Source organism: Rahnella sp. CJA17(1/100) (genome assembly GCF_963881615.1).
Classification (GTDB): Bacteria; Pseudomonadota; Gammaproteobacteria; order Enterobacterales; family Enterobacteriaceae; genus Rahnella; species Rahnella aceris.
Genome location: NZ_CAWOJA010000033.1, coordinates 115,343 through 173,013, shown reverse-complemented (window position 1 = coordinate 173,013; position 57,671 = coordinate 115,343). Strand labels below are relative to the sequence as shown.

Genomic DNA, 57,671 nt, shown 5'->3' with positions numbered 1-57,671 from the left:
GCGAACCGGTGCTGGGCCTGCGTCTCAACGGCAGCGCGACCTGGATTGATCCGGAAATGACCAAAACCGAAGACAACACCTATAACGGTAAAGATGCGATTGGCGTGCCGCGCTACAACCTGGTGCTGGGTGCAGAATATGACATCAAACCGGTTGACGGCCTGACGGCCACCGCGCTGGTGAACCATTCCGGCTCACAGTGGGCAGACTCAGCCAACACGAAGAAAATCGACGCTTATTCCGTTCTGGATCTTGGCGTGCGTTACCGCACCAAAATCAACCAGAATGATATGGTCTGGCGTGCTGGTGTTGATAACGTGACCAATGAAAAATACTGGTCAAATATCGACAGCACCGGAACCTATATTTATCAGGGAAAAACGCGCGCGCTCAAAGTCTCCATGACGTACGACTTCTGATATGGATATAAAAAGGGGATGCATTCAGCATCCCCTTTTTTATTACAGTGCGAATTTTTTATTGGCTGTTTTCCGGCAGCGGTAAACTGACCGTGACCATCAGCCCGCCCTGTGTTTGCTTCGCCGCATGGATCCCCCCGCCGTGCGCTTCACAAAACGCACGGGCGATGGATAAACCCAATCCGCTGCCCCCGGAATGGCGTGCGCGGGAAGAGTCCGCCCGGCTGAAGCGTTCAAACATAACAGGCAGAAAACTGTCATCCACACCCGGACCGTTGTCCCGGAACGTTATGTCATAACCGCCATTGCCGGGCGCAATGGCGATGTCCAGACGCCGTCCTTCCTGCGCATAACGCAGCGCATTTTCCATCAGAATGGTAAATACCTGCCCGAGCCGGAACGGGTCACCGACATAACGGCACGGCGTCTCCGGCGTCAGGGCGATGTCAAAACCGGCTTTCGTCGACTGAGGTTTCAGCCAGGTCATCCGCTCGCGCAGCAGATCGGCCAGATCCAGTTCTGTCTTGCTGAGGTTAAGCTGACCGGCATCCGCCAGCGACAGCAGATGCAGTTCGTCGATCAGACGGTTCAGATGCAAAAGCTGTGTCATCACCATCTGCAACTGCTGCGGCTCCGGGCGGAAAACACCGTCCAGCATGCCCTGCAAACGCCCCACCGCCGCCGTGAGCGGTGAGCGCAGTTCATGCGCCATCGCCACATGGGAGGCCCGCAGCTCCCGCTCATAGCGCGAAAGTTGCAACATCATGGCGTTAAAATCATCCGTGAACTGAATCAGTTCCGCCGGCGCATTTTTCACCGGCTCAGCCCGCGTATTAAAATCTCCCTGCGTGACCGCACGCGCCACCTGGGCCAGACGGCTGAATTGTGACGAAAGCGGTCGCGCGGCTTTTAATCCCAAAATAGCGATAAACGGCGTCACCACGACCACCAGGATGCCAACCATGATCCAGTCGGCCGAGGCGATGGAGGGATCGGAGTAACGCGCGCCCCAGCCCTGATCGACAATCTCATGAAACCGCGCAAGATTAAGATCCGGATTATCCCGCAGCACGTAAAACTCTGCCCTGAGTGCGGGAGACATATGGTGCAATACCCAAAGATTCTCAATGACAAAACGCAGCCACATGCACAGAGCAATCACAACAACACTGCCGATGGCCAGCGTCAGGATCCGCACACAAATCCAGCGCCACAGGGACTGATAGTGAGAGTGATGGTTCATGGCTGTCTGAACCGGTAACCGACGCCGCGCACATTGACTAACACGTTAACGATGCCTGCGGATTCGAGTTTTTTACGCAAATTATAGACATGCGTATCGACCACCCTTTCCAGCGCCTCGCTTTCCGGCAGGCAATGCTCCAGCAAATACTGACGTGAGAACGGGCGTGTTGGTGCCCGCATTAATGTGCTCAGTACGCCAAATTCTGTCGGGGTTAGATCAAGATAATGCGGTTCGCCCGAGGCAGAGCTAACCGCCGCCGTCAGCGCCCCGACATCCACGTCGAGACCCTGCCAGCGCAACACAGCAGACGTGTTGTTTTCGTCTGTCGCCACACGACGCAGTACCGCCTGCACCCGCGCCACCACCTCACCGGGGTTGTAAGGTTTGACCACATAATCATCCGCACCGAAGCGCAGCGCGCCAATTTTATCGGGCATGTCGCCCATCGCCGTCACCATAATCACCGGCGTGCTGCTTTCACGCCGCAGCGATGCCAGCACATCAGTGCCGCGCATCCCGGGCAGCATCACATCCAGCAAAATGAGATCCGGCTTCCAGCGCAGCGCATGCTCCAGCCCGGAAATGCCGTCACCGGCAATCTGTACGTCATATCCTTCGCGTTTTAAATACGCATCGAGAACGTCTGCCGCATCGGCATCATCTTCAATAATCAGGATCCGCTTTGTTTGCATTGAGTCGCCCTGGCTGTTTCATCATAAATTTCCGGCAGTTTACTGACCCTGCCTCTCCCGACTTCCGGTTTCAGATGCGGCTGCAATCCGCTACGAACCATACGTTTAGATGATGAGGAATCACAATGATATCCAGAAAACTAATGCTTCACATTACCTGTTTCCGCATTTTCTGCCCGGCTCCCCAGTTCGACCACCACCTGATGCTCGTTACCGTCATCCGTCAGCGGGATCAGATCACCGTCCAGGGCATGGCCATCCAGCGTGACACAGTAGTCGCCGGTGTTGTGCCGCACCGTTATCAGGTAACGGCTGCTGCCTTGCTGATACGTCACCGTGATTTCCGGCCACAGCGCAGGCAATTTGCTGTGGATGGCGATAGCATCGCCATGGCGTGTAATGCCCAGCAATGATTCGGTGATCAACCGGTATGTCCAGCCCGCAGAACCGGTATACCAGCTCCAGCCCGCGCGACCGCTGTGCGGATCGACTGAATAAATATCGGCGGAAATCACATACGGTTCCCCTTTATAGCGGCTGACCGCCTCCGGCGTGAGGCTGTGATTGATCGGGTTAATCATCGACATCAGTTCCCAGGCGCGTTCGGTGTTACCCTGTCGGGCAAACGCCATCACCGCCCAGATGGCTCCGTGGGTATACTGCCCGCCGTTTTCACGCACGCCCGGCAGATATCCGCGGATATACCCCGGATTCGGGCCGTTGCCGTCAAATGGCGGCGTCAGTAATCTGATCAACCCCGCATCGTTATCGACCAGACGCTGATCGACCGACCGCATGGCGCTGGCGGTGCGTTCAGGTGTACCGGCTCCGGAAAGCACCGACCAACTTTGCGCGATAGCATCTATCTGGCATTCGTCGTTCATATGCGAACCCAGCGTTTCACCGCTGTCGAAATAACCGCGCAGATACCACTCACCGTCCCACGCATGGTTGTTGAGGTTTTGCTTCAGCAGCGCCGACTGCTCGCGGCACAGGGTGGCGATAGCGATGTCCTGACGCTCTTCTGCCAGTGCGCCATAACGTTGCAGAACGTCGTAGAGGAAAAAGCCCAGCCAGACACTTTCCCCGCGCCCGCCCAGCCCCACCAGATTCATGCCGTCATTCCAGTCTCCCGCGCCCATCAGCGGCAGTCCGTGCTCACCCATTTTCAGACCATGCTTCAGCGCACGCACACCGTGCTGCCAGAGACTTTCCTGCGTTGCGCTGACCTGCGGTTGCTCGTAGAACGACTCCTCACCCGCCTCCAGCAAACGTGCCTCGAGATAAGGCACGGATTCTTCGGCAATGCCATGATCGCCGGTGACCGTGATGTAATGGCTGATGGCCAGCGGCAGCCAGAGATAGTCGTCAGAACAGCGGGTACGCACGCCGTTGCCGGTTGGCGGATGCCACCAGTGCTGGACATCGCCTTCAATGAACTGCCTCGACGCACATAAGAGGATCTGTTCGCGCATCCGTTCCGGCGCCGCGTGGCTTAGCGCCAGTGTATCCTGCAACTGGTCACGGAAACCGAACGCCCCGCCGGACTGATAATAGCCGCTGCGCGCCAGGATCCGGCTGGCTAAGGTCTGGTAAATCAGCCAGCCGTTGGCGAGCAAATCTACCGATTTATCCGGCGTGGTGATCTGAATTTTATCCAGCACCTGATGCCAGTGATGATGAATGCGATCCAGCTCAGCCTGCGCCGCACCTTCCTCAAGATACTGATGAATGAGCGCTTCGGCATCTGCGGCATTCTGCCCCAGACCCAGCGCGAAAATAAAGGTGCGCTGGTCGCCGTCGATAAGCGTTGTGGCCGACTGCACCGCGCCACAAGGATCCAGCGCCGCACCGGTTTTATCGGAAAGGCGCTGATTTTTCATGGCCGCGGGCATGGCCGCAGAACCGGTGCGACCAAAGAACTCGCGACGGTCACCGCTGACCGAGCAATGTGCGCCGGTGACCGCAAAGAAAGCGGTACGTTCAGAGCCGTTGCTGGTGTAATGATTGGTCGCCAGTACGCCGCAACCTTTTACTACGTGCGCGGCCGAAGTCACGATATGCATCGCGGACTTGGCACGTAAATCCGCCATCACCCATTCGGCATAACCGGTCACCGACAATCTGCGCGGCCTGCCGGAGAGGTTAGTCAGGGTCATGATAATCAGTTTGACCGGCGCATGTTCGGCAACTAATACCGTCATTTCACTGGAAATGCCCCGCTCGGTATGTTCGAAGCAACTGTAACCAAAACCGTGGCGGGTGACGTAACCGCCGATGCCGCGAACCGGTAACGGTGCAGGCGACCAGACGCTGCCGCTGTCCTCATCGCGCAGATAAAAGGCTTCGCCGGAACTGTCGCTGACCGGGTCATTTTCCCACGGCGTTAAGCGGTATTCGTGGGCATTTTCATACCAGGTATACGCCTGCGCACTTTCTGAAATCACCGTACCAAAGCTGGCATTTGCCAGCACGTTCGACCACGGGGCAGGCGTGGTCTGACCTTCGTTAAGCACAATCTGATATTCACGACCATCCGGCGAGAAACCGCCCAGCCCGTTGAAACAGGCCAGTTCACGTGGCGGCGACATCACCGGCTGACTGTCATTGACCGTACGCACCGGCACCAACGCGGGCAGGGAAACGAGCGGCGTTTGTGTCCGCTGATTCAGCTGATCGTCCAGACTGCCACGGCGGTCGTCGATCACCACATGCGCCACGCTCATCAGCAGCATGCGGTCATCCGGTGTCATCTGCTCGCCGTTACGCACGAAAATTCCGCCCGGAATATCGGTCTGGCTGGACCCCGCGCCGGATGCCACCAGGCTGAGGATCTGGTTTTGCAGCGCCTGCTGATAACCGCCGGAATCATTACACAACAGCACCAGATCGACTTTTAATCCTTTCAGACGCCAGTAATGATGCGCACGGATCAGCAACGTCACCAGCCCGATATTTTCGTTGCTGGTCATGGTCAGCAGTACAATCGGCAGATCGCCGGAAAGTGACTGCCCCCACAGGCCGGATTGCCCGCGACGGTTGGCGGCGACCGACTGTGCATCGCCGCGCATTTCCTGACTGGCAAAAATCAGCGCCCCCGCCAGACGGTTAAACAGCCCGGCATCATCTTCCGAGGCATTAAGCTGGCGCAGCACGACCTGACTGTGCGACCAGGCGATTTCAAATACCCGGTCAGCAATATGATGGTCGCGATATTTTTCCAGCAACATCAGGCTTTGCAGGCGTGTGTCGCTGATGCCGTAAACCATGTCGATAATCACCGGCACACCGGGTCTGAGCCGGATGCGCTGACGAATCGCCATCACCGGATCCAGCACCGCACCGGCACTGTTACCGAGTGTTCCGCCCTTCTGCATTGCCTGCGGACTGGCGGCGGTATTGCCACGCCCGATAAAGGCCGCGCGATCGGTTTCAAATGACGTTTCCCGTTCCACCGCACCGTGGATAGCCATCATGTGGAACATCCACGGACAGGCCTCATCCGGTTCGCGTGGTCGCCGGTGACAAAGAATCCCCTCCTGCGCAGGCACCAGTTCGGTTTGTACAAACAAATTACTGAACGCAGGATGGGCCGCGTCGTTGGCGGCGGGTGCCAGCACCACTTCGGCATACGTGGTGATATCCAGCGTACGCGAATGGCGGCCATTATGTGTGACCGTCATACGGCGGATTTCGACGTCATCTTCCGGTGATACCACGATATGCGTCTGCAGGGTCAGCAGGCCGCGGGTACGGGTAAACTCTGCGCCAAAATCGGTCAGTACCGCGTGGTAGGTTCCCTTCTGTTTACCGAGCGGTTGCCAGGTATTACTGGTCACTGCGCCCGATTCAGGATCGCTGACGTAGCAGAAGATGCCGCGGTTATCGCGGGTGGCATCTTCGCGCCAGCGGGTCAGGGTCAGGTCTTTCCAGCGACTGACACTGCCGCCCGCCTGCGTGACCATCAGATGATAATGGGTATTGGAAAGCAGCTGAATTTCCGGCGACGGGCTGTCGACGTCGGTGAATTCACGCAGTTCCACGTTCACTTTTTGCAGCATATTGTCGTGCGATTCGAAGTGACGACGCGGGCTGTAAAGCTCGACGGCATCCGGCACGCGTTCCTGTAACAGTAAACGGGCAGACTGGAATGCCGCGTTGGCCGCAAAGCGTGCGGTCATCGGCGCGCCGAGCAACACGTTAGCCAGCGCCAGGAATCCCATGCCCTGGTGGTGCGCCATGTAGGAACGCACCACGATGTAAATCTGCCCGCGCACCAGACGCGACGGGCTGTAATCCAGTGCATCATAGAAACCGTATTCACCGCGAGCGCCGCAATTCTCCAGTTCCAGCAGATTCACACAGGCTTCCTGCGGGCGGATCATCAGCGCCATCATCGTTGCGTAAGGCGCGACGACCATATCTTCACCCAGGCCGCGTTTAAGACCGAGGCCCGGCACACCGAAGGCGTGATACTGGTAGTTCTGGTTGAGATCAAAGGCCGCATACGCCGATTCAGAAATCCCCCAGGGCACGTTATTTTCCTTACCCCAGGCAATTTGCCGGTCAACGGCGGTCTGACACATCTGCACCAGCAGCGTATCGGGATACGCTGGCATCACCAGTTGCGGCATCAGATATTCAAACATTGAGCCGCTCCACGACATCAGCGACGGCTGTTTGTCGATCACGGTGAACAGACGCCCGAGGGCGAACCAGCTTTTTTGCGGCAACTGATTGGTGGCGATGGTGACGTAATTCGTCAGACGGATTTCCGACGGCAGCAGGTCGTACTTTCCGCTGTCCATTTTATGGGCGTCACAATTGTAACCGACGGTCAGCAGGTGGGTATTTTTGTCATACAGGAAGCGGAAATCCATGTGCGCATGCTCGTTCAGGCGCTGTTCGAGTTCACCGATGATGTCCAGCCGCTGGCGCGCCAGCCCGATAGTGCGGGATAACAGCGGTGACGTCCGGGCATCCTGTTGCGCCAGCCAGTGCAGCGTTGGCAGCGGTTGATTTTGAGCCTCCGCTGGCAGCGCACCATAAAAATCTGACCACTCTTTAATGCCGGTCGCGAGCTGTGTTGCCAGCCGTTGTTGCCAGCCCTGCGCCGACGCAGCGATCAGGCCGTGCATATCCTGCAGGTAGGTAATACTTTCAGCGGCTTTGGCTGCGGTGGCCTGTTTCAGGCTTTCCCGCAGTTTAGTCATCAGCGGTTCGTCGGTCTGGCTTTCCGCCATGTTCAGCGTATCGGCCAGCCCGGCCAGCCACGCGGTCATATTCAGCGCGGGCTGCGTGCGCCATAACCGTAATCCGCTGCTGAGCGTCAGCAGATGCCCGGCCAGATTGCCGCTGTCAACGCTGGAAATGTAGCGCGGATTGAGCGGTGCCAGCGTGCGTGTGTCGTACCAGTTATAAAGATGACCCCGAAAATGCTCGAGTTTATCCAGCGTATCGAGTGTCTGGCTGGTACGTTCCAGCACCTCACCCTGCGTAATGTAGCCGAAATCCCACGCGGTGATATTCGCCAGCAACGACAGGCCAATGTTGGTCGGCGAGGTACGGTGCGCAATCACCGGCTGCGGAATTTCCTGGAAATTGTCGGGCGGCAGCCAGTTTTCCTCAGCATTGACGATCGTTTCGAAAAAGTACCAGGTTTCACGTGCGGTCTGACGGAGGAAACGCTGTTGCTGCGCATCAATGCCCGGTTTCTGTCTGACGGCAGGCCGGCTCATCCAGCACATCACCAGCGGCGCGACAAGCCACAGCAGACCCAGCGGCAAGGCAAACCACAGTAACGGCGGATGCGCACTGGCGGCCAGCATAATTACGGCTACACCAGCCAGCAGATTCGCCCACATCCGGCGATAGAAATAGACCTGCGAGTGCGCACGGGATTTCTCGCCGATATTCACACTCGCCCATTCATGCAACATCCTGTGGCTGACATTCAGCCGCCACAGGGTCAGCAAAATGGCGTGTATTGAATACACGGCTTCGTGCGGCAGAGTCATCAGCTGGAGCAAAATCCGCGAACAACGGCTGAGGGTAGCGGATGCCACACTTTTCAGATGGGCAATGACCTTGCGGCGTGAGCCTTTGTTGAAGAGATCCAGCACCAGCGCGACCACCACCGGGAAAAGCAGCATACTGGCGATAAAGCCCAGCCAGTAAAGCTTGTTCGGCACCAGCAACAGCGTGCAAAAAATGAGGGTCAGCAGCGCGGGAGCGATAAGGCTGCGGCGCAGGTTATCGAACAATTTCCAGCGGGAAAGCGTGGTCAGCGGGTTGCGGGTCCGCGTGCCATCTTCCTGCGTGACACGAAAACCCAGCCAGTTCAGCAATTGCCAGTCGCCACGGATCCAGCGGGTTTTACGCGCCACATCCGCCAGATAATGATCCGGATACTGCTCGTATAACACCACATCGCTGAGCATGCCCGAACGCGCATAACACCCTTCCAGCAGGTCGTGACTGAGCACTAAATTTTCCGGGCAGGTATTTTCTGTTGCCCGGATGAACATATCAACGTCGTAAATCCCTTTGCCGACAAATGAGCCTTCGCCGAATAAGTCCTGATAGATATCGGAGGACATCGACGAATACGGATCATTGCCCGGCACGCTGCTGCATAATGCGGCGTAACGCCCCTGCCCGTTTTCGGGGATTTCTTCGGCCAGCCGGGGCTGAAGAATGGCGTAGCCCGAAATCACCCGCTGGCGTTCAGTGTCATAAACCGGATGATTGAGCGGATGGGCCATGGCGGCGACCAGCTGATGTGCAGTCGCGCGCGGCAGCACCGTGTCGCTGTCGAGGGTGATCACGTATTTCACCTGGCGCAGTTGCGCCTGTGTGCGGCCTTCCACCCGGGAGAACGGCTCACCTTCGCCGCGCAACCAGCGGTTCAGCGCATTCAGCTTGCCGCGTTTGCGCTCATATCCCATCCACACGCTCTGCGCCGCATTCATTTCACTGTCGCGATGCAACAACGTAAATAACGGCCCTTGTGCGTCGGTATAGCGTCGGTTGAGGGTCTGGATCTGCTGCGTGGCGTAGCTCAGCAACGCATCGTTGTCCTCGTTGTGCTGTTCAGGGTTGTCGTGAAAATCGGTGAGCAGCGCAAAATTCAGGTGTGACAGAACATTGCCGAGATAACAGACTTCGAGGCTGCTGATCAGTGCATCAATATTTTTCCGGCTACCCAGCAGACAGGGGATCACTACCAGGGTGCTGGCGTGTTCCGGGATGCCGCCGACGAATTCCAGTCTTGGCAGCGGTTGCGGTGTGCGGCTACGGGTGGTGATTTCACTGAGCAGATTCAGCGCAAACTGGCTGGCGACCAGCACTACCGGCCCCAGTAACAGCCACCACGCCCAGTGCATGCCGGGATGCACGGTGTGATATAGCACCTCGGCGGTGATGGCGGTGGTCAGCAGCAGCAGGCTGCCGAGCCACGAAAGCAGCGGTGTCTGGCTGAGGCGGCTGCGGATGCGGGTTTGCAGCGAAAACCTCACCTGCAAATCTTTCTCCAGCGTCTTGCGCCCGGCATCAATCAGATAGTAACCGACATGTTGTTGCTGAAAGGAATCCGTTGCCTGTTGCGCCAGCGCCACCGCACGGCTGGCGACAAACGCCTCATCGTGCAGGGAATGGCGCGACAACTGTTCAATCTGATGGCGGTAGTTATCGCGGGTATCAAAGTGCATGGAGGCATAAATACCGGCCGGATCCTCACGCAGGACTTTCTCCACCACGCTGAGGTTTTCGGCGAATTCTGCCCAGTCCATTTCGGTCAACTGCCGCAACCCCATAATGCTGTTGCTGACAGAAAGCTGGCTGGCAGCAAGCTGCTGATTAAATTTATCGATCACTTCACGCTGGGTCAGCCCGACTTCACTCAGCCGCTGCTCTACCCAGGTCAGCGGCAGCGCCAGCATCGAACCGTGCCCCTGCAACCGGCGTACCAGTTCAGCCACGAAAGCGCTGCTACGCGGCGGATTGGTGCGCGCCATATCAGCAATCACGATGATCTGACTGGCGGGATCGTTTTCCGCGCTGTCCTGCAATTTATTGACCCAGAAATCGGCCAGATTACGTTCCTGCTGCGCATTCGCCACTTCAATACTGACCCGGCGTAAATTCTCGATCAGCGCCAGGCGCAGCATGCCCGGAAACGCCCATAACTCCCCGAGCGTCAGCGGGCGCACACTCTGATAAGTCGAGAGAAAACGGGTGAGGGTTTTGATGTCCCACAGGCCGTCGCTGTGGCTGACAACCTCGGTCGCAATGTCATAAATGCGCGGGCAGGAATGAGGTAAACCCAGTGAGGGCAACCCCTTGCCAAAGTTTTTCGGTAACAGCTGGCGCACCAGGCGGATTTGTTCTTCGATCAGATAGAAGTTATCGAGTAACCATTCACCGGCCGGGGTAATGCCCGCTTTTTCTCCACTGCTGAGGATCAGGCAACTGCGCGTTAAAACCTTTTCGTTATCGTCGAGGCGCTTTAGCAGGTAGTAAGGAAGTTTTTTGCCGGAGAGTTTGTGGGAGAGTGCGAGTTTGCCGCCGAACCGTTCCATCTGATCTGCGGAGAAAAGCTCGGCGCTGATCGGTACGGGGTGCGCCAGTGCGCTGGCGCGATGACGCCGGGTATGGCTAATAACAGGGGGTGCTCTTTTAATTTTGAACCAGTTAATCACAGCATTTTTCATGTCAGCATACCTTAGGCGGACCCGATAAGGCAGTTGCCTGAGCTGCGATGAGAGTTCACTTGATAAGAAAATGGGTAAGGGACAGGGAGGCCGAAAAGATGAGTCACCCTCAGCGGGCAATTAGATTCATAGTAGCCTGTTTACAGGGATAGCGTTGAGTTTATTTTTTCGCCAGCGGCTGACAACTGTGTGCTAACCCTGCAAATTTTCACTGACGGCGGTCTTTATCAAGGCTCAAAAGTATAAACTCCCGGATTCGGTTCATGCGATTATCGGGCGGCTATTTGGGAATAATTGTCACAGACAATCCCCCGCTTCCAAATTTATCCTTCAGGAAAAAAAGATGACGACCTTAAACGAAAAACTGGCATGGCGATACGCAACCAAGAAGTTTGATGCGGCCAAAACGGTTCCGGCTGAAAAGATTGAAAATATTATTGAGGCCGTGCGTCTGGCACCGACCTCAAGCGGTCTGCAACCCTTCGAACTGCTGGTAGTCACTAATCCGGATATCCGCGCAAAAATCCGCACCGTTGCCTGGGATCAGGCGCAGGTCACCGACTGTTCTCACCTGCTGGTGTTCGCGGCATGGGATGACATCACGCCAGAACGCGTGAACATGATGTTCGACCTGACCAACGAGGTTCGCGGTTTTAAAAACGAAGGCTGGGAAAACTACCGCCAGAAACTGCTGAGCATTGTCGCTGAACGCGGTACCGAAGCGAATTATCAGGCCGCTGCACGTCAGGCCTATATCGGTCTGGGCGCCGCGCTGATCGCCGCCGCGTTTGAAGAAGTGGATGCGACGCCAATGGAAGGGTTTGATCCTGCTGCCGTGGATGAAATCCTGGGCCTGAAAGACAAAAACCTGCGCAGCGTCGTGATCCTGCCGCTGGGCTACCGCGCCCACGAGGGCGACTGGCTGGTGAACCTGAAGAAAGTTCGCCGCAGCCGTGAAAACTTCGTCACCGAAATCAAGTAATATCAGGCCACCGGCCCTGTCCGGCCGGTGGCCTTCATACCCTAAACACAGACGTACCTTACTGATGACATCCTGATTTTATTATCATAAATCCCCCTGACTTCACGCTTATAAGGTCATTTACGGACGATAAAAGTTTTCCGCTGTGCCGTTGCCCAGAGTGATCACCCCCGCAAAAATCATAATAAGTAGCCCCATTATTTAAAAAAAACCTTATCCGGGCTAAATAGCCCCATCAGAGTGCCGATAACACATGCAGATAAATGATTTTACTGACTCTGTTAACTTATTTTGAGGTTGCATATGTTAAAGAAGCTTCGCAATAAGGCAAAAGTCGAGCTTTATGTATGGATAGGGATACTCATAGCAACCTATTTATTTTCCCTTTATTTTAATATGAATGAAGTTTTCTATTATTTTTTTAAGGCATATGAAGTCTATAATTTAGATGAAGTTTTCATCGCCCTGAATATAACGGGTTTTCTTGGGCTTATTTTTTCCTTTGTAAAAATAAAAGCAATGGAAAAGGAAATAGCAAGGAGAATGGAAGCTGAAAAGAATTTTCATTGGGTTGAATGCCATGATCCGGTAACAGGGCTACCGAATACAATCATACTCAACTCCACCATTGCACAATATAACCACGAAAACAAAAGTAGTTTTGGTGTGTTCACCATTGAAATAAACAGACTGAAGGATATTAATGATATTTTCGGTCATGACTATCATGATGAGATATTTAAGATCGTAGCCGAAAGACTGCTAAATATTTTCCCTGGCTGTGTTTATAAATTAGCCGCCGATGATTTTCTTGTCCTGAGACCCAATATTGACAAAACTGACCTGACCTCACTGTCCGGGCGCGTTATGCGTAGCCTGTGTTCACCGGTTAATCTGGATGGATTTACCTTTAATATTTCTGCCAATATTGGTATTTCACGATCCCCGGAAGATTCGTGCGATCTTAAGAAAGTGATTCAACAATCCGATTGTGCAATGCATGTTGCTAAAAAAGCTGGCAGAGAGCAGATCAGGGCATTCTCTGCGAGCATGGAAGAATCTTTATTATCCATGGCACAACTGGAACGTGATTTTAAATCAGCCTTGAAAAACAAAGTTTTTGTGAGTCATTATCAGCCCTTAGTGGATCTAAAATCAGAAAAAATCATAGGCTTTGAAGCCCTTGCCCGATGGGAAATCTCGGCGGGAAAGTTCATCCCGCCGTCGAAGTTCATTGCGCTTGCTGAAGACACCGGAGCAATAACAGAACTGACAGAATATCTCTTGCGGGAGGCATGTCTTGAAGCGCTAAAATGGCCATCCGACAAACGGTTGTCCTTTAATCTTTCACCTTTACTTTTATGTGACAAAAATCTTAAATCAAGAATCATAGGTATTCTTGATGATGTGGGTTTCCCGCCAGAACAACTGGAAATTGAAGTCACGGAAAGCGCGCTGTTTAGCAACAGACATCTGGCCAGATATACACTTAAAAGACTCCGTGACGCAGGCGTTAAAATTGCTCTCGATGATTTTGGCACCGGATACTCAAGCCTTTCTCAGCTCTGTGACTTTCCCTTTGATACATTAAAAATTGATAAAAGTTTTATTGATACATTCCAGACTAATGAGAAACAAAATAAGATTGTTTGCTCTATTCTCTCCCTTGCCAACGCCCTCAACGTAAAAGTGGTTGCTGAAGGCATTGAATATAAAAGTCAGCTGATTATTTTACAGGAACTCGGCTGTGATATTGGTCAGGGCTATTTCCTCGGAAAACCGGTTCCTGCAGCAAATATTCATAAATCAATAAAATCGCCTTTAACTGAAGCTGAAAAGGTCACAGCGGAATGAAGCGGTGACCGGCGGGTGAACTGTTGTTCGGTCATCGTCATGCCCCACTGGTCGCCCTGCCATTCTTTCAGCAGTTCGAAACCAAACGATTCATACAGACGTCGCGCAGCATGAAGGCCGCTGAAGGTCCAGAGCTGAACAGCGTCGAATCCGCACCCGTCGCAAAACGCTATCGCTTCACTGAGCAGTTTTCTGCCCATGCCCGTTCCCCGGCAGCGGTCATCAAGAATAAACCAGCGCAGATGGGCTTCGTTATTTCCCAGATCCTGACCGTCGATAGCCACTGAACCGACCACCCGCCCGTTGCTGACCGCCAGCCAGACCTGGTTGCAGGGTTCATGCAAACGCCCGCAGAACTCTGCCAGTCCGCTGGCAACCTTTCCCTCGAAGAAATGCCCGAAATTGTAATTACTGGCGTAATACGTGCCGTGCATTTCCGCAATCCGGCCAATCATGCCCGGCTGATATCCCGTGACGATTTCAATGTTGTGTTGGGGCGCGACCGGGTCCCCGTCGCGACAACGTTCAAGGGCGCGGGCATACGCCGTCAGGCCTTTTGCGACGGCCTGTTGCTGCGTAGCATCCAGATTTTCCAGCGCCTTGATCACGCGCATCGCACCGTACTCATTGATCCGCCCGACCGTCTGCATGCCCTTTTCCGTCAGTATCAGTTGTTTCACTCTGGCATCATTTTCCGACGGCACTTCCTGCAGTTCACCCGCTGCCAGCAAACGGGCAAGCATGCGGCTGACGCTGGATTTTTCCAGCCCGAGGATCTGCACCAGTTGCGCGGCGGTCATGGCGCCCTGATTTTCAATTTCCACCAGGCTGTGTACGGCAGAAGGTGAATATTCTGTGGCCGCCAGCGTGGCGTTCATAAAACCCAGCTCGCGTACCATAAGGCGCGAGGAGGAACGGATTTCTTCGATTAAGGCGTGGTCTGGCATGCGTTTACCCGGGATTTTGGCTGATAGTTGTATAATACAACCATCATCCCCGGTGCACTGTCAATACCGCGATAAAGATTGTGCATGACAATCCGGCACGTTCTGTGCAGGATGAGTTTTTTCTTTCCGGGGATCATTCATGAGCGCAAAAACGGCATCGCTGGAAAGCCGTATCCGGCAGCAATGGGATCAGCTTTCGTTGCACGAACAACGTTTAGCCGACGTCCTGTTAGCCGCGCCGGGCCAGCTGGCGATGAATACCGCGACTGAACTGGCGCAGAGCGCGGGCGTATCCAAAGCGACTGCCACGCGATTCTTTCGCCATATCGGTTATGAAAGCTACGATGCTGCCCGCCGTCAGGCGCGTGAAATGCAAAACAGCGGCTCGCCTCTGTATCTTCAGGCCGCACCCAGCGCTTCGCCCCTGGGCACGCTGATACAAAATCATCTGGAAAAAGAGGTCTCCAGCCTGGTGAACACGTTCCGTTTACTGGAAGATGACCAGCTTGAAGCCTGCGTGGAGGCCATTGCCAACGCGAAGCGTGTGGTGGTGATGGGCTGGCGTCACAGTCAGACCATCGCCATGCTGATTTACCGCGACCTGATCCACGTTCACCCCGACGTACGCCTGCTGCCGCGCGCCGGTGATTCGCTGGCAGAACATCTGGCAGCGCTTGGCCCGCAGGATGTGGTGATCTGCGTCGGGCTGCGCCGTCGTATGCCTGCACTGGAAACCGCCATGAGTGCCCTGGCTGACATGCAGGTGCCGATGCTGTATATCTCCGATGTGCTGGCGGGTAAACCAGCGAAATATGCCAACTGGGTCTTGCGCTGTCATACCGACGTTAATCTGATTTTCGACAGCACCGTGGCGCTTTCCGGCGTCTGTAACCTGCTCTGTTCACTGGTCGCCCGTCGCATGGGTAAAACCGGCAGCTACCATCTCGCCACCATCGAAACCCTGCACCAGAGCCTCGAAGAACTGGAGTAATGCGCCACACTGGCGCAACGGCTGAACACTTATCCCCAAATCAGTGCAGCGGCGGATCTTTCCGCCGCTTTTTCATTCCTCCCGATGAAACCCGAGAAATATAAATATTAAAACAAGAAACATTTGTTTCTCATTGATTATGGAAGAAAAAAATGTTTCCCGTCATATTCAGGCTGCGAGTGATTAAAAAAGTGGCATGGAAACTGCTCTGTGGTCAGTGACATTTCACCAACACCAGGGAATCACCATAATGAAAAAAATAGCATTGCTGATCGCCGCTTTAATCACGGCTGGCGCGGCTGGCACCGCACAAGCTGATACGCTGTCAGACATCAAAAGCAGCGGTAAAATCACCGTCGGCATCGACCCGACCTTCCCACCTTATGAATTCACCAACGATAAAGGCGAGATCACCGGCTACAGCGTGGCGATCATGCAATCTTTCGCCAAAGACCTCGGCGTGAAACTGGAGTTTCAGAAAACCGCGTTCAGCGGCATTCTGCCCGGCCTGATCTCCGGCTCATTCAATGCCGAAGGTTCTTCCCTTAACGTCACCGCCGAACGCGCCAAAAAAGTGCTGTTCACGGTGCCTTACAGCAAAACCGTCAATGGTGTGCTGGTGCGCGAGGCCGATGTGAAAAAATTCAGCGGCAAAACGTTGTCGCCGGAACAGTTGTCCGGTCTGAGCGGAGCCGTGAAAAGCGCCAGCGTGCCGGAACAGTTGCTCAAGGGCTTTAACGAAACGCTGACCAAAGAAGGCAAGAAGCCGATCACCATCATCAGCGTGGATACGCTGGATCAGACCGTCAGCACGCTGATGACTAAACGCGCCGATTTCGTGTTTGACGACATTTCGGTGCTCGCACCGATCGTTAAAAAATACCCGAACAAAGTGGCTCAGGTTGGCGAAGCTGGCCCGTCACAGTGGATGGCGTGGGCAACACGTAAAGACGACACCCGCCTGAACAAAGCCATCAGCGATCATATTTTGGCGATGCAGAAAGATGGCGAACTCACCACGCTGCAAAAACAGTATCTCGGCACCACCTTTACCGTGCCCGCCAGCGATTTCATTCCTCAGGAGTAAGTTATGTGCCAATCCCTGCTGACGGTGCCCGCCGGTCACGGCAAAACCTTTACCGTGAACAAAGGGCAATTTATTACCGTCATTGATGCCGAAGGTCAGCAGGCCGCCGATTTTGTGGCCGTGAATGCCGCTGACCTGAATGAAAAACTGTCGCCGGTGCATACGCGTCAGCATCTGCGCTCGCTGTTCTTCAAACCCGGAGATGCGCTGTGGTCGAGTGAAAACCGCCCGATGTTGCGCATCATCGCCGACACCATTGGTATTCATGACGCCAATGTTCCGGCCTGCGACCGCACGCGTTTCAGTATCGATTTCGGTGTTGAAGGCCATCGCAACTGCGTCGATAACCTGCTTGATGGCATGAAGGCACACGGTGTGACCTATTTCAGCCTGCCGGAACCGTTCAACCTGTTCCAGAACGGGCCGGTCACCGCCGATGGCCGCATGGAAGTCACTGACCCGAACAGTAAAGCCGGTGACTGTATTGTCTTTGAAGCGCTGTGTGACCTGATTTGCGCGGTGTCGTCCTGCCCGCAGGACATCATTCCCGGCAACGGTTTGCAGGTCACGCCGGTTGATATTCAGGTCAGCAATCATTACCACGGGGAGATTCAGCATGCTGTTAATGCGTGAGGCCTGGGCCGAAAGTGAAGTCCGTCCGCTGGCCGGGCCGGTGGATATCAAAGCCGGTGAGACGGGCTCCATTCGCGTGCTGCGCGGGCAACTGTTGCGCATCACGGCAGCGGGCGAAGGCGCGGTGGCCTCACTGTTTGGCTTCAGCCTGAGCGACCCTGCTGTCTGGCTGTCGGTTCATCACACCCGCGTATTCAGCAACAGCTATCTGCTGGGTTCTGGGATGCGTCTGGTGAATAACCGCCGTCGTCCGGTAATGGTGCTGGGCAAGGACAGCGTAAAACGCCATGACCTGCTGCTGCCGGGTTCGACCACCGCATGGCTGGCTGAGCGTGGTTATCAGGGGGATGGCTGCATTGAGTCGGTAAAAAGTGAACTGGCACGGCTGGGCATGAATGTGCCGAAACTGCCGGATCCCATCAATCTGTTCATGCACGTCCGGCTGACGCGAGAAGGTGATATTTTGCCGGAAACCAACCGCACGCGGCCGGGCGACAGCATTACCTGTCGCGTGGTGGCCGATACCGTCTTTGTGGTTTCTGCCTGCTGCACCGGTATTGAAGGCAACGATAAACCCGCGCCGCTGAAGCTTTCGGTCGCGGAAAATCTGTCAGCATTTGACGAGGAATAACGCATGTTGGGGCTGGATGACCAGGTGATTGCAGCACTTCCCGAATTAGGCCATGGCCTGCTGATGACGCTGACACTTACCGTACTGGCGGCGCTGCTGAGCCTGGTGTGCGGGCAAATCATCTGCTTTATCCAGCTACGCAATGCCTGGCTGTGGCGCGTCACCGGGCGGTTGTATGTCAGCCTGATGCGTGGCACACCGGCTATCGTGCAGCTCTTTGTGGTGTTCTTCACCCTGCCGCGTCTCGGCCTCGGCGGTCAGCCAATGCTGGCGGCGGTGCTGGCGATTGGCCTGAACAGCGGGGCTTACGTCGCGGAAATCTTGCGGGTCAATCAGAGTCTGGTGACCCGCGGACAACGTGAAGCGGCGCGCACGCTGGGGCTGAACCGCTGGCTGACGTGGTGGTATGTGATCAACCCGCAGGTGATCCGCGCCAGCCTGCCGATGCTGGTGAACGAGTTTACGATTTTGCTGAAGACTACGCCGCTGGCGTCCGTGGTGGCGCTGACCGAACTGACCTATGCCGGACAAATCGTTATCGCCCGCACTTACGACGCCACTCAGGTGCTGCTGCTGGTGTCAGCCGGGTATCTGCTGATCGCCCTGCCGCTGATCAGCGCGGTACGGCATCTGGAAGCCAAGCGGAGGATGGCGTAATGGACTGGCAGGCAATTCTTACCGCATTACCGTCGCTCGGCGCAGGCATGATTGCCACGTTAAAACTCTGTGCCATTGCGGCGATCTGCTCGCTGTTATGGGGCACGCTGATGGCCGTCGCGCTGATGCGTGCCCCGCCATTCTGGCAACGGTTGCTGCATCTTTACACCAGCCTGACGCTGGCGCTTCCGCTGCTGATCGTTATTTATCTGCTCTATTTCGTCCTGCCGGAATACGACATCACCTTTACCTCGCCACAGGTCGGCGTGCTGGCACTGACGTTGTATTACGCGCCGTATATCGCGCAGGTCGTACGCTCGGCGATTGAGATGTTACCGCGCGGCCAGTGGGAAGCCTGTCGTGTTTTAGGGCTGAGCCGTACGGAACAACTTCGCGACGTGGTGTTGCCACAAACGCTGCCGCAGATGTTATCGCCACTGGTCGGGCTGATGATCGGCCTGATTAAAGACTCCGCCCTGCTGTCGATTGTATCGGTGCAGGAGTTTATGTACGCCGCCAGACAGGCGATTTCTGAGACTTACGCGCCGCTGGAGATTTATCTCACGGTCGCGCTGTGTTACTGGGTGCTGAACAGTCTGATTGACTGGCTGGCGCGCCATATTGAATTTCGCATGACGCGCTACCGTCGCAGCATGCAACATTAATCAGGAGAAAAAAATGTCGGCTGAATTTGAGCATCGTGACATCCAGTTGATTGCCGCCCGCCACGGTAAAGCCGTGCGTCTGGCGAAAGGCGAAGCCGTGCAGGTGGTGAATTTGTACGGCACCCAGGTGGTGGATTGCTGGGCGTATAACGCCGAAGACGTCAGTGAATATATGTGTATGGAAGCCACCCGTGTCTGGAACCAGCGGCTGAATCCGCAGGTCGGTGACAGCTTTATCACCAGCCAGCGCCACCCGATTCTGACGCTGGTCGCCGACACCTCACCCGGCGTGCACGACACCTTTATGGCCGCGTGCGATGCGCGTCGTTACGAGTTACTCGGCTGCACCGAACCGCACCGCAACTGCCACGACAACCTGTTTGAAGGCATGGCGGAACTGGGCGTAACACTGCCGCACGGCAATCTGGCCTCGTTCAACATCTTCATGAACATTCAGGTTCAGCCGGATGGCCGTACCCTGAAAACCTTGCCGGTGGTGACGCGCCCTGGCGACTACATTATCCTGCGCGCCGAAATGGACTGCTACGTCGCCTTCTCCGCCTGCCCGCAGGACATCGTCAGCATTCAGGGCCAGGGCGACAACACTCCGCGCGATGCCGAATTGCGCATTCTGACAGCAGGCTTCCCGCAGGTGAAATTGCAGGGCGCGTGGGTGCCGGAGGGGGTTTAAAGGCAGAAGAAAAGCCAAACTCGCTGATGCTTGATCAACGCTTCCCCCTGTGAAGGGGGAAGTTGGGAGAGGGTTTCAAACGTTATCTCAGCCTAAGCACATTTAAAATTTTTGAGGGGTAAAACCGCCCTTTTATCTTCTCGCAGGTTCCGGCCTTACTGCGCCTTCCAGCACTTCCCGTAATTCACTTTGCGTCATCCGCACACAATAAGACGGCATGCCGCGCTGGAAGCGCCAGCCTTCGGAAAGAGCGCCTGCATCGACGGCGTCAAAACCAAAGGCGTCATACAGCGCGATCACCGCCTTTTTCGTTTCCGCATCATCACCGGCTACGGGCAGAGCGCGACGTTGCGGGTCGCCAGCGGGTAAACCGTCGTTTTCGAGATCGGTCATCTGAATCGCATTGAATGCTTTGGTGATTTCTGAATGCGGCAGGAAGCCCGCGAGATATTCGCTGGTAGTCGTTGTCTGATCGTCCAGTTCTGCCACCTGACCGTCACGTTCAGGGTAATAATTTACGGCATCGATGACCGGTTTTCCGGCAATCTCCGCCACGGGCAGTTGTCCGATAGCCGTCAGCGGCACGGCAATCACCACGATATCGCCAAAAGCAGCCGCTTGCGTCGCGGTACCGATTTCGCAACCGATCATCGGCTTCAGGCTGAACAACGTCTGAGGACCGCGAGAATTACTCAGCATCACCTGATGTCCGGCTTTAATCGCCAGTTTTGCCACCGCCCGGCCTACGAACCCTGCACCCAAAATGCCTATTTTCATGATTCTTACCTTTCATTTTGTTGTCGATAGGGTAAGAATAATTCCACACTGAACATTGATAAATCACCACCACAGACATAAACAAACAACAAACAAGAGGGAATCATGGATCGCTTAACCAGCATGAACGTGTTCGTCAGAACCGCTGATCTGGGTTCTTTCGCGGCAGCAGCAGAAGCATTGCGTATTTCCCCGCAGATGGTGGCCAAACATATCGCCCGGCTGGGGACGGCACTGATCAACCGCACGACGCGGCGTCAGCACCTGACAGACATCGGACGCAGCTATTATGATCGCTGTAAAATCGTGCTCTCTGAGGCCGAAGCGGCGGATGCTATCGCGCTGGAGATGAAAGTCACGCCTTCCGGCACGCTGCGTGTTAATGCGCCCGTCACCTTCGGCACATCGTCACTGGCGCCATTCATTACACAGTATCTGGCGCAGTATCCGGAGACGCAGATTGAACTGACGCTCAGCGACCGCATGGTCGATCCGGTCGAGGAAGGCTATGAGGTGATCCTGCGCATTGGCGAACTGAGTGACAGCCAGATGATTGCTTATCCGCTGCGGCCATACCGGCTGATTGCCTGTGCCTCGCAGGGCTATCTTGCACAAAATGGCGCACCGGAAACCCCGGCGGAACTGGCGACGCATTCCTGTCTGGTTTACGGAATCTGGTCGCCACAGGCCCCCTGCCGCTGGCAATTTTATCAGGACGGGAAAATGCAGGAAATCCATCCGCTAGGCCGTCTGCGCTCGAATGACTGGCGCGCACTGCTGCACGCCGCCGTCAGCGGATACGGCGTGACGCTGGGGCCGGAAGATGTGCTGCGCGAAGAGATCAACGCCGGACGGCTGGTGCAGGTATTACCTGATTACGACGGGCCGTCAAGACCCATGCATATCCTCACACCCGCCGGTCTGCGACAGACCGTGAAGATCCGCAGTTTTATTCAGGCGGTGCGGGAGGCTTTCGGCTGAAGCATCCGTTCCCCATAAAAAAACCCACGCTCAGACGTGGGTTTTTCATTTTAAAGCATTAACCTTCTGTCGCTTACCGCTTCGCCAGCGCCGCCGCATTCTTACCGGCGAGAATGCCGAAGATAATGATATCGGCGACAGCGTTACCGCCGATGCGGTTTGCGCCATGGATGCCGCCGACCACTTCGCCTGCGGCCCAGGCACCGGTGATCACCTGTTTTTGCGCATCAAGCACGGCGGTATCCGGGTTGATGGTCACACCGCCCATGGTGTGATGCACGCCCGGCGCGATGCGGATAGCAAAGAACGGCCCCTGATTGAGCGGATGGCGCAGCGCAGTGGTACGGCCAAAGTCTTCGTCCTTTTTCTCCACCACAAACAGATTGTAGCGCAGCAGGGTTTCCGACAATGTGTGAGGATCCATATTGAGTTTTACTGCCAGTTTCTCCGGCGTTGGCGCGCTTATCACAAAGCCTTTGGCGATATACTCGTCAGCCGCTCTGTTATTCGACCGCACCTGTTCATCGAAGATCACCCACGCACTTTTCTCCGGTAAGGCGATGATTTCAGCCGAGACTTTATCGCGGGTTTCCATCTCGTTATAGAAACGCTTTCCGGCCTGGCTGATCAGGATCGCGCCGCCGCCGCGAATGGCTTCGGAAATCAGATAAGACGTGGTCTGTTCCACCGTCGGGTGGATCTGGATTTCACCCATATCCACCGTGTCCGCGCCCAGTTTCTGTAGCAAGGCAATCCCGCTGCCGGTCGCACCCGCATGGTTGGTGGTCACAAAACCGTCCAGTTCCGGGCGATATTTCACCACCATCTCGCGGTTAGCACTGAAACCGCCGGTGGCGACAATCACGCTTTTCGCATTCAGAATGCGGCTGTCATTATATTCATCCACCACTTTCACGCCGGTCACCACGCCGTTTTCGGACAGGATTTCGGCGACGGAGGTTTCAAGCAGCACTTCGATGTCGCGCTTGTTGATATTTTTCACCAGGCCGCTGATCAGGAAACCACCAACGGCGGAACGATCCGCCGGACGGTGTGTTCGGTCGATACTCATCCCGCCGGTGATGGTGATGTCATTCAGTTCAATCTCTTTCGCCGCCAGCCATTCGACGGCTTCCGGTGCCAGTTCCACAAACTCTCTCAGCAGCACCGGGTTGTTTTTGAACTTGCCGCCTTTCAGCGTTTCTTCATAGAACAGGTCTTTGCTGTCTTCGATGCCTTTCAGTTTCTGGAAACGGGTTTCTGCGGCGTTCATCCCGACGGAGGCTTTGATGGTATTGCCGCCGATAGTGGGCATCTTCTCGATAATGACCACATGCGCGCCTTCGTCGTGCGCCTGAATCGCTGCAGCCAGCCCTGCGCCGCCGCTGCCGATCACCACGACATCGTAGTTTTGCGGAGCCTGCGGGTTGCCGCCTTCTTCAATGACGTGTTCTTTGCTGGAAGTTGCCAGCGCGCGGGAAACGGCTTTTTTCAGCGCCTCACTCTGGGTGGTCGCACCGGTGATGGCATCGACGTGCGGGCTGTTGGCGACCAGCATGCGCGTACGCAGGCTTTCGAAAGTGGTCGTGAAATCGACGTCCAGCGAGTCGTCTTTCACCAGCGCGATATCGGTAATACGGTCAGTGTCGAGCGTGACGCTGATTTTCAGTTTCAGCGCTTCGGCTTCGACTTTCTCCTGATACACCCCGGCTTTGTATTTACGGCCGGTGACGCTGGTGTCGCGGATCATGGCGTCAACCAGAGAGAAGCGCCACAGCGGTTCAGGGATGTTCAGTTCTTCGCGTTTATGGCTGTCGATAAACAGCTCAAGATGATCGTTATTGACGATGCGGTCAGCCCAGTCCGGATAAGCAATACAGGCTTTACCCACCGCGATCAGATCAAAACCGTATTCCAGCCCTTTTTCGGCATCAGCTTTGTTGATCACGCCGCCGACGCCAATCACCGGCACTTTCGCCAGTGTTTCAGAGCGCATGGCACGGAATTTAGTGATCAGCGGCGTCGGGTCCTGCGTATCGACGATAGAGGGACGCAACAGTTGCCCGACCGAGAAATGCACATAGTCCAGCCCGCGCGCAGCGAGTTTTTCCAGCAGATACATCGTGTCGTCAAAACGGATGCCCGGCACTTCCAGCTCTTCCGGCGAAAAACGGTAGCCGATAATAAAGGAGGCGTCGGCAAAGCGCTCCGCCATTTTGTGGGTGATGTCGAGCACTTCCAGCGGGAAACGGGCGCGTTTGTCGCGGTCACCGCCCCATTGGTCGGTGCGCTGGTTGGAGTTCGGCGAGTAAAATTGCTGGATCAGATAGGTGTTAGCGCCGTGGATTTCTACACCATCGAAACCGGCTTTAATGGCGCGGTTAACGGCATCACCAAATTTGGTGATCATGGTTTCCACTTCTTCGCCGGTCAGTTCTTTTGGCCGGGTCGCGCCTTCACGGGGTGCAGCGATGGCGCTTGGGGCGACAGGCGTACGGCCGCCGATCAACTCCGGTTCCACCATTCTGCCGCCGTGGTAAATCTGTAAAATCGCTTTCGAGCCTTTGGATTTAATGGCATCGGCAATTTTCTTCAGACCGGCAATTTTGTTATCGCTGTCGATAGCGATAGCACCCGGAAACGCCGGGCCCATGCGATCAATGAAGCAACATTCGACGATGATTGTGCCGATGCTGCCAGCACGGTCGCGGTAATATTCCACCAGTTCACTGGTGACGGTACCGTCATAAAAGCCGGTGCAGGTAGTCATCGGGGCCATCAGCAGACGGTTTTTCAGTACCGCACCGTTTGGCAGCGTGAGCGGATTCAGTACCGGTGTCAGCTTATTCATTATGATCAACTCCGAAATCTGTAAGTCTTGAATTTTTCCATGGCCGCATTACTTACCGTAAAAAAACTACGTTTAATTAAGCAATCCGAAGCAGGCGAATATAGAAATCTGTTAGCTAATTTATTTGCATCAGGCGATGAAATTGGCGTTATAAACGTGCTGGAAACAGGAGTTGTTTATTTATCCGACACAGAAACCCATGCCACCTTCAATTGTTAATGATGAGTTGACAAAAATCAACATTAGAATAACATAAAAAATTTCACCTTCAAAATCATAGAGTTGACTGCTACAACTGGCGTTTACGCAAATTTACTCTACATTCACTTAAACGGATTATTTCGATAAATAAATAACCACACTTATTGTAATGATACCGTATTGATATAAGTGAATGTATTGCGTCATTCAGGCTAAGAATAAAAGTAACATCTTAATTTCGTCACAGAGGATTCGCTGTCATTGCGTACCGCTTAACGCATTTAAGTTCGAAAGAAATTAATGGTTTTCCGAATCAGAACACCATCTTTGATAACCGTGGCGTAACGCTCACACTCAATTACGGGCAGACAAAATTTATGAAACCCACATCGACATTGAATGTTCCCGGCAAGGCCGATCCGGCCTCCGGGGGACTAAAAAAACGTCTGATTATGTTGTTCCTGCCGGTGCTGGTGGCGGTGCTTTTACTGCTGACGCCGGTCCCCGCCGGGCTTGAACCCTATGCGTGGCATTTCTTCGCCATCTTTGTCGGCGTGATTGTCGGCCTGATTTTCGAACCCTTGCCCGGCGCCGTGATCGGCCTGACCGGCGTGGTGGTGATCGCCCTCTTCAGTCAGTGGCTGTTATTCAGTCCGGACGAAATCGCCAACCCGAAATTTAAAATGCCCGCCGAGGCGTTCAAATGGGCGGTGAGCGGCTTCGGCAACTCGACGGTCTGGCTTATTTTTGGCGCGTTTATGTTTGCCGCCGGATATGACAAAACGCAGTTTGGTCGCCGTCTGGCGCTGATCCTGGTGAAATATCTTGGCCGTCGCAGCCTGACATTAGGTTACGCCATTACCTTTGCGGATCTGTTGCTGGCACCTTTCACGCCGTCCAACACCGCACGCAGCGGCGGAACCATTTACCCGATCATCGCCAACCTGCCGCCGTTATACGGCTCCAAACCCAATGACCCGAGTGCGCGCAAAATCGGTTCTTATCTGATGTGGGTGGCGATTACCGCCGCGTGTATCACCAGTTCGATGTTCCTGTCGGCGCTGGCCCCGAACCTGCTGGCACTGGCGCTGGTGAAAAGTATCACCGGCTTTACGATTTCCTGGGGTATGTGGTTCCTGGCGTTTCTGCCGCTGGGGGTGCTGCTGATCCTGACCATGCCTTTGCTGGCCTACTGGTTCTATCCGCCGGAAGTGAAGATTAATGACGAGGTGCCGCGCTGGGCGAAAAGCGAACTCGACAAACTGGGTAAGCTGTCGCGTAACGAAATCCTGCTGCTGATCTTTGTATGTTCTGCGCTGCTGATGTGGATTTTTGCCGCTGCGTGGATTGAACCCGCGCTGGCTGCGTTGCTGGTCGTGGTGCTGATGCTGTGGACCGGCGTGCTGAACTGGAACGATATCACCAGTAATAAACCGGCCTGGAACACCTTCGCGTGGTTTGCGACGCTGGTCGCGCTGGCGGATGGTCTGGCCCGCGTTGGTTTTATTGCCTGGCTGGGTAAAGAAGGCGGTCAGTTACTCGACGGATTCGACCCGCAGGTCGCGGCAGTTATGCTGCTGATTGCGTTCTTCCTGCTGCACTACCTGTTCGCCAGTACCACGGCGCATACCACCGCGCTGTTACCGGCGATGCTGACCATTGCGGCGGCTATTCCGGGCATCAATATGCCGGTTTACTGTCTGATGATGGTGACCTCGCTGGGCGTGATGGGGATCATCACCCCGTACGGCACCGGCCCGAGCCCGATTTATTACGGCAGCGGCTATCTGCCAACCAAAGACTACTGGCGCCTTGGTACCATCTTCGGCGCGATTTTCCTCGGCGGCATGATGCTGATTGCCTATCCGTGGATGGTACTGATGTTCTGATGAACCACCCTGCCAGACTGCGTGTTGCAGTCTGGCAATTCCTCCTGACTCCCGGCAACCGCCCGTCACTCCTGTAGAAAATAATGCTTACCGAGAATGGCTGCGCCGTCATCAATCGATTTGTGGATAAGCTTCACGCAGCGTTTAGCGTCGCCCGCTTCCAGCGCCACCAGCAGTTGATCGTAATTATGCTGGCCCTGCGCCATATGCGGTGACTGCGGATAAAGATAGTTAAAACACGGACCAATCTGCACCCACAACTGCTCAATCAGCGCGGTCAGCGTGGGCATCGCGGCCATTTCATACAGAGTGAAACGAAACTCCCGGTTAGCCTCTAAAGCGTCCTCAACGTTATTTTCCACTTTCGCCGCCATAAATCGGGTATTCAGCGTTTTCAGCAAAGCGAGGTGTTGCGCAGTGATCTGCCCGCAGGCTTGCGATACCGCCAGCCCTTCAAGATTTTTGCGGATAAGGGTGATTTCCTGATACCGCGCCAGCGCAATTTTAGGCACCAGAAAAGCCTGTGCAGGCGTCGCATCAAGCGCGCCCGCCGACACCAGACGCAGCAATGCTTCGCGCACCGGTGTCACGCTGGTGCCCAGTTTTTCAGCAATTTCTTTGGTCACCAGCCGCGCGCCCGGTTTGAGTACGCCGACAATTAATGCCCCTTTCAGTTTGGCCTCCACCTGCATAGTGAGGCTGACACGCTGCGCTTTTTCCATCTCAAACATCTGACGTTTTCCTTTAGCAAAATAATGGCTTTTCTTTTGCGGTTTAATCTGTAGCTTGCCAAAAATACATTATATAGGATATATCATGTATTGAGGAATTGAATACTGATTGACCGTTTTTGTGACGCACAACCTTCACGTTAATTCCGTCAACTCTTCTGGCGGCTTCACTTTGGGAATGACCGTAATGAGAATACCTGCCTTTAAACCGGCTTCACTGGCCCTGCTTATCAGCCTGACAACACCGGCTGCTTTCGCCTCTGAACTGGTGATCGCCCAGCCAGCTTCCGCCACGGCGATGGACCCGGGTTTCCTGAAAGAGTCTGCCACACTGGTGGATAACCTCTTTGATACGCTGGTGCTGCGCGACGCCAATATGCAGTTGCAACCGGGGCTGGCGACAAGCTGGAAATCACCCGATGATACCACCTGGGAGTTCACCCTGCGTCAGGGTGTGAAGTTCAGCGACGGCGAGCCGGTCAATGCGCAGGCGGTGAAATTCTCTATCGACCGTATTCTGGATCCTGCGAATCACGCGCCGACCATTTCGTATATCCGCACCATCAAATCCGTGGAAGTTACCGGCGATTATCAGGTGAAAATCCACACCACCGGCCCCGACCCGCTGCTGCCAACCCGCATGAGTCGCTACCCGACCTATATTGTGCCACCGGCGTATGTCACCAAGGTCGGTGCTGCGGAATTTGCCCGCAAACCGGTGGGTTCCGGCGCGTATACCCTCACCGCATTTATTCCCGATGAAAAAGTGGTGATGCAGGCCAATCCGGGTTACTGGCGCGGCAAGCCCGCCATCGATACCGTCACCTGGCGTCCGATCCCGGAGGCCACCGGGCGCATCACCGCCCTGCTGACCGGCGAAGTACAACTGGTTGATGGCGTACCGGCCGATCTGGTGCCAGCGCTGAAAAATAAACCGGGCGTGCATCTCGAACAGGTAAAAAATGGCGGACTGACCATTTACCTCGGACTGAAGAACGACCAGAAACCGCTGAATGATGTGCGCGTCCGTCAGGCGTTATCACTGGCGCTGAACCGCACGGCCTATACCCGCGATTTACTGCACGGTTTCGGCACGCCGACCGGCACCATGGCCGGGCCGAAAGATTTTGGCTATGAGGCGATCCCTGCACCGGCGCAGGACATCGCCAAAGCCAAAGCGTTACTGGCAGAAGCGGGCTATCCGCAAGGCTTCACCCTGCGCTTCCAGGCACCCCGCCGTTATATTGCCAGTGCAGACGTCGCCCAGGCGATTGTGCAGGATCTGGCAGCCATCGGCGTGAAAGCGCAACTCGAAGTGCCGGAATGGTCGGTCTATACCCAGCAGGTCGCGGCGCAGAAACAGGCACCGATGTACATGCTGGCGTGGGGATCAACACAGACGCTGGACGCCGATGCCGCGCTTTATCCGATCCTGCACTCCGGCGAGCCGTATTCTACGGTGAATTCGCCTGAACTGGATGCCCTGCTGAACAGCAGTCGTATCACGGTCGACCCGGCCAAACGTGAGAAGATTTTGCAGCAGATACAGCAGGTTGTTGCCAGTCAGCAACCGCTTATTCCGCTGTACAAAGAAGATTCCCTGTATGCCAGTGCCGACAACGTGACCTTCACCGGCCGCGCCGATTCGCGGATCCCGCTGTTTGACCTGAGGATGAAATGATTTCACTGCGTACAACCCTGCAAAGGAAATCCCGCCGCCGGTTTTACGGCGACGGGCTCCTCGGCGGACTGTTGCTGCTACTGGTGATTGTCCCGGCGCTGCTGGCGCCGTGGCTGCCCCTGCCGGATCCGCTGACCAATGATCTGGCTGCGGCCTTTTCCTCGCCGGGCGGCCATCATCTGCTGGGCACCGATCAACTGGGGCGCGATTTGCTGTCGCGTATTTTATCCGGTACGCGGCTTTCGCTGATGGTGGTGTTGCTGGCAGCGTTAATTGCGGCGGTGACGGGCTCGGCGCTGGGCATGATTGCCGGTTATACCGGCGGCTGGCTCGACGCGCTGATCATGCGCCTGATGGACATCCAGCTGGCGGTGCCGTTCATCCTGCTGATCCTGCTGGTGATGGCGCTGTTCGGCGCGTCACTCACCAATATTATTGTGATCATGGGCGTGACCAGTTGGGCGATTTATGCCCGTGTCGCCCGTGCCAAAACACTGGAAATCCGCGAGCTGGAATTTATCGAATCGGTCAAAGCCATGGGATTTTCCACCCCGCGCATTTTGCTGCGCCATGTGCTGCCCAGTCTGATGACCCCGCTGATCGTGCTGCTGACGCTGGATATTCCGCGCCTGATCGTGCTGGAAGCCTCGATTGGTTTTCTCGGCATGGGCATTCAGCCGCCGACGCCGACGCTCGGTAATCTGATCGGCGAAGGCCGTTCTTATATGCTGCTCGCACAGTGGCTGGTGCTGTATCCGGGGCTGGTGATTGCCGCACTGGTGATTGGCTGCAACCTGCTCGGCGACAGCCTGCTGCGTAAAACCCACACGAGGCTCGACTGATATGCTGCGTTATATCTTGCAACGCCTCGGGCAGTCAGTGCTGGTGATGTTTGGCGTGTCGCTGCTGATTTTTTACAGCCTGCACCTGACCGGCGATCCGGCTGCGGTCATGATGCCGCCAGGCTCCAGCCAGCAGGAAATCGACAATTTCCGCCACAGCATGGGCTTTGACCGTTCACTGACGTGGCAGTACTGGCATTATCTGACCGGTGTTTTACAGGGCGATCTGGGCGAATCACTGCGCTACAGCCAGCCGGTCACCGAACTCATCGGCCAGCGCGTTCCCGCCACCCTGCTGCTGGCCATTACCGCATTGCTCTGGAGCACCGTCGCCGGTTTGCTGCTCGGCATCGTCAGCGCGTTATATCAGAACACACTATGGGATCTGGTCTCACGCCTGCTGGCCTTCAGCGGTCAGGCGGTGCCGGTGTTCTGGCTTGGCCTGCTGCTGATCATCGCCTTCAGCCTGAACCTGCGCTGGTTGCCGTCCGGCGGGTATGGCAGCGCCAGTCAGCTGGTGATGCCTGCCATCAGCCTCGGCGCGTATTACATGAGCGCCATTGCGCGGCTGATCCGCGCCAGCCTGATTGACGTTCTGCAACAAGATTACATCCGTACCGCCCGCGCCAAAGGGCTGAGCCGCTGGCGTATTGTGGTTCGCCACGGTTTACGCAATGCGCTGATCCCGGTCATTACCGTGCAGGGCATGTATTTCGCCTCGCTGCTTGGCGGTGCGCTGGTGACCGAAATCATTTTTGCCTGGCCGGGTATTGGTCGCCTCGCCGTTCAGGCGATCCAGAACCGCGATTTTCCGCTGGTACAGGCCATTGTGCTGCTCGCCGCGCTGGTGTTTGTCGGCATTAACCTGATTATCGATTTGCTCTATGTGGTACTCAATCCGAGGATCCGCCTGTGACACATCCCGTTCCCCCTGCGCTGCAACCGACGCTCGATTTGCTCCATGCGATGACGCCGTTCGCCAGTGTTTCCGGCCAGATCAGCCAGCAGCGCGAACTGGCACAGTGGCTGGAAGACTGGATCCGCCAGCAGCTTAACGGCGTGCCGGTGTTGCCGGTCAGCCAGCAGAACGACGACAACACGCCGCCGCTGGTGCACATGCGCATTGAGCGTCAGGCGGCAAAAACGCTGGTGCTGTACAACATGTACGACGTGATGCCCGCCACGGACGAAGGCTGGGAATTCCCGCCCTTCACCGGCGGTATTGCCGAATGGCCGGGCATCGGTGCGGTATATATCGCACGCGGCGCAGAGAACAATAAAGGGCCACTGGCAGGCATGCTGATGGCGATAAAATCGCTGTGCGACGCAGGCGGGCCGGACGTTAATCTCGAGATCATTCTCGAAGGCGAGGAAGAAACGGGCAGTGGCCGGTTGCGGCGTTATCTGGCGCAGGAACCCTGTCCGGTGTCGTCCGCCGGGGCGGTGTTTTTCCCCTCGCTGTGTGAATACGGCGGCGGCGCACCCCGCGTGTATCTCGGTTTCAGCGGACTGAGCGGCGGCCGTTTACGGGTCAGGGGCGGCGCATGGGGTGGCCCTCACGCGGCTATCCATGCCAGTAACGCCAACTGGATTGCCAATCCCGTCTGGCGGCTGGTTCATGCCCTTCATGCCATTGCACCCGCCGAAAACAGCGGCGTCATCGCCCGTCAGGCGGTGGATGAACCGGCAAACCGGCTGCTGCATACCCTGGCGCAACAGTTCAGCATCAGCGATGAACTGCACTTTCGCCGCAGCGAAAAATTGTCGGTCAGCGGCGATACGCTGGCCTGCCTGCAACAACTGATCAACGGCGCGGTGCTCAACATTTCAGAAATCTGCAGTGTTCCGCAACAGGCGCGGGGCGTGATCCCGCACAGCGCCAGCGCGGAACTCGCGCTGCGCGTACCGCCGGGCATTGACGGTGAAAACCTGCTGGCGGCAATCCGCCAGACGCTCAGCCGGGCGGAATTCGACGGCGTGGAACTTGAGCTGGACGACAGTTACCCCGGCCACCGTTTCCCGCGCAACAGCCCCGGCGTCGATGCCCTGCTCGCCAGCTATCAGGCTCAGGGCGCGCAACCGCAGGTCTGGCCGTGGGCACCCGGCTGCGCACCGGCGTATACCTTTGCCCGCATCGCACCGGCCTTTCTGATTGGCGGCCTCGGCCACGGCGGCAATGCGCACGGCGTGAATGAATTTGTCACCCTGCGCGGGCTGGAACGCTTTCAGCAATCCGTCACCGACTGGATCCGTTTTTACGCCCGCGACACCCCTTTTTCTGCTTTGCCGGAATAATCCGGCGGGGCTTTGCGTCAACATCCGGGAATGTTTTAAAAGATAATCACCAGGAAAATTATGATGAAACAAGCAGATGATTTTGAACGTGTTTCACTGGGATTCTTCCCCACACCGCTCGAACGCCTGAGCACACTCGGCGACTCACTCGGCATCACGCTGGATATCAAACGTGATGATTACACCGGCTTCGGCGGCGGCGGTAATAAAGTCCGTAAACTGGAATATCTGATGGCCGATGCCTGCCGCAAGCAGGTCAATGTGGTTATCACCACCGGCGGGCATCAGTCCAACCATGCCCGGATGGTGGCGGCGGCGGCGCGTAAGTTCGGCATGAAACCGGTGCTGGTGCTGCGCGGCCATCAGCCGGAAACCTATCAGGGCAATCTTTTGCTCGATAAGCTGTTCGGCGCGGAGCTGGAGTTTCTCGACCCTGACGGCTATTTCACCCAGATTGAAGGGGCGATGAATGCCCATGCCGACGCGGCACAGGAACGCGGTGAAAAAGCGCTGATTATCCCGCTCGGCGGCGCCACGCCGCTCGGTGCGCTGGGTTATGTGCGCGCTATCGAAGAAATGGACGCCCAGCTTAAAGAACGTCATCAGTTGCCGCCTGACGTGATTGTCGCGCCGACCGGTTCCGGCGGTACGCTGGCCGGGCTGTATGTCGGCGCACGTAAATACTGGCCGGACACCAAAATCGTGGGTATCAGCGTCAGCGCCAAAGCGGAATGGTTCCGGACACGAATTTCCGCCATGGCGCAGGATTGTGCTGATTTGCTGGAATGGCCACAACACTGGACGCCTGACGATATCTGGATTGAAGACGAATTTGTCGGCACCGCCTAAGGCGTGCCGTCTGACGGCGGCATTGATGCTATCTACCGCGTTGCGCAGGCCGAAGGTTTGCTGCTGGATCCGGTCTACACCGGCAAAGCCATGCACGGGCTGATCAGTCTGGTGGACCAAGGCAAAATCAGCGCCGGTTCACGGGTGATTTTCGTGCACTGTGGCGGCTCACCGGCGCTGTATCCCTTTGCGCAGACCTTGCTGGAGCACTGAGATGACGCAGGGTTTTCGCTATCTGAATCAGCGGGATGTCATGGCGCTCGGCGGTACGCAGGCGCAGGCCGCGCTGGATGATATGCGTGACGTTGTCACATTAATGCGCCAGCAACAGACGCAGATGCCAGCGGAAACCCACGTCAGTCTTGCCGGTGCGCGGGGAAAAGCCTACGCGCTGCCCGCCTGCGTAGGCGGACGTTTCAATGCCGCTGGCGTGAAATGGACGGCACATCGCCCCGATGTCCACGACGGGCTGCCGCAGGCGATGGCGATGACGCTGATTAACCGCGCAGATAACGGTCTGCCACTCGGGCTGGTGGAAAGCGCCGCGCTGACTGCCGCCCGCACCGCTGCCGTCTCGGCGCTGGCGTTACGCCATGCCGCACCGCGTCCCGTACAGCGCGTTCTGCTGCTCGGCACCGGCGTGCAGGCCACGGCGCATCTCGATATGCTGCGTCAGCTTTTCCCGGACCTGCAACAGGTCAGCTGGTGGAGCCGCAGCGCATCTGCTTTTGTCCCAGACAGCGACAACCTGCCGTGGCCGCTGGTCCGAATCACCGGTTTACCGCACGCCTGCGCACAAGACATCGACGCCGTGATCACCTGCACCAGCGCCGCCGAACCGCTGCTGGGCGCGGAGGCAATCCGCCCCGGAAGGCTGGTTATTCAGGTGGGTTATCACGAAGTCGCGTTTGAGGCGATTGCCCTCGCCACAAAAGTGGTGGTCGATTTGTGGGGAGATTTCTGCGAAACCAGCGCCAAAAGCCTTTTCCAGATGTACCGCGCCGGACAGTTTTCGCCGGACCGCGTTGACGCCGATTTAAGCAATCTGCTGCTCGATGGCTGGCGGCCTGCGCCGGATGACAGTGTGTATTTCTCCTCGTTTGGCCTCAACGTTTTCGACATCGCCCTGGCGGCCCGCGTGCTGGCACTCGCGCAGCAGCGGGGAACCGGCACGCTGTTACCGCTTTTTCCGGAGTCATTTTACCTTGCCTGATTACTCTGCTTTCCCCCTGCCGCGCATCATTATCAGCGCCGCAGAGCTGCGTGAACGCCAAAAAAATGGCGAAAAGTTTGCTCTGATTGATGTGCGCGAGATCGCTCAGTGGCAGGCCGCAACCCTGCCGGGCGCGCATCATCTGAATGTTTATGATTACTTTATTCCCGACAGCACTGAAGCCGGTGTGAACAGCCTGTTCAATGCCTTTCAGCGTGCCTGGCAGTCGCTGGACATACGTGACAACGTCACACCTGTTTTCTTTGAACAGCAGGTCGGTATGCGCTCCCCGCGCGGTGCGTGGTTTGCGCTGTGCGGCGGCATCTGCCAGCCGCTGGTGCTCGATGGCGGGCTGGATGCCTGGCAACGCGCAGGCGGCGAGCTGATGCCGGGAACCGGCAACAGCGCAGTGATAAGCGCAGAAAATCCGGATTACCGTGCAGGCATCAGCGCGGACATCGCACCGCGCAAAGCACTGACGGCCACGCGGACGGAAGTGCTTGCGGCACAGGCGTCAGGCGCACAGATTCTCGACGCCCGGCGTCCGTCCGAATTCAGCGGTGAATTTGCGCATGAATGCTGTCACCGGGCAGGAAGAATTCCCGGTGCAAGATTGCTGTTCTGGGAGGATGTGGTGCATAACGGCGCGTTTCAGGATGCCGGAGAAATCCGCCATCGCGCGGAGAAAGCCGGACTGCATCCCGACCGGCGGATCATTATTTATTGTCACCGGGGCGCACGTGCCGCCACGGTATTCACCGCCCTGCAACTGGCGGGTTACAGGCAACTGGCCATTTATGTTGGCTCCTGGCATGAATGGGCGGAACATCCTGAACTGCCCCTGCTGACGGGTTTTAACTGACGTTGCGCAGTTGTAACGCCTGCCTGATATCCGGCGCTGCCGCCAGTAAAGTTTGCGTATACGCGTGCTGCGGTGCGCCCAGCACCTGTGCGGTAAGTCCGCTTTCCACAATGTTACCGTGATAAAGCACCACCACGCGGTCACACACCTGTTTTACCGCAGCGAGATCATGGCTGATAAACAGCACGGTCAGGCCGAGTTGTCGCCGGAGCTCATCCAGCAATGCCAGGATCTGCCCGCGAACCGAGAGATCTAACGCCGACACGGCTTCATCCGCCACCAGCAGTTCCGGCTCTAACGCCAGCGCACGGGCAATCGCCACGCGCTGACGCTGACCGCCGGAAAATGCGCCGGGCAACCGGCTGGCGTGGTGCGCTTCCAGCCCCACCAGCGTGAGTAATTCATCTACCCGCGCCTGAATCTGCCCGGCAGGACGCAATTTCCAGACACGAAGCGGCTCAGCAATTTGCTCACCGATGGTCATTTTAGGGTTCAGACTGGCGTACGGATCCTGGAAAATTATCTGTGCGCGGCTGCGCATTTTCTGCCGCGTGGCGTGACTGGCGCGGGTCAGGGAAACGCCATCAAATTCGATATCACCGCTGTCAGTTTCCGTCAGGCCAATGATCGCCCGCCCCAGCGTGGTTTTCCCCGAACCGGATTCGCCGATCAGCCCCAGAATTTCGCCGCGACGGATATCCAGCGACGTCGGGAAAAGCACCGTTTGCCGTTTTGCCGGCATGAAAGGTAAACGCTGCGCCTGCGGATAGCTTTTGGTCAGTTCGCGCAAACGCACCAGCGGCGATGCCGCGCTGATTTCTGCGCTGAACGGACGCGGTTCGGGCTGGGAAGCGGCGATCAGTTTGCGGGTGTAAGGTTCCTGCGGATCGGTCAGCAGTGTTGCCACCGGCCCTGCTTCCACCAGATTTCCCTGATGCATGACGTAAGCGCGGTCAGCGTAACGCGCCACCACGCTCAGGTCGTGGGTGATCAGCAGCACGCCCATCTCCATTTCTTGCTGCAATTCCAGCAGCAACGCCAGAATCTGTGTCTGAATGGTGACATCCAGCGCAGTGGTCGGCTCATCGGCAATCAGCAGCGACGGCTTACAACTGATGGCGCTGGCAATCATGACCCGCTGACGCATGCCGCCGGAAAGCTGGTGGATATACTGTTTCGCCCGTTGCTCAGGATTGTGGATGCCGACCCGATCCAGCAAAGCGATGGCCTCACGGTGCGCCTGTTTCCAGCCCAATCCCAGATGGCGCACCAGCACTTCAGCTATCTGTTCACCGACTTTCAGCACCGGATTCATGCTGGTCATCGGTTCCTGAAAAATCATCCCCAGCCGTTTACCGCGCACAGCCGTGTCAAACGCGCCCTGCGGGCTGGCAATCTGTTTATCAGCCAGCCAGATTTCACCGCCCGTCATACTCACACCCGGCGGCAGCAATCCCATCAACGCCAGCGAACTCAGCGTTTTACCGGAACCGGATTCCCCCACCAGCGCCACCATTTCACGGCAATTCACCTGCAGGGAAAGCGGTTTGACCAGCGGTAATCCGGCATCGGTATGAATGGCGAGGTGGCGAACGTCGAGCAAGGGTCTGGCAGTCGTCATGGCGGTGATCCGGCGAAGAATTAAGCATTGAGAATATATCGTATATTCTCAACCGACAACCTTAAAGACCGCCTTCGATAGATTAATTTCTGCTAATTAATCATGATTTATCAGGGTTTCCCCCTCAGACACAAAACCTGCCGACTGCCTGCCGGAGGGATTCGCAGAAAAGGCAGGTTAAGGGTATGCATGAGGAAATAATGTCGTCGGGCTGAAATGACAGCAACAGGGGGGCGTTATTTGCCAGATAGCATAAATAATCCCGGCAAAACGCGTTTGGCCATGGGTTCAGTTAATAGGCCAAAATGCCGATGGTAATAATAATAGTTATCACTTCCCAATATTTGTTGCCACGTTGACGGAATGAGAACGTGTTGGCAAATAATTTTAAAATTAAGGTTAAGCTAATAATTCTTTCGTAAGATTCAGAATGTCGATCAATCCATTAAGGCAATCGCTATGAAATCACGAATTTGGAATATGTTACCCCATGAGTACGCCCCTTTTTTTCGTGCCCTGCACATCGTTGTGGCACTTTTAATACTTTCACAAATTATCAACTCCAACTTTACTGAAACTGAAGCGCTTGCCGGGCATGGCCTGGACAGCGTGATAACCTGGGTGCATGTAATTTCCGGGTCAGGGCTGATTATCTGTGGCTTCCTGATGCTTGGCTGGATGATGACCCAGAGAGGTTTTACTTACTATTTTGCTTGGGCTAAGCTGGATTTTGAGGGTATTAAACAGGATATCAATACGCTGATGAAATATCGCTTACCTGAAGCCCATTCCGGTGGCATTGCCAGTACTATTCAGGGGCTTGGTGTTCTGGCGTTATTATGCGTAGCCATATCGGGTGGATTATGGTTCTTACTCAATACTGTTGAATCTGATTTAGCGGATAAAATTATCGGGTGGCATAAGTTCCTTACTACTTTTATTGAAGTCTATTTTTATGCGCACGGTGCAATGGGGATTTTACACCTGTTAATTGAACGATATAAAAACCACTCACCGGCTATTAATGATTAACTTATTACAGGCTGAGTCATGACATTTAATCATTTTTAATGATGTGATATCGCCTTTGGCGCGAAAAGCCACGCTCGCTGGGGTTGGCCGCGGATGAGGCGATCTCCTGTCGTTTATTACCCCCCTGAATGCGCAATTATTGTTCCGGCCTGAATGCATCAGGCCTCAAGAGACCTCCGGGCAAATGCTGTCTGTCAAACCTGCTCCACCGTACCGGGGCTTCCTGAAGCCGTAACGCGACCAGATTCCCCCGTTCTGCCCGCGAAAGTCTCGCGCTGGCCGCAGAGTTCTAAATCTCTTTCACCCGGGACGAGTCGTACACCTCCTGGGCCCGTTCCATTTCTGCTCCATGCTCCAGCGCCCATTCGTACAATGCAATAAACGGTTGCTGTAGCGTCTGTGCCAAAGCGGTAAGACTGTATTCCACACTCACCGGTGAAGTAGGAAGCACCTTTCGATAGACCAGCCCGTTACGTTCGAGACGCTTAAGCGCATCAGACAATGCTTTGTGAGTGATCCCATCTAACCGGCGGCGAAGTTCATTAAAGCGGGAGGGTTTAGAGCAAAGCACAGTGAGAATTAAAATCGACCATTTATTAGTGATGTTCTCAAGAACAGGACGGGTTTTTCCTACATCTCTTAAGTCACTGCTATCAATCTGTGTCATAGCGATATACTCCGGGATACTTAGTATAAGTAAAGTGCGTAATTGTTATTTAGTATAAAAATTATATCATCTCTTTTCCCTTCGAACAGGAGTTAAGCAGATGAGAAGATTAGACAACAAAGTGGCCCTGGTACTGGGCGGAGCAAAAGGCATTGGCCTTGCCATTAGTCAGCGATTTGCCAGCGAAGGTGCGACAACCTGGTTCACATCGCGGCGGGATGAAGAGTTAAAAGCAGCAACCCAGTCAATTGCGGGCAACGTAAAGGCGCTACGTGCGGATGTCAGCCAGATAAGCGAACTGACCCGCATAATAGAGACCGTTAAGTCGGCGTCAGGCCAGATTGACGTGCTGGTAATTAATGCCGGAATGTCGGAGTACTCGACTCTCGAAAAGATAACCCCGGCGCATTTTGATCAAATTTTCGGCCTGAATGTTCGCTCACCGCTTTTTGGTCTTCAGGCCGCACTTCCGCTCATGAAAGCGGGTGCAAGCGTGGTGTTAATAGGTTCGATTGCAGATGTCATAGGAACTCAGGGATATGGTGTTTACAGCGCCAGCAAGGCGGCACTGCGTTCTTTTGCGCGTACGTGGACACGTGAATTATCCGCACGAGGCATTCGCATTAATGTGGTCGCTCCAGGCCCTATCGATACCGATATGATGCTGGCTGCCTCTGCGGAGGTACGCAATGAATTAACCCGCGCAATACCCTTAGCAAGGATGGGCAAACCTGAAGAAGTTGCAAACGCTGTACTGTTCCTGGCGAGTGATGAAAGCAGTTATATAGCGGGAGCTGAAATTTGTGTGGATGGCGGGCTGACACAAGTTTAGCTGTAACGTCCGCTCTGGCACTAAACGCCCCACAAAAAGGATGTCACTGGGCAGCGGGAAGCGGACCTTTTGCTTTGCATCTGTCAGACATTTGCGTCTGCCATAAGCTTTATCGGGCTTATTGAGATGCTTCTGCAAGTAAGGCAGCCTGCACGGCAGGACGCGCATTGATATTTGCCATATACGCCGTTAATACAGGCCAGCGATTCAGTTCGATGGAAAAGAAAGCAGGCAGGCTTGCAGCTCTCTGATGTACGCGTAAAAGTACGGGATTGGGTCAGCGCCTGCATGCTGGTGCGTGAAGGCATGGGTGTGACGCTGATTCCTGAATCTGCCCTGCCAGCTGAATTGCGAGGCCTGTGCGTGGTGCCGGTGACACCTTCTATACACCGTGAATTTTGTCTTGTCTGTTCGCCATCCGGAAAGTCTTCTGGTGCGACACAGGCATTACTGCAAGGGCTGCGTAAAAGAGGATGTACACATTTTGATTATTCTATCCAGTGTCAGTAACCTGGCAGTTGCAACGTCGAACTGGCGGCGCCAATCCGACGTTAATGAGTCACAAAGCTGCACAGCCTGTTATGTTGCACATCTTAGTGGCAGCCGAGCTTCAAGGAGTTTAGATGAGCAAATCGCCTGACATCACCGTTGGGTTCCGCCGCGCGGAAGAAAATGATGCGGAATTGGTTCGTGAGATAGTTCTTGCGGCCTATTCCAAATGGATTTCGGTCATTGGTCGTGAACCGACCCCGATGAAGGCCGATTTTAATAAAGTCGTCCGTGAGCATGACATTGACCTGGCCATTGTTGCAGGGGATGTCGTCGGCCTCATCGAAATATGTCTCCATGCTGATCATCTTTGGATAGAAAATGTTGCGGTACATCCTCACCGGCAAGGAATTGGAATCGGCCGGAGATTACTGTCGCATGTTGAAAGTAAAGCAGCTCAAGCGGAGATTGGGGAAATTCGCCTGCAGACGAACGAAGCATTCGAGGCGAACATTGCATTATATGCGGCGCTAGGATATGAAATCGATAGACGTGAACCATTCATGGGTGGAAAGACCGTCTTTATGAGCAAAAAATTGTAGCGGTTACTAACACTGCCCCGAAACAAAGATTTCTTGAATCATTTTAAGGTGCATAGCTACTCAGACCTATCCGCTAAAGGATCAAGGGCAGCTTTGAGCGAAAAAAGGACGTTTAAGTGTTCTGACATTAGTAGTAAATCTATAATGACGGCCCATTTGAAATGGGTGTTTCCAATATTATAATTGATTCAAAATTCTTTTTTAATTATGACGTCATATGAATCTAAAGCGACTTGATAATTAGAAAACATCTGATTGACTGCCCAGTTAAGTGAAGAGAATTCAACCAGCGCTTTTGTGAAAGTATGAGAGTAAATTAATGGGCCGCCTTTACTTCTCATTTCCGATAAGTATTTATCAGTGATGAATTTAAATTCTATTTTGTATTTATCGGCAGTTTTATTCAAAATTTCACAATCGAGAAATAAATATATAGAATAAAGCCCCAACATAAATGCAGTGTAGATTTCAGGGTCATCAATGAGTAAAGTGTAAGGATAAAACAAAGAATTATCCTCTTCATTTTTGAATTGATTAAGTGAAAAAAATGCTGGTTTTTTTAATTTTTTCAAAACTGAAAAATCGACATTGTCTTGATATTTAGAACCATGATAAAAACTTAAACAGTATAACCCGCCCTCTATTTTTGAAAGGTTGTACCCGGTATGCTTTGAATCTGTGAAGTGCTTATTAAAAAATTCTTTATTACTTCTTTCATCTTCACTCATCGTAATTCTTTGGCTAATAACTTCTCCCCCTCTAATAGTCGTGCTGATATCTTTCTCTAAGTAACTATGAATTTCTTGCATGTTTTTCAGTTGTTTATTTGCCTTGACCCTACATGCCTCGCTGTTTTTTATTTCCATAATAAAAGGAATTTCCTTATCCATCAGGGTAAGATCTCCATAACGCATAATACTTGTCAAATCATTTAAAAGTGCTTTGGAACCGATGTCAATAGCATAGCGGAAGCATTTAAGTTCGAGGTCAAGGCCATCTTTACCATGAATATCTCCCGATAATTCTTTAAGGTTATTTGAATTTGAAGAGTATGAATATGCTCTTAGATCCCCTTTATCATAATAAAGGTGAGGGAGGGAATTTCCAATATTCCTCAACCATACCTTTAGCTCCGTCAACTCATCTAACTGCAAGATGGTTTTATTTATTGAAGATTTTATTTGTAAGGAGATTTCTTTCGTATTGGCAGGGTTTTTCTTCATGCGTTTAAGGTTTTTTAACCTAAATTTCCTTGTGTTAAATTTGCACTCTACCCAGTGATGGTATTCAAGTAGTTTTTCTTGAATGTCGCCAAGAACTTTTACATTATTTTTATCTTGTTGAAGTTTGTTGATTTCAGTTTTTATACTCAGCAGTTCATAATAAAATAATCGTTTTATTTTCAACCAAATTTCAAGTAATGATTGACAAAACTATATCATCAAAAAACTAGTCAACCAATAGACAAAATTCGATAAAGTTATGGTAGGAATTGTTATCGTCTTTGTTATCAAACAAAATTTTTGCACTGTCCGATTTTGGCACACAGCAGACAAACACGTGACGCTGAAGGTCTGCTGAGAGCGAACAGCAGACGTTCGCAGTTGTTCTCATTACTGATGAAGGCATTACTTAAATCGCGGTGTGTAAATCAACGGGGGATTAAGTCATATGGCCTGAGATGCTTCACGGTATTGACGAGAGTGTCGTTCTAGCAAGATCTATCGCCGTCAGCCCAGCGCTTGATATCACTTATATTTGGCGACCTGATGCCCACACTCAAGATGTTCTTGGTTGTGTATAGGCTGACCTGTGCTTTGTCCCCATCATGTCTTTCTATTTCAATTAGCGTGTTGTTAATCAACAGTCCCTGCGCAAGGAGCTTTTGATTGATCTCACCTTCATTGCGCTCACCGTCAAACTCGCTTAATACGATGACCGGATTTCCTGAATATGCCTCATATTCCAGGCATTGCCTTGCCATGTGTCTTAAGGTTCGATAGGTATCGGAGGGCTCCGTCTTGCTCGTGAAGCTGCCGTCATAGGATGATTGACTGCTTTTTAATTCGCTGACGGTTATGGCGCATCCGCTGATTGAGATAGAAAATAATAGTGTAGACAGCGTCAAATATTTCAATTTCAACTCCATTGTTCTGACAGAGGCCCTTCGCTGGGCTGGTATCAAAATCATGTTTTCTTTCAGGCGGACTTGTGGTTTGGAAAATCAACAGTAACCATGAGCCCACCTTCTGCAGACGTACTCAGGCATACGCTGCTGTTATGTTGCTGCGCAACCGCTTTGACTATGGCAAGCCCCAGTCCACTCCCGCTTTGTATCTGATTGGGATCGCGAAAAAACCTATCGAACACGCGCTCCCTCAATTCAAATGGAATGCCGGGCCCTGCATCTGAAACACGTAGCTGAGTAGATTTATCAAGTGATCGTACATCTACCTCAACCCGTCCGCCCTCAGGGCTGTACTTCACGGCATTTTCAATTAAATTATCAATCAGCGACATCAGGCGTTCCCTGACGCCTGTGATCCAGACTTCATCATCAGAGTAGAATTCGAGCTCAATCCTGCGCTCAGCCGCCAGCGGTGCCAGTGCAGCCATTCGCTCTTGTATGAGCGTTGTCAGCGGCACAGGCTCCATAACAGTGTCAATACGCACTTCGCTGTGCATCATCAGCAGCAACTGATTGACAAGACGCGCTGCACGGCTATTGCTGCGAATAATCCCTGCCAGCAACTCCTGTTGATTATTGCTGCTTACATAGGACTGCAACGCCTCCACATTGATTCGCATCGCAGCCAGTGGGGTACGCAGTTCGTGAGCGGCATCTGCAATGAAAACCCGTTCCCTATCAGAACTCTCTTGTACCCTGGCAAGAAATAGATTAGTAGCGTCCACCATTTGGCGAAGCTCCATGTGCTTTGGCACTTCTTTTAAGGGAGAGAGATCTTCTGAAGTTCGTAAGGAAATTTCATTTATCACCTTGTTCCAGGGTCGCATTGCAATACGGATTGACAGCCACGCGGGAAACAAAAGAAAAGGAATGCACACCAGTAGCGGCAATATGTAGTATCCACGCGAGTTCAGGTATATAAAAAAGTTCCAGCCGCCGGCAGGCGTGACAAGTGTTACCTCCGCGTCGGAGTTCACGGACTTGAGAGTACGGCTAGTCCAGGTGCGACCTTCACTCTGAATGCTCTGAATTTTCCCATACAGGGTGTTTGTCACCCCTGCCGGAGCGCCATCAGATGAATAAATTATCTCTTTATTCTTCCGAACGATTAGGCTGATTGACAGTTTCGGATCTTCACCTCCGCCATAACCTTCCCGCAACGCGGTGCTGAACTTTTCCAGCACCGCGTTGCGATCCTGCGGGCGATCATCCATACGATCAACCAATGTAAGAATGGTTTCGTAGGTATTGCTGCCCGTTAGCATCGGGGGGCTACGCAAGTTCTCCCACAAAATGTAGGTCAGAAAAAGACACCAAAGCAGTGTAAGCAGTAGCATCTGGGCGATCATAATTCGCCGTACGAGCGTTGGAGTTCTCAGGTGGCGCCAAAAATTTCGCATCAACCAGCCCCTTTCTGAATCGGTACGGTATCAATGACATACCCTACGCCCCTCACCGTTCGTACATAACCGTCGCCGATTTTGCGACGTAAATTACCCATATGCACATCGAGTGCATTGCTCATATTTTCTTTTGCGCCGAATATCCTTTCTTCCAGAAACCTTCGTGTAAGCACGCGATCAGTGCGCATCATTAAAGTTTCAAGCAGCGCGTATTCACTTGCCGTCAACTCAACATTCCGCGCGCTCACTGTCACGCGACGAGTCGGCACGTGGAGAGATAACCCACGAATTTCTATCACCTCATTCTCAAAACCGTAACTGCGTCGCGCAAGTGCTCTTACCCTGGCCAACAACTCGGCGAGAACAAAAGGTTTGACGAGATAGTCGTCAGCACCGGCATCCAGCCCGCACAGGCGATCCTGCAGAGTGCCGCGCGCGGTCAGAATGATGACGGGGATCCCCTTGAGCTGCTGGCGCAAGTACGCCATCAGGCTCATGCCATCGCCGTCGGGCAGTCCGAGGTCGAGCAACACAAGTTCCGGCACGCAGGCATCGAGTTGATGCAGCGCATCCACTTTGCGGCGAACCCATATGACATCTAATCCTTGATCTGCAAGGGCAATACGTACGCCATTGCCGAGATCCAGGTCGTCTTCGATGAGGAGAATTTTCACAATAGTTACGTTATCAACAGTGAATGAAGAACGTCTGAAGAAAAAAACGGTATCAGGAAATTTATCAGGTTTGTGTCACCGGTACGTGCTTAAGTATTTCTTCATTTTTAGCTCATGAGAACTTTAGGGTGCGTATTCAAACTGAGCGTTCTGGCGTTTAAAACCCGCTTGCATCGTAATCGTTTGAATCCATAAGGACTTCTTTAATGAGCAACTTCGAACTGCGTCATAAGTTCCCCTATTCACTCTCAGGACGCACCCTGATAAAAATGCTGCCGGGCGCGCTGCTGGCGTTACTGGCCACCCCAACACTTGCGGCAGAACCACAACAGGGTAACGCCTTAACGTTGGGAGGAGGCGTGGATGTTACGCCACTTTATTCTGGTTCGGATGAAAACCGCGTCACGACAGCCCTGGTGCTTGATTACTCGATGCATAATGGGTTCTTCGTGAGTACCACGCGGGGTATCGGTTACGGCAACAGCACCGGCAAGCTGGATTACAGTACTGCGCTAAGCTATCGCGCAGGCCGTAAGGATCATGACGTGGACAGCGACTCACTGAGCGATGGCAGTGACGACTTGCGGGGTATGGGCGATGTCAAAGGCTCGGCTATCGGGGCATTGGGTCTGGGGTATAAGGTCACCGACTGGCTTCATTTGCAATTGCAGGCTGAGGTGCCATTTTCTCAGCGGGACAATGGCGCGGCCCTGCATTTCGGCATTATCAGCCCGCTTTATAGCTCATCGGAAAATACCGTGACGATGGCGCTGACCAGCAGTTGGGGAACAGGCAACTATATGCAAACTTACTACGGGGTAAGTTCATCACAGTCAGCCGCATCGGGGTTTAGTCAATATGATGCCGGTTCCGGGATTTATGCCTATTCACTGAATATGGACTGGACACACAAGTTCAACCAAGACTGGAGCGTGGTTGCCGCAACAGGCTTTACGCAGTTGGCTGGTGATGCACGCAACAGCCCGATTGTGCAACGAAAAGCATCGCCCACTGGAAGCTTGAAAGTGACATATAGCTTCTGAACGTAGTTCGATTGCACTGTCAATAAATACACACTCGATCCGCCCCGATACAGATGATGGGGCGGTACTCACAAAGGACGTAAGGATTTCACTTAAGGAAAGCTCAAGCCCAAAGATCCAGATGCATCCCGTCAGTCCAACAATACGGCAGGTTCGTCTTTCCTGGGTTACATCAACTCTGCTGGAGATTTGTCATGCAAATAAGATGCAGAGCTCGTTTTATGAGCATGTCGAGTATTATTCTGTGAACAATTCTCAGGAGGTAAAAATATGAAAAAGCTTCTGATATGTTGTTTGTTTGGTAATACAGCAAATTCTCTCGCCAAAAGGATGCAGTTGCTGGCAGAAAAAAAGGACTACAATCTCATGATTAGCGCTGTGGGTCTGGATAATTTTGCCAGTGTAGCTCCCGCTTTCGACGGTTTTCTGATTGCGCCACACATTCAGTACAAGGTCTCCGAGATTGAAAAAATTGTCGGGGACTCTCGTTCAATTGCAATTATTGAAAGTCTGCCCTATGCGTCACTCAACGCGGAGAAAGTTTTAGCGTTTGTGATGGAACAGATGCCTGAACTGACATTCTGATACCAAAGGCCGCATTGCTTATGCGGCCTCCCCTCTTATGTATGGAGTTTGTGTATAGCGCTGTAACCGACGGCCATTAATTAAAAACTGTGATGTACATAATTTCCGCTTCTGGCACAGGGCTGCCCACGGCTACGATCAAGGACAGCTTTGAGCGAGCAGCAGTCATGATACCCTCGGGATAGTTTGGAAACAGTGTTGTCCCATCCCCCGTTTTGGCTGATGCTTTCCTTAACAGGATGCTTTATGTTGGTCACACTCATCCTGCAGGGTATAACCATGATAACAGTAGAGAAATCAGATCCATTTTCTTCAGAATCCCATCGCTTAATCGACATGCTGTCAGCAGAACTTGCCGCTATTACTGGTGATAATGGCAAAAGCAATTTCACCGTTGAAGCAATGAGTGATGACAAAGCTTTATGGGCATTAGCAAAGAATTCTCATGGCAAAGCTATAGGATGCGGTGCTATACGGCCATTAACGCAAAATATCGCCGAGCTTAAAAGAATGTTTTCAGACCGAAGTGTGTCAGGGATTGGCGGTGCCTTACTCACTTTTCTTGAAAAATCTGCAAAAGAGATGGGATATACAGAACTTAGGCTGGAAACCCGACACATGAACTATCGGGCTGTAAATTTCTACGAGAAAAATGGTTATATCCGTATTGAGAATTACGGCCCATACATAGGCAGGACAGAAGCTGTCTGTTTCTCAAAGCCATTGCGCTGATCATATCTAGCGGATCTGACGTCCGCTCCTGGCACAAAGCTCCGCGCAATTATGCGCGGAAAGCGAACGTAAAGGTTTTCAGATGACAACGAGGGCGTTCCCCCGGCATAACGCCAAAAAAGCCAGCAAATGCGCTGGCCTGGTTTTTAGTGTATGTGCTTCCGGCGGGCTTACACCTTAAACATATCAGCACCAATATACTCGCCTTCCTTCGGTGCCGGTGGCACGAAGAAAATACCCGATCCGATATGTGAAATATATTCATTCATCGCGTCGGATGCGCCTAAACGGTTCTGAAGCGCTTCAAACTGCGCCGGATCTTTCTGATAGCTGATGAATAACAAACCGGCATCGAGCTGGGCCATATTATTCAGTCCGTCCGTGTAGTTATATGAACGACGCAGGATTTTAATCCCCCCATTATTTTCATGCGCGGCCAGGCTGATATGTGCAGTGGCCGGAATAATTAAGTTGCCGTCCGCAGCCGTTTTCTTAAAGTCCGGCGTATCAAACTCTCTGGTGCCGGTCAGCGGCGCGCCGGAGACTTTATGGCGACCGAACACATTGTTCTGGTCGCTGACGCGGTCAGTATCCCAGCTTTCAATGTGCATCTTGATTTTGCGTACCACCTGATAGGTGCCCTGCTGCTGCCACGCAGGGCCGCCATCGTTGATCCAGACATATTTGTCAAAATCTGCTTTTTCGGTGATGTTGCGGGTGCCGTCTTTAAAGCCGAATAAATTGCGCGGAGTGGACTGGCCTTTACCGGCTGACGCACGGCCAAAGCCCATGACCGTCCAGCGGGTCTGCGCAGCGCCGGTACTTTTGGCAATACGCGCCAAATCACGAATGGCGTGATAGGCCACCTGCGGATCATCCGCACAGGCCTGAAGCGAGAGGTCACCGCCGGTCACTTCAGGTTGTAAGTCATCGCTCGGGAGCTGCATCAGTTCACGCATCAGCAACGGTTTTTGTTTCACCAGTCCAAAGGTTTCGCTGAACACGCGCGGGCCGAGGCCAACGGTGACGGTCAGTGACGCCGGACCCAGATCTAACGCCTCGCCGGTATCCATACCGACGCCACTGTTGCGCAGAGGCTCAATCTGACCAATGGTGCCACCTTTCATCAGTTGGGCAATCGCCGATGACCAGCGCGCCAGCAACACCTGCAAATCCTGACGGCGGGTGGTGGTGAGATCAAACGTCATGTACATGATGTGACGCTGAGGCTGCGTGCTGATCCCCGCCTGCCCGCCGGTGCCGTAAAAAGGGTGTTCACGTGAAAGATCGACCTTATCTTCCGGGTCACGGGCGGCGGTCTGTCCGTGCGCCTGGCTGATCGCAGGAATGGCCAGCGCACTTGCGCCCGCCACTGCACCTTTGAGCAAATCACGCCGGGAGAACTTACCGGCCTCCCTGGCCGGTTGGTGTTTATCGCTCATTCCTCAGGCTCCTTTATTCGCCGCGACTTTCTCACCGATCTTAGACAGGGGTTCTTGCAACGCCTGAATAGTACGGCTCAATTTAGCAGCATCAGAGGCTTTCAGTTCCGCGGTGTAATATTTGTAACCGCCGGGGACTGAAGGATCACGATAGGTTTCCAGCATAACGTGCACGGCAGCGAACTGCGCGGCAACCTGTCTGGTCAGCGCCGGATCGATTTTTTCCAGCCCCGGTTGCAGGTAAGCGAACGCCTGTTGCGCACCTTCTACGTTACCCGCGAAATCAACCAGATCGAAGTGGCTGAAGGCTTCTTCCTCACCGTTGATTTTGGTGTTCTGCACTTCTTCCAGCAGATCTGCGGCACCGTTCGCCAGATCTTCAGGTTTGTAAGTCAGCGCTTTGGTCAGGGTGTCGAGCTGTGCGACGTTTTTCTGTAATTCGGCAGCCAGCTGTTTGGTTTCATTCGTGATTTTACCCTGACCGAACAGGTCACGCTCAATGGCGTGGAATCCATGCCAGCCTGCTTTCGGGTCAAGGTTAGACGCACGCATGTCGATCAGATAATCGAGGTTACCGGCGTTGTCCGTCGCTTTGAAGCCCGGCAATACAAACCCGCTCACATCAGATTCAATACGTTCGTAGAAAGGACGCGCTTTCGCGTAATCGGCTTTCGCTGTAGCAAGATCTCCCGCATCAATATCCGCTTTCAGGCGGTTCACACCGACCACCATCGCATCCACCACGCCATTCACATAAGTGGCGTAATCTTTGGTGCCCTGCGCCAGAATGGTCCCGGCGCTGCCCGCAGGTTGTGTGGCGCTTTTGCCGGTGACGGTAAAGTCGGTCATTTCATGTTGCGCGCCCGGACAATAGATTTGATATTTGCCGCCGTCGAGAGTCAGGGTGAATTTCACCATCGGCAGGCCGGGTGCCAGATTCTCTTTTTCGCCCAGAATACGATCATTGCTCAGCAGCTCTAACTCCGTGATGGCGGTTGCCGTTTTGTTCACCACATTGAACGTGACCGGCCCCGCTTTCGCTGAATTATGGTCAACCACACACGTACCGCCGTTATCTCCGGTCATGGTGATATTCACTTGTGAAACGCCATTTTTTACCGCTGCCTGCGCCGCATCAGCCGGTGCTTCCACTGAAAACATCAGCAACGCCGCCAGGCCCGCCGTGGTCATCAGAGATTCTTTTTTCTTAAAATTCGGTTTACGCATGAATTTCATTTCCTTTATTTATTTTTTGGCAAACTGGTGTGTAGTTGAGAACCGAATGACAGGCTGTATTCACCCGCAGCGGCCAGCCTTTCATTACGGTGTTTCAGGAGAACCCGTCGTGCTGAGAAAACAAAAATCAGGGCCAGCGCGGCCAGAATGACCGGCAACATATATGCCCAGAAACGGTAGGTATCTTGTGCGATTTGCAGTTGTTGCAGGGCATCAGAAACGGTCTGCTGATACGCCCCGCTCACCTGCCAGTTGCAGGCTGAAGCGGCCGCCGTCGGGTGACGAACGGTGATGGTTCGCGGGGATTGCAGGCCGCTGCCGGAAAGCGTGATCAGCTCATCTGCCCGGGCACTGGCCCCCAGCAACACGCCCTGTGCCACAGAGGCCTGAACAGTGCAACTGACCGACCATTGCGCCTGATAAGGCCCCGGATGCATCGCCGGATTCAGACCAATGGGAATACGGTTGCCATAGAATGCCACCAGTTGATCAAGCGTCAGAACGGCAGGCGCATCCGCAGGCGTGAAGCGAGATTTGGTTTGCCACTCGAGGGTTTGCAGGCCGCCATGATGACCGGCAATGGCGGCGCTGGCGGGCAGAACGGTCACCCTCACGTTGCCGTCCTCAGGCGTCACATTCAGCTGATAGCCATTCGTATCAGACAACAGTTTTACCTCACCCGCCGGTGCGGTGTTCCGGGTGTCATTACTCACCAGCGGTGCGCTGGCAGGCAGTTGCAGTGTGCAGTTTGGGTAAAACAGGCGCAATCCCACTGCTGACACGACCATCACACCGGCAAATGCCAGCCGCAGCCGCGCACCGTTAATCGCAGAGGGACGGCGGTGCGCAGGCCAGTAAATCAGCAGCGACACAATGACAATGTAGAGCAGCCAGGCGACAGTCTGGATCAGGTTCGGATCCGGCGGAATGCCCAGCACGCCGGTAATCAGCGCTGAGCGGACAGTGCCCGGCGGCACCAGCCAGGCGAGATCCGCCACGCGCTGCTGCCCGATATTCAGCCAGCCCGCTTCGTGTGCCGTCAGCAACGCGTTAATGATTAATCCGCCTGCGACCAGGATCAGGAACAACCCTGTGAAGCGGAAAAAGCGCGAGAGATTGATGCGGATGCCGCCGAAATAAATGCCACAGCCGATGCCCACCGCCACCAGCAGGCCGGTTACCGCGCCGGCCGCCGCCCACATGGCTGACTGCGCGACCGAGAATGTGGCGAGCAGAAACACGCTGGTTTCAAAGCCTTCTTTCAGCACGGCGAGAAAAGCCATACTCGCCAGCGCCCGGGCGCCTGACTGGCTTATCGCCTGCGCGGCTTCGCTTTCCAGCTCATTTTTCATGGTGTGAGCGTGGGTGTTCATCCACATGATCATGCCAGTGACAAAGAAAACAGCGATCAGGCCGATCACCGACTCCATGCCTTCCTGACTTGCCTGCGGTAACGCGCGTTCGGTCATCTCCAGCGCCACGCCGACCATCACCGAAACCATCAGCGCCAGCCCGACACCCATCCACATCGCGAAAAGGCTTTTACCGTTTTTGCGTAAGAATGCCGCAATGATCCCGACGATAAGTGCCGCTTCCAGACCTTCACGAAGACCGATAATAAATGTGGCTAACAAAGGGCAAACTCCAGGCAACAAGACGCATTATCAAATTATTAATGATAATTGATATCAGTTGACTGAACGTCAGGGAAGAAATGGAGTATGAGGATTTGCAACAGAGTGCTGGAGAAATATGAATATGATGTAAAGCGTGGTTTATTTGTAACCAAATAAAAAATTCACTAAAAAATAGCCGCTGGCTGACAACAGTACAGAAAATGCTGACTGATATTCTGTCCTGTTCAGACCCGGCTTTTGCGCTTAAGACAGATAATTTGCCGCACGGATTCACACAAACTGATGGTACGGAATATATCGCGCATCATCGACACATCGGCCTTTAATCCGCGCAACCAGCCCATTTTAGCGGCTTTATACGGGCTGATAACGCCCTGCCAGCTAACGACCTGCACGCGCAATCCGGCGGCAATCCACTGCTGATTAATCCAGACTTCCAGCCCGAAATGCGGTAACCGGCGGATGGCTGCGAGATGCTGCGCGACTAACTCGCGCGCAAATACCCGTTCACCGGAAATATAATCCAGCCCGATAAACCGCCAGATCCACGGGCTGTTGCGCCTCAGGCTTATCGAGACCTCCGCCTGATGCGCCATCACCGGCCTGATAAGCGCGGTTATATCGTCATAACTCAGCCCGACAAGATCCGCATCCAGCATCAGCAGATGGCTGCCCGTTGCTGCGGCAATGCCTTCGGCAACGGCATAACTTTTACCGCGATTTTCAGGCAGGCTGATCACCCTGACGTTCTTGCCCTGCGCGATTTGTGCGGTGTTATCGGCGGAGCCGTCATCCACCACGATAATCTCCCGCAGTAAAGGATGGTTCTGCACCACATCCAGCACCCTGCCGATGCGGCTGCCCTCATTGTGTGCCGGAATAATGCAACTCACCGTGATCATTGTTTAGACTTAAGCCAGATAACACCGGTGACGGCCAGCAGGATGAACAAACCCAGGGATACCCAGGCTATCCAGTTGTTCACCTGTGCGATGATATCGCCGAACATCCAGCCGATACCCAGAAGAAACAGGCTCTTGGGAATAGCCGCGATGATGTTATAGAACAGAAAAGGCACCAGCGGCATGCGTGCCATGCCCGCGCCGGTCAGCACCAGTGCGCCAGCGGAATGAGTCAGTTTGGCCAGCACCAGCAAACGTCCGCCTTTGCGGTCAAAACTTTTCACCATTTTTTCCAGTCGCGGCTGGGTCAGCCCGAGACGGGCCAGCCAGGCGGGCGGTTGGCCGTCAGCTTTGATCACCCAGCGCCCGAGCGAGTAAAAAATAATATCCCCGAGCACTTCCCCGATCATCACCACGGTCAACATGGCGGACAAACTGAAATAGCCGAGACGGACGAAGTAGCCTGCAATCACCGTCACTACCGGCCCTTCAAGGATAGCCAGCGGCGTCATGATCAGCAGGCCGTGGGCTCTGATAAGCGTTTCGAGTGTTTCAAGAGAAAACATACTGTCCTTATTTCCCCGACGGCTGGCTGGCAGATGCGGGGTGTTTTTTATCTACGTGCCTTTCACCTAAAACAGTGCCCCGCCACGTAAAGCCGCGCCCGGTCCAGCACCATAACCACAAGGCGGGCAGCAGGATATCGCGGATGCACATTGCCAGAATATCTCTCAGCTGATGCGGCCAGCCGAGCGCTTTGGCCAGCACCCATTCACCGCCATACCACAGCACAAAAAGCACCGGCAGAGCAAACAGTGGCAAATCACCGCGGGCAGTCAGCCACAGCACCGCCGCCAGCACGGGCAAGAAACCAATGATAATTTCAGGCACAAACAGCCAGAAAAATCCGGCACGGCGGATACGCGCCCAGCGCAGTTGTCTGCTCCAGACCGCTTCCAGACTGCGATGCCCGATAGGCTGCGCAAAAGGCTGTGCAGGTAAACGGACTTTCAGCCCGGCGCGGCGCACCAGTTTGGTTGAGGCGACATCTTCCGCCAGCTCACTACCCAGCGCCGCCATTCCGCCGCCATTATCAAGCACCTCGCGCCGCCAGCACAACGTTTTCCCCTGCGCAAAGCCGTTACCGAGAAAATCCGACAAATACTGCCAGCGCGCCTGATGCGTGTTCAGCATGGCGGCTTCCACGGCACCCCAGAAATTCTCCGGGATCATCCCGACTGCCGGAGAACTCACCAGTCCGGTTTGACTGTCAAAGGTATTCATCAGTGAACGCAGATAATCCGGCGGTAACAACAGGTTGCTGTCTGCCATGGCCACCACACCTGCGGTGGTATGACTCCAGGCTTTATTAAGATTATTCACCTTCGGATTGGCGGATATTTTGTCATCGCCAGTCAGCAGGCGTGCAGGCTTATCAGGGAATTCAGCCATCAGCTTTTCCACCAGCGGGATCACCGGATCAAAGCGTGACGCCACGCAGAACACAATTTCGTAAGCGGGATAGTCCTGATAAAAACTGGAGCGCAGTGTTTCCTCTTCAAAGGCGTTATATCCGCACAAAGGCCTGACCAGCACGATAAATTCCGAGGTTTCATGCGCTTCATCGCGCAGGATACCGCGGCGCATTCGCCACCAGGCGATCAACAGAGAGGAAAACTGGAGGGTGATCAGTACACTGCCCAGTGCGGCGATCACTGCGGTGTTCAATACCATGACGATGCCCCTTCATTCAAAATATCTGCGATGAGAATTCCAGACTTCCGGCAGTCAAAACGCCATCCTACAGGCGTTACGTTAAGGAATTCTTAAAGGGCACTCGGGGCACTGCGGAAGAAATAAAGGAGTGAGTACGGGGCATCCGTACTCACGTGGGTTTTTATCGCTATTATTTCGAACGGCTAAAACCTATTTCGCCCCTGCCACAGCTTCGCGGGCAAGTGCAGTAATACGATCGTAATCACCGCTTTCCAGCGCATCGGCTGGCACCAGCCAGGATCCGCCGATGCACAGCACACTTTTCAGCGCCAGATAATCGCGGTAATTCGCCAGTGAAATCCCGCCTGTCGGGCAAAAACGCACCTGCGGGAACGGACCGCCAATCGCCTGCAATGCTTTCACGCCGCCGTTAGCTTCCGCCGGGAAGAATTTGAATTCGCGCAGACCGTGATCCAGACCCAGCATCAGTTCAGAAACGGTACTGATACCCGGGATCAGCGGAATGGAACCGGCGGTTGCGGCGGCAAGCAATTCTTCTGTCAGCCCCGGACTGATGGCAAACTGTGCGCCAGCGTCGGTGACATCTTGCAGTTGCTGCGCATTCAGCACTGTACCCGCGCCCAAAATCGCCTCCGGCACATCGCTGGCAATGGCACGAATGGCGTCCATGGCACAGGCGGTGCGCAACGTCACTTCCAGCACACGAACGCCACCGGCCACCAGCGCTTTCGCCAGCGGAACCGCCTGTTCCAGTTTATTGATAACGATGACCGGCACAACCGGCCCCGCCGTCAGAATGTGTTCTGCGCTTGTTTTCCAGTTTTTCATTCTTGTCTTCTCATCCGTTTCGATAAATTAAAAAGTAATGCAGCAGGCGCCCTGTTCCGCGCCGGAAAGCTGGCTGCGCAAGGCACTGAACAGCTCACGGCCACAACCGATATGTTCTGCGCTCAGATCAGGCTGACAGGCTTTTCGTTCAGCCAGTTCGGCAGCATCAACACGCAATTCGAGTTCGCCGGTTCGCCCGTTGACGCGAATAATGTCGCCGTCACGCACTTTTGCTAACATGCCGCCGCTGAAAGCCTCCGGCGTCACGTGGATAGCAGAAGGCACTTTGCCGGAAGCGCCGGACAAACGACCATCGGTGACCAGCGCGACACGGAATCCGCGATCCATTAATACGCCAAGCGGCGGCATCAGTTTATGCAGCTCAGGCATGCCATTGGCCTGCGGCCCCTGAAAACGCACCACCACCACACAATCGCGGTTCAGCTTACCGGCCTCGAATGCCGGAACAATGTCATGCTGGCTTTCAAATACCACCGCAGGGGCTTCGATAATCTGATTATCCGCAGGCACCGCCGAGGTTTTCATCACCGCACGCCCGAGATTACCCGACAACACTTTTGTGCCGCCGTGATGCTCAAACGGCTGTTGCACGCTGGCAATGACGTTTGTGTCGAGCGAATGCTCTGCGCCTTCGCGCCACGCCAGTTCGCCGTTTTCCAGCCACGGTTCCTGCGTGTAACGGTCTAATCCGAAACCAGCCACGGTGTTGACATCCTGATGTAACAGGCCGTTTTTCAGCAATTCGCGCACCACCAGTTGCACGCCGCCCGCCGCCTGAAACTGGTTGATATCCGCCGGGCCGTTCGGGTAAATACGACATAACGAAGGCACCGCATCGGACAACTCAGAGAAGTCATCCCAGTTGATGACAATGCCTGCCGCACGCGCCATAGCGACCATGTGCATGGTCAGATTGGTGGAACCGCCGGTGGCTAACAGCGCAACAATGCCGTTCACCACGGTTTTCTCATTCACCATCTGACCGAGCGGCTGATAATTGCCGGTGGTTTCGGCCAGACGGGTGACCTGACGTGCTGCCGAGTCGGTCAGTGCATCACGCAGCGCGCAATCCGGCGGCACAAACGATGCACCCGGCAGATGCAGCCCCATCACTTCCATCACCATCTGATTGGTGTTGGCAGTGCCGTAAAATGTACAGGTGCCGATGCCGTGATACGACGCGGCTTCCGCTTCCAGTAATGCCTGACGGTCCACTTTGCCTTCGGTATAAAGCTGACGGATACGCACTTTCTCTTTGTTCGGCAAACCGGTGCTCATCGGCCCGGCGGGCACAAATACCGCAGGGAGATGGCCGAATGACAGCGCCGCCATCACTAAGCCCGGCACGATTTTGTCGCAGATACCCAGATACAACGCCCCGTCGAACATGTTGTGTGAAAGGCCGATGGCCGCCGACATGGCAATCACGTCACGGCTCATCAGTGACAACTCCATGCCGTCCTGCCCTTGCGTGACACCGTCACACATTGCCGGTACGCCGCCCGCCACCTGCCCGACCGCACCCACCGATTTCAGTGCGTCTTTCAGGCGTTGCGGGTAATGCTCGTAGGGCTGATGCGCCGACAGCATGTCGTTGTAGGCGGTAATAATGGCGATATCGCTGCGCACCATATTTTTCAGGGAATTCTTTTCATCCGGCTGACAGGCGGCAAAGCCATGCGCCAGATTGCCACAGGCCAGTTGCGCACGGTGAACGGTTTGCGAACGGGCAGCATCCATACGCGCCAGATAGGCTTCACGGGTGGATGCGGAACGGTTGATGATCCGCTGCGTGACACGGGCCACGGTGTTGTTAATCATAATGTTGTCCCCTTTCTTAAAGCATCGTGAAAGCAATCATGCCGATGATCCCGCCAGTCGTGCCGAGCAGGGTTTCCATCACCGTCCAGGTTTTCAGCGTTTGCAGTTCGCTGGCACCGGTGAACTTGCCGAATAACCAGAAACCGGCATCATTTACGTGGCTGAGCACAATGGAACCGCCGGTAATGCAGATGGCGAGTGCGGCCAGCTGACCGCCGTTTAGCCCCATCTGATGGGTTACCGGCAATACCAGCCCGACAGTAGTCAGGCAGGCCACGGTGGCTGAACCCTGAATCACACGTACCACGGCTGACAGTGCAAAACAGGCCACGGCAATCGGTAATCCGGTGCCGATCATCGCGTCACCAATGGCCGGGCCGACGCCGGAATCCACCAGAATTTGTTTGAATACGCCACCCGCACCGGTCATCAGCAGGATGATCCCGGCGGGCTGAACGGCGGCTGAGCAGATGGCCAGCGTCTGTTCGTTGGTCATGCCGCGTGGTTTTGCCAGCCCGTAAATGACAATCAGGCAGGCAATCAGAATGGCGGTAAACGGATGGCCGATAAACTCCAGCCAGTCGTGCAATGGCGTACCCGCCGTGACAAAACGTGCGCCGATGGTTTTCATTCCCACCAATACCAGCGGACACAAAATCAGCGCCAGACTGAAACCGAAGGACGGCAGGTTATCTTTGTTGAGCGTCGGGGCATTTTCTTCAACAGGCATCGGCCAGCTGACATGACGGCTGATAAAATTGCCGTACAGCGGACCGGCGATCAGCATGCCGGCAATCGCGG

At 54.4% G+C, this 57,671-nt stretch carries 47 protein-coding genes and 3 pseudogenes (2 of these 50 running past the window's edge); 27 read left to right on the top strand and 23 right to left on the bottom strand.

Annotation, left to right across the window (positions count from 1 at the left end):
• Positions 1–419, top strand: partial view of a TonB-dependent receptor gene (locus AACU55_RS15485; protein ID WP_134705695.1) — the end only. The gene continues 1,789 nt to the left of window position 1, outside the view; 419 of the gene's 2,208 nt are visible here — the last part of the coding sequence; its start codon lies beyond the left edge, outside the window; the stop codon is at positions 417–419.
• A 58-nt stretch (positions 420–477) separates the two neighbouring features.
• Here the strand turns inward: AACU55_RS15485 and AACU55_RS15480 are convergent, their stop codons facing one another.
• The 3 genes from AACU55_RS15480 to AACU55_RS15470 all read right to left on the bottom strand — a co-directional run bounded on the left by AACU55_RS15480 (position 478) and on the right by AACU55_RS15470 (position 11,068).
• Positions 478–1,662, bottom strand: a complete 1,185-nt coding sequence (locus tag AACU55_RS15480; RefSeq protein ID WP_134705694.1) for a sensor histidine kinase — start codon at positions 1,660–1,662, stop codon at positions 478–480.
• Positions 1,659–2,357, bottom strand: coding sequence for a response regulator (locus AACU55_RS15475; protein ID WP_037034076.1), 699 nt, complete (start codon positions 2,355–2,357; stop codon positions 1,659–1,661). The genes AACU55_RS15480 and AACU55_RS15475 overlap by 4 nt, the downstream gene beginning before the upstream one ends.
• A 140-nt stretch (positions 2,358–2,497) precedes the next feature.
• Positions 2,498–11,068, bottom strand: coding sequence for a GH36-type glycosyl hydrolase domain-containing protein (locus AACU55_RS15470; RefSeq protein WP_134705693.1), 8,571 nt, complete (start codon positions 11,066–11,068; stop codon positions 2,498–2,500).
• A 343-nt stretch (positions 11,069–11,411) separates the two neighbouring features.
• Between AACU55_RS15470 and AACU55_RS15465 the strand changes: the two genes are divergently transcribed.
• Positions 11,412–12,050, top strand: coding sequence for a nitroreductase family protein (locus tag AACU55_RS15465; protein WP_013575605.1), 639 nt, complete (start codon positions 11,412–11,414; stop codon positions 12,048–12,050).
• 303 nt (positions 12,051–12,353) lie between these two features.
• A complete protein-coding gene (locus AACU55_RS15460) occupies positions 12,354–13,904 on the top strand; it encodes a putative bifunctional diguanylate cyclase/phosphodiesterase (RefSeq protein ID WP_037034080.1) in 1,551 nt (516 codons plus the stop codon).
• Here AACU55_RS15460 and AACU55_RS15455 read toward each other — a convergent pair.
• The gene (locus tag AACU55_RS15455) at positions 13,850–14,851 is read right to left on the bottom strand and encodes a bifunctional helix-turn-helix transcriptional regulator/GNAT family N-acetyltransferase (protein ID WP_134705692.1); all 1,002 of its coding nucleotides are present in this window, start codon (positions 14,849–14,851) and stop codon (positions 13,850–13,852) included. The genes AACU55_RS15460 and AACU55_RS15455 overlap by 55 nt on opposite strands.
• Before the next feature lie 139 nt (positions 14,852–14,990).
• Here AACU55_RS15455 and AACU55_RS15450 point away from each other — a divergent pair, with 139 nt between their 5' ends.
• The 7 genes from AACU55_RS15450 (at position 14,991) to AACU55_RS15420 (ending at position 20,206) form a co-directional block, all read left to right on the top strand.
• Positions 14,991–15,842, top strand: a complete 852-nt coding sequence (locus AACU55_RS15450; RefSeq protein WP_013575608.1) for a MurR/RpiR family transcriptional regulator — start codon at positions 14,991–14,993, stop codon at positions 15,840–15,842.
• Positions 15,843–16,092: 250 nt separating this feature from the next.
• The gene (locus tag AACU55_RS15445; protein ID WP_013575609.1) at positions 16,093–16,929 is read left to right on the top strand and encodes a transporter substrate-binding domain-containing protein; all 837 of its coding nucleotides are present in this window, start codon (positions 16,093–16,095) and stop codon (positions 16,927–16,929) included.
• Positions 16,930–16,932: 3 nt separating this feature from the next.
• Positions 16,933–17,562 (top strand): DUF1989 domain-containing protein, encoded by a 630-nt coding sequence (locus tag AACU55_RS15440; RefSeq protein ID WP_037034082.1) that lies wholly within the window; start codon positions 16,933–16,935, stop codon positions 17,560–17,562.
• Positions 17,546–18,193, top strand: coding sequence for an urea carboxylase-associated family protein (locus tag AACU55_RS15435; RefSeq protein ID WP_134705691.1), 648 nt, complete (start codon positions 17,546–17,548; stop codon positions 18,191–18,193). The genes AACU55_RS15440 and AACU55_RS15435 overlap by 17 nt, the downstream gene beginning before the upstream one ends.
• A gap of 3 nt (positions 18,194–18,196) precedes the next feature.
• On the top strand, positions 18,197–18,850 hold the full coding sequence (locus AACU55_RS15430; RefSeq protein ID WP_037034083.1) for an amino acid ABC transporter permease: 654 nt from the start codon (positions 18,197–18,199) through the stop codon (positions 18,848–18,850).
• A complete protein-coding gene (locus tag AACU55_RS15425; protein WP_121019317.1) occupies positions 18,850–19,515 on the top strand; it encodes an amino acid ABC transporter permease in 666 nt (221 codons plus the stop codon). Before AACU55_RS15430 ends, AACU55_RS15425 begins: the two co-directional genes overlap by 1 nt.
• A gap of 13 nt (positions 19,516–19,528) precedes the next feature.
• Positions 19,529–20,206: a DUF1989 domain-containing protein gene (locus tag AACU55_RS15420; protein ID WP_013575614.1), complete on the top strand. Its 678-nt coding sequence runs from the start codon at positions 19,529–19,531 to the stop codon at positions 20,204–20,206.
• A 132-nt stretch (positions 20,207–20,338) separates the two neighbouring features.
• Here AACU55_RS15420 and AACU55_RS15415 read toward each other — a convergent pair whose 3' ends face one another.
• Positions 20,339–20,983, bottom strand: coding sequence for an NADPH-dependent F420 reductase (locus AACU55_RS15415; RefSeq protein ID WP_037034086.1), 645 nt, complete (start codon positions 20,981–20,983; stop codon positions 20,339–20,341).
• A gap of 105 nt (positions 20,984–21,088) precedes the next feature.
• Between AACU55_RS15415 and AACU55_RS15410 the strand changes: the two genes are divergently transcribed.
• Complete coding sequence (locus tag AACU55_RS15410) at positions 21,089–21,964, top strand: LysR family transcriptional regulator (protein ID WP_134705690.1); 876 nt, start codon at positions 21,089–21,091, stop codon at positions 21,962–21,964.
• Between the two features lie 73 nt (positions 21,965–22,037).
• Here AACU55_RS15410 and AACU55_RS15405 read toward each other — a convergent pair whose 3' ends face one another.
• On the bottom strand, positions 22,038–24,815 hold the full coding sequence (locus AACU55_RS15405) for a flavocytochrome c (protein ID WP_134705689.1): 2,778 nt from the start codon (positions 24,813–24,815) through the stop codon (positions 22,038–22,040).
• Between the two features lie 39 nt (positions 24,816–24,854).
• On the opposite strand from AACU55_RS15405, the gene AACU55_RS15400 reads away from it, so the two are divergent.
• Together AACU55_RS15400 and AACU55_RS15395 are read left to right on the top strand one after the other, a co-directional pair.
• Positions 24,855–25,034: a hypothetical protein gene (locus AACU55_RS15400; RefSeq protein ID WP_134705688.1), complete on the top strand. Its 180-nt coding sequence runs from the start codon at positions 24,855–24,857 to the stop codon at positions 25,032–25,034.
• 359 nt (positions 25,035–25,393) lie between these two features.
• The gene (locus AACU55_RS15395) at positions 25,394–26,905 is read left to right on the top strand and encodes an anion permease (RefSeq protein ID WP_134705687.1); all 1,512 of its coding nucleotides are present in this window, start codon (positions 25,394–25,396) and stop codon (positions 26,903–26,905) included.
• A 65-nt stretch (positions 26,906–26,970) separates the two neighbouring features.
• On the opposite strand, the gene AACU55_RS15390 is transcribed toward AACU55_RS15395, so the two are convergent.
• Complete coding sequence (locus AACU55_RS15390; protein WP_013575621.1) at positions 26,971–27,636, bottom strand: GntR family transcriptional regulator; 666 nt, start codon at positions 27,634–27,636, stop codon at positions 26,971–26,973.
• A gap of 187 nt (positions 27,637–27,823) precedes the next feature.
• Between AACU55_RS15390 and AACU55_RS15385 the strand changes: the two genes are divergently transcribed.
• The 7 genes and pseudogenes from AACU55_RS15385 to AACU55_RS15355 all read left to right on the top strand — a co-directional run bounded on the left by AACU55_RS15385 (position 27,824) and on the right by AACU55_RS15355 (position 35,378).
• Positions 27,824–29,317, top strand: a complete 1,494-nt coding sequence (locus AACU55_RS15385) for an ABC transporter substrate-binding protein (RefSeq protein WP_134705686.1) — start codon at positions 27,824–27,826, stop codon at positions 29,315–29,317.
• Entirely contained in the window at positions 29,314–30,159 is an 846-nt protein-coding gene (locus tag AACU55_RS15380; protein ID WP_013575623.1) for an ABC transporter permease, read from the top strand. The genes AACU55_RS15385 and AACU55_RS15380 overlap by 4 nt, the downstream gene beginning before the upstream one ends.
• A gap of 1 nt (position 30,160) precedes the next feature.
• Complete coding sequence (locus tag AACU55_RS15375; protein WP_013575624.1) at positions 30,161–31,075, top strand: ABC transporter permease; 915 nt, start codon at positions 30,161–30,163, stop codon at positions 31,073–31,075.
• Positions 31,072–32,454 carry a M20 family metallopeptidase gene (locus AACU55_RS15370; protein WP_134705685.1) on the top strand — a complete coding sequence of 461 codons (1,383 nt, stop codon included), beginning with the start codon at positions 31,072–31,074 and terminating at the stop codon, positions 32,452–32,454. The genes AACU55_RS15375 and AACU55_RS15370 overlap by 4 nt, the downstream gene beginning before the upstream one ends.
• Positions 32,455–32,517: 63 nt before the next feature.
• Positions 32,518–33,516 (top strand): annotated as a pseudogene (locus AACU55_RS15365) (1-aminocyclopropane-1-carboxylate deaminase/D-cysteine desulfhydrase).
• A gap of 1 nt (position 33,517) precedes the next feature.
• Positions 33,518–34,516 carry an ornithine cyclodeaminase gene (locus AACU55_RS15360; RefSeq protein WP_134705684.1) on the top strand — a complete coding sequence of 333 codons (999 nt, stop codon included), beginning with the start codon at positions 33,518–33,520 and terminating at the stop codon, positions 34,514–34,516.
• Positions 34,509–35,378, top strand: a complete 870-nt coding sequence (locus tag AACU55_RS15355; protein ID WP_134705683.1) for a sulfurtransferase — start codon at positions 34,509–34,511, stop codon at positions 35,376–35,378. The genes AACU55_RS15360 and AACU55_RS15355 overlap by 8 nt, the downstream gene beginning before the upstream one ends.
• On the opposite strand, the gene AACU55_RS15350 is transcribed toward AACU55_RS15355, so the two are convergent.
• Positions 35,371–36,999 carry a dipeptide ABC transporter ATP-binding protein gene (locus AACU55_RS15350; RefSeq protein WP_134705682.1) on the bottom strand — a complete coding sequence of 543 codons (1,629 nt, stop codon included), beginning with the start codon at positions 36,997–36,999 and terminating at the stop codon, positions 35,371–35,373. The two genes, AACU55_RS15355 and AACU55_RS15350, sit on opposite strands and share 8 nt — an antisense overlap.
• Positions 37,000–37,458: 459 nt before the next feature.
• Between AACU55_RS15350 and AACU55_RS15345 the strand changes: the two genes are divergently transcribed.
• The gene (locus AACU55_RS15345; protein WP_013575630.1) at positions 37,459–38,031 is read left to right on the top strand and encodes a cytochrome b/b6 domain-containing protein; all 573 of its coding nucleotides are present in this window, start codon (positions 37,459–37,461) and stop codon (positions 38,029–38,031) included.
• Between the two features lie 289 nt (positions 38,032–38,320).
• Here the strand turns inward: AACU55_RS15345 and AACU55_RS15340 are convergent, their stop codons facing one another.
• Positions 38,321–38,698 (bottom strand): winged helix-turn-helix transcriptional regulator, encoded by a 378-nt coding sequence (locus AACU55_RS15340; RefSeq protein WP_134705681.1) that lies wholly within the window; start codon positions 38,696–38,698, stop codon positions 38,321–38,323.
• A gap of 100 nt (positions 38,699–38,798) precedes the next feature.
• Here AACU55_RS15340 and AACU55_RS15335 point away from each other — a divergent pair, with 100 nt between their 5' ends.
• Positions 38,799–39,530: an SDR family NAD(P)-dependent oxidoreductase gene (locus AACU55_RS15335; protein ID WP_037034099.1), complete on the top strand. Its 732-nt coding sequence runs from the start codon at positions 38,799–38,801 to the stop codon at positions 39,528–39,530.
• 118 nt (positions 39,531–39,648) lie between these two features.
• Here AACU55_RS15335 and AACU55_RS15330 read toward each other — a convergent pair.
• Positions 39,649–39,756: pseudogene (locus AACU55_RS15330) on the bottom strand (glutathione transferase GstA); the annotation flags it as partial.
• Here AACU55_RS15330 and AACU55_RS15325 point away from each other — a divergent pair.
• Both AACU55_RS15325 and AACU55_RS15320 read left to right on the top strand, forming a co-directional pair.
• A pseudogene (locus AACU55_RS15325) lies at positions 39,756–40,040 on the top strand (LysR family transcriptional regulator substrate-binding protein); the annotation flags it as partial. The pseudogenes AACU55_RS15330 and AACU55_RS15325 sit on opposite strands and share 1 nt — an antisense overlap.
• A gap of 113 nt (positions 40,041–40,153) precedes the next feature.
• Positions 40,154–40,621, top strand: a complete 468-nt coding sequence (locus AACU55_RS15320) for a GNAT family N-acetyltransferase (RefSeq protein ID WP_112152436.1) — start codon at positions 40,154–40,156, stop codon at positions 40,619–40,621.
• A 188-nt stretch (positions 40,622–40,809) separates the two neighbouring features.
• On the opposite strand, the gene AACU55_RS15315 is transcribed toward AACU55_RS15320, so the two are convergent.
• The 4 genes from AACU55_RS15315 to AACU55_RS15300 form a co-directional block, all read right to left on the bottom strand.
• The gene (locus AACU55_RS15315; RefSeq protein ID WP_134705680.1) at positions 40,810–42,027 is read right to left on the bottom strand and encodes a hypothetical protein; all 1,218 of its coding nucleotides are present in this window, start codon (positions 42,025–42,027) and stop codon (positions 40,810–40,812) included.
• A 305-nt stretch (positions 42,028–42,332) separates the two neighbouring features.
• Complete coding sequence (locus tag AACU55_RS15310; protein WP_173362073.1) at positions 42,333–42,770, bottom strand: hypothetical protein; 438 nt, start codon at positions 42,768–42,770, stop codon at positions 42,333–42,335.
• Positions 42,771–42,820: 50 nt separating this feature from the next.
• The gene (locus AACU55_RS15305; RefSeq protein ID WP_134705679.1) at positions 42,821–44,209 is read right to left on the bottom strand and encodes a sensor histidine kinase; all 1,389 of its coding nucleotides are present in this window, start codon (positions 44,207–44,209) and stop codon (positions 42,821–42,823) included.
• Positions 44,209–44,886 carry a response regulator gene (locus AACU55_RS15300; RefSeq protein ID WP_013575641.1) on the bottom strand — a complete coding sequence of 226 codons (678 nt, stop codon included), beginning with the start codon at positions 44,884–44,886 and terminating at the stop codon, positions 44,209–44,211. The genes AACU55_RS15305 and AACU55_RS15300 overlap by 1 nt, the downstream gene beginning before the upstream one ends.
• A 206-nt stretch (positions 44,887–45,092) precedes the next feature.
• Between AACU55_RS15300 and AACU55_RS15295 the strand changes: the two genes are divergently transcribed.
• The 3 genes from AACU55_RS15295 (at position 45,093) to AACU55_RS15285 (ending at position 47,246) form a co-directional block, all read left to right on the top strand.
• A complete protein-coding gene (locus AACU55_RS15295) occupies positions 45,093–45,929 on the top strand; it encodes a MipA/OmpV family protein (RefSeq protein WP_015689968.1) in 837 nt (278 codons plus the stop codon).
• A 270-nt stretch (positions 45,930–46,199) separates the two neighbouring features.
• The gene (locus tag AACU55_RS15290; protein ID WP_134705678.1) at positions 46,200–46,514 is read left to right on the top strand and encodes a PTS sugar transporter subunit IIB; all 315 of its coding nucleotides are present in this window, start codon (positions 46,200–46,202) and stop codon (positions 46,512–46,514) included.
• A gap of 246 nt (positions 46,515–46,760) precedes the next feature.
• Positions 46,761–47,246, top strand: coding sequence for a GNAT family N-acetyltransferase (locus AACU55_RS15285; RefSeq protein WP_134705677.1), 486 nt, complete (start codon positions 46,761–46,763; stop codon positions 47,244–47,246).
• 170 nt (positions 47,247–47,416) lie between these two features.
• Here AACU55_RS15285 and efeB read toward each other — a convergent pair whose 3' ends face one another.
• The 9 genes from efeB to gntU all read right to left on the bottom strand — a co-directional run.
• Positions 47,417–48,688, bottom strand: a complete 1,272-nt coding sequence (gene efeB / locus AACU55_RS15280; protein ID WP_134705676.1) for an iron uptake transporter deferrochelatase/peroxidase subunit — start codon at positions 48,686–48,688, stop codon at positions 47,417–47,419.
• Between the two features lie 3 nt (positions 48,689–48,691).
• Positions 48,692–49,915 (bottom strand): iron uptake system protein EfeO, encoded by a 1,224-nt coding sequence (gene efeO / locus AACU55_RS15275; protein ID WP_013575654.1) that lies wholly within the window; start codon positions 49,913–49,915, stop codon positions 48,692–48,694.
• A 14-nt stretch (positions 49,916–49,929) separates the two neighbouring features.
• Positions 49,930–51,558: an iron uptake transporter permease EfeU gene (gene efeU / locus AACU55_RS15270; RefSeq protein WP_134705675.1), complete on the bottom strand. Its 1,629-nt coding sequence runs from the start codon at positions 51,556–51,558 to the stop codon at positions 49,930–49,932.
• 227 nt (positions 51,559–51,785) lie between these two features.
• Positions 51,786–52,463: a glycosyltransferase family 2 protein gene (locus AACU55_RS15265; protein ID WP_134705674.1), complete on the bottom strand. Its 678-nt coding sequence runs from the start codon at positions 52,461–52,463 to the stop codon at positions 51,786–51,788.
• Positions 52,460–53,029 (bottom strand): DedA family protein, encoded by a 570-nt coding sequence (locus AACU55_RS15260; RefSeq protein ID WP_037035688.1) that lies wholly within the window; start codon positions 53,027–53,029, stop codon positions 52,460–52,462. The genes AACU55_RS15265 and AACU55_RS15260 overlap by 4 nt, the downstream gene beginning before the upstream one ends.
• A gap of 7 nt (positions 53,030–53,036) precedes the next feature.
• A complete protein-coding gene (locus AACU55_RS15255; protein WP_037035689.1) occupies positions 53,037–54,197 on the bottom strand; it encodes a ceramide glucosyltransferase in 1,161 nt (386 codons plus the stop codon).
• A 192-nt stretch (positions 54,198–54,389) separates the two neighbouring features.
• The gene (locus tag AACU55_RS15250; protein ID WP_037035690.1) at positions 54,390–55,028 is read right to left on the bottom strand and encodes a bifunctional 4-hydroxy-2-oxoglutarate aldolase/2-dehydro-3-deoxy-phosphogluconate aldolase; all 639 of its coding nucleotides are present in this window, start codon (positions 55,026–55,028) and stop codon (positions 54,390–54,392) included.
• Between the two features lie 27 nt (positions 55,029–55,055).
• The gene (gene edd, locus AACU55_RS15245) at positions 55,056–56,870 is read right to left on the bottom strand and encodes a phosphogluconate dehydratase (RefSeq protein WP_037035691.1); all 1,815 of its coding nucleotides are present in this window, start codon (positions 56,868–56,870) and stop codon (positions 55,056–55,058) included.
• A 16-nt stretch (positions 56,871–56,886) separates the two neighbouring features.
• Positions 56,887–57,671: the 3' portion of a gluconate transporter gene (gene gntU, locus AACU55_RS15240; RefSeq protein WP_015689979.1), read on the bottom strand. It continues 553 nt past the right edge of the window; only the last 785 of its 1,338 coding nucleotides appear in the window; the start codon falls outside the window, past its right edge — the gene reads right to left on this strand; its stop codon occupies positions 56,887–56,889.

Bases quoted from the DNA above. Each gene is read 5' to 3' on its own strand.
- AACU55_RS15455 (WP_134705692.1), bottom strand. From the start codon at position 14,851: ATGCCAGACCACGCCTTAATCGAAGAAATCCGTTCCTCCTCGCGCCTT.
- AACU55_RS15310 (WP_173362073.1), bottom strand. From the start codon at position 42,770: ATGGAGTTGAAATTGAAATATTTGACGCTGTCTACACTATTATTTTCT.
- AACU55_RS15460 (WP_037034080.1), top strand. From the start codon at position 12,354: ATGTTAAAGAAGCTTCGCAATAAGGCAAAAGTCGAGCTTTATGTATGG.
- AACU55_RS15415 (WP_037034086.1), bottom strand. From the start codon at position 20,983: ATGAAAATAGGCATTTTGGGTGCAGGGTTCGTAGGCCGGGCGGTGGCA.
- AACU55_RS15420 (WP_013575614.1), top strand. From the start codon at position 19,529: ATGTCGGCTGAATTTGAGCATCGTGACATCCAGTTGATTGCCGCCCGC.
- AACU55_RS15465 (WP_013575605.1), top strand. From the start codon at position 11,412: ATGACGACCTTAAACGAAAAACTGGCATGGCGATACGCAACCAAGAAG.
- AACU55_RS15435 (WP_134705691.1), top strand. From the start codon at position 17,546: ATGCTGTTAATGCGTGAGGCCTGGGCCGAAAGTGAAGTCCGTCCGCTG.
- AACU55_RS15255 (WP_037035689.1), bottom strand. From the start codon at position 54,197: ATGGTATTGAACACCGCAGTGATCGCCGCACTGGGCAGTGTACTGATC.
- AACU55_RS15350 (WP_134705682.1), bottom strand. From the start codon at position 36,999: ATGACGACTGCCAGACCCTTGCTCGACGTTCGCCACCTCGCCATTCAT.
- efeB (WP_134705676.1), bottom strand. From the start codon at position 48,688: ATGAGCGATAAACACCAACCGGCCAGGGAGGCCGGTAAGTTCTCCCGG.
- AACU55_RS15445 (WP_013575609.1), top strand. From the start codon at position 16,093: ATGAAAAAAATAGCATTGCTGATCGCCGCTTTAATCACGGCTGGCGCG.
- AACU55_RS15265 (WP_134705674.1), bottom strand. From the start codon at position 52,463: ATGATCACGGTGAGTTGCATTATTCCGGCACACAATGAGGGCAGCCGC.
- AACU55_RS15375 (WP_013575624.1), top strand. From the start codon at position 30,161: ATGCTGCGTTATATCTTGCAACGCCTCGGGCAGTCAGTGCTGGTGATG.
- edd (WP_037035691.1), bottom strand. From the start codon at position 56,870: ATGATTAACAACACCGTGGCCCGTGTCACGCAGCGGATCATCAACCGT.
- efeO (WP_013575654.1), bottom strand. From the start codon at position 49,915: ATGCGTAAACCGAATTTTAAGAAAAAAGAATCTCTGATGACCACGGCG.
- AACU55_RS15260 (WP_037035688.1), bottom strand. From the start codon at position 53,029: ATGTTTTCTCTTGAAACACTCGAAACGCTTATCAGAGCCCACGGCCTG.
- AACU55_RS15430 (WP_037034083.1), top strand. From the start codon at position 18,197: ATGTTGGGGCTGGATGACCAGGTGATTGCAGCACTTCCCGAATTAGGC.
- AACU55_RS15285 (WP_134705677.1), top strand. From the start codon at position 46,761: ATGTTGGTCACACTCATCCTGCAGGGTATAACCATGATAACAGTAGAG.
- AACU55_RS15295 (WP_015689968.1), top strand. From the start codon at position 45,093: ATGAGCAACTTCGAACTGCGTCATAAGTTCCCCTATTCACTCTCAGGA.
- AACU55_RS15450 (WP_013575608.1), top strand. From the start codon at position 14,991: ATGAGCGCAAAAACGGCATCGCTGGAAAGCCGTATCCGGCAGCAATGG.
- AACU55_RS15385 (WP_134705686.1), top strand. From the start codon at position 27,824: ATGAGAATACCTGCCTTTAAACCGGCTTCACTGGCCCTGCTTATCAGC.
- AACU55_RS15360 (WP_134705684.1), top strand. From the start codon at position 33,518: ATGACGCAGGGTTTTCGCTATCTGAATCAGCGGGATGTCATGGCGCTC.
- AACU55_RS15305 (WP_134705679.1), bottom strand. From the start codon at position 44,209: ATGCGAAATTTTTGGCGCCACCTGAGAACTCCAACGCTCGTACGGCGA.
- AACU55_RS15345 (WP_013575630.1), top strand. From the start codon at position 37,459: ATGAAATCACGAATTTGGAATATGTTACCCCATGAGTACGCCCCTTTT.
- AACU55_RS15335 (WP_037034099.1), top strand. From the start codon at position 38,799: ATGAGAAGATTAGACAACAAAGTGGCCCTGGTACTGGGCGGAGCAAAA.
- AACU55_RS15425 (WP_121019317.1), top strand. From the start codon at position 18,850: ATGGACTGGCAGGCAATTCTTACCGCATTACCGTCGCTCGGCGCAGGC.
- AACU55_RS15400 (WP_134705688.1), top strand. From the start codon at position 24,855: ATGGCCGCATTACTTACCGTAAAAAAACTACGTTTAATTAAGCAATCC.
- AACU55_RS15405 (WP_134705689.1), bottom strand. From the start codon at position 24,815: ATGAATAAGCTGACACCGGTACTGAATCCGCTCACGCTGCCAAACGGT.
- AACU55_RS15250 (WP_037035690.1), bottom strand. From the start codon at position 55,028: ATGAAAAACTGGAAAACAAGCGCAGAACACATTCTGACGGCGGGGCCG.
- AACU55_RS15380 (WP_013575623.1), top strand. From the start codon at position 29,314: ATGATTTCACTGCGTACAACCCTGCAAAGGAAATCCCGCCGCCGGTTT.
- AACU55_RS15475 (WP_037034076.1), bottom strand. From the start codon at position 2,357: ATGCAAACAAAGCGGATCCTGATTATTGAAGATGATGCCGATGCGGCA.
- AACU55_RS15290 (WP_134705678.1), top strand. From the start codon at position 46,200: ATGAAAAAGCTTCTGATATGTTGTTTGTTTGGTAATACAGCAAATTCT.
- AACU55_RS15480 (WP_134705694.1), bottom strand. From the start codon at position 1,662: ATGAACCATCACTCTCACTATCAGTCCCTGTGGCGCTGGATTTGTGTG.
- AACU55_RS15340 (WP_134705681.1), bottom strand. From the start codon at position 38,698: ATGACACAGATTGATAGCAGTGACTTAAGAGATGTAGGAAAAACCCGT.
- AACU55_RS15395 (WP_134705687.1), top strand. From the start codon at position 25,394: ATGAAACCCACATCGACATTGAATGTTCCCGGCAAGGCCGATCCGGCC.
- AACU55_RS15440 (WP_037034082.1), top strand. From the start codon at position 16,933: ATGTGCCAATCCCTGCTGACGGTGCCCGCCGGTCACGGCAAAACCTTT.
- AACU55_RS15410 (WP_134705690.1), top strand. From the start codon at position 21,089: ATGGATCGCTTAACCAGCATGAACGTGTTCGTCAGAACCGCTGATCTG.
- AACU55_RS15470 (WP_134705693.1), bottom strand. From the start codon at position 11,068: ATGAAAAATGCTGTGATTAACTGGTTCAAAATTAAAAGAGCACCCCCT.
- AACU55_RS15390 (WP_013575621.1), bottom strand. From the start codon at position 27,636: ATGTTTGAGATGGAAAAAGCGCAGCGTGTCAGCCTCACTATGCAGGTG.
- AACU55_RS15320 (WP_112152436.1), top strand. From the start codon at position 40,154: ATGAGCAAATCGCCTGACATCACCGTTGGGTTCCGCCGCGCGGAAGAA.